We start from the raw sequence: 46,971 nt of genomic DNA, 5'->3' as shown, positions 1-46,971 counted from the left end.
CTGCAAGGGCGGATGTGTTCGAATACATCGAGCGGTTCCACAATCCGAGGATGCGGCGGAGGGTCGCCAGGCAAGACCAGAAGTTCTCAGCCCTTTTACAACCGTCCGTGATTTCGGGGTAGAACCCTGCCCAGCAAGACGTCCGTTGGAGCTGACAACTGTCAGCTCGGTCCTCTTCGCCACTACTCAGCTCAAATGGCCAGACGCCGAGGAGTCTGCTTAGAGGTGGTGTGCGACTGGGCCGGAAGGCCTGCCGCGACTTCAGTTAAGTCACGGCTGCACGGAGAAGAAGAGCGGCGCACTGGAGGGGGACAAGCTGGGCCATCAAGTAGCTGTGGCCCAGCAGACAAGGCGCGCACTTCAGGATGAGACTTTATTTCCCAAGATAGAACTTTGTTCCTTGGGATACATCTTTATTTCCTGAGATGGAACATTGTTATTTCTCGACATAGTTCAGATCACCCCCGTTGGAAACTATTCCACCGTCACCGACTTGGCGAGGTTGCGCGGCTTGTCGACGTCGGTGCCGCGCGCGAGCGCGGCATGGTAGGCCAGCAGCTGCACCGGGATGGCATGGACGATGGGCGACAGCACGCCGACATGCCGCGGGGTGCGGATGACGTGGACCTGCTCGGATTCGCCGAACTGGCTGTCGAGGTCGGCGAACACGAACATCTCGCCACCGCGCGCACGCACTTCCTGGATGTTGGACTTCACCTTCTCCAGCAGGCTGTCCTTCGGCGCGATGACGACCACCGGCATCTCGGCGTCGACCAGGGCCAGCGGTCCGTGCTTGAGCTCGCCGGCCGGGTACGCCTCGGCATGGATGTAGGAGATCTCCTTGAGCTTGAGCGCCCCCTCCATCGCGATCGGGTAATGCACGCCACGGCCGAGGAAGAGCGCGTGCTGCCTGGGCGCGAAGCGCTCCGACCAGCCGACGATCTGCGGCTCCAGGTTGAGTGCGTGCTGGACGCTGCCCGGCAGCTGGCGCAGGGCGTCGAGGTGCTCGCCCTCGGCCTCGGCGGACAGCCGGCCGCGCAGCCGGGCCAGGGTCGCGGTGAGCGTGAACAAGGCCACCAGCTGGGTGGTGAAGGCCTTGGTCGAGGCCACGCCGATCTCGGCGCCGGCGCGGGTGTAATAGACCAGCCGGCTTGCGCGCGGGATGGCGCTTTCGGGCACGTTGCAGATGGACAGCGTCTTGCCGTGGCCCAGCGACTTCGCGTACTTGAGCGCCTCCATCGTGTCGAGGGTTTCGCCCGACTGCGAGATGGTGACGACGAGGTGCTTCGGGTTCGCCACCGCCGCGCGGTAGCGGTACTCGCTGGCGATCTCCACCGAGCACGGCAGGCCGGCGATGGCCTCGATCCAGTACCGCGCGGTCAGGCCGGCGTAGTAGCTGGTGCCGCAGGCGAGGATCTGCACGCCCTCGACGTCGGCCAGCACCTCCTCCGCGCCCGGCCCGAACAGCGCCGGGGTGAAGCCGCCCTCGTCGATGACCGCTTCGATGGTGTCGGCGATCGCACGCGGTTGCTCGTGGATCTCCTTCTGCATGAAGTGGCGGTAGGGACCGAGCTCCAGCGATGCGAGCGACACGTCCGAGACATGGACCTCGCGCTGCACCTCGTGCCCCTCGCCGTCGAACACGCGTACCGCGTCACGGGTGATCTCCGCCGTATCGCCCTCCTCGAGGAAGATCACCTCGCGCGTCGCCTGGATGATCGCCGAGACGTCGCTGGCGACGAAGTTCTCGCCCTGGCCCAGGCCCACCAGCAAGGGGCAGCCCATGCGCGCGGCGATCAGGCGTGCGGGTTCATGCTTGCTGACCACGGCGATGGCGTAGGCGCCCTCGAGTTCGCTGGCCGCCCGCTGCACGGCCTGCAACAGGCTCGCGCCCTGCTTGAGGTGGAAGTGGACGAGATGGGCAATGACCTCCGTGTCGGTCTGCGACTCGAAGGCGTAGCCCGCCGCCACCAGGCGCTCGCGCTGCGCGTCGTGGTTCTCGATGATGCCGTTGTGCACCACCGCCAGCTCGTTGAAGCTGACATGCGGGTGCGCGTTGGCTTCGGTCACGCCCCCGTGCGTCGCCCAACGGGTGTGGCCAATGCCCAGGCCCGCGCTCAGGCCCTCGCTCGCGGCCGCGGCTTCCATCTCGGCCACGCGGCCGGTCCGGCGCACGCGGCGAACATCCTCACCGTCGAACACGGCGATGCCGGCCGAGTCGTAGCCGCGGTATTCAAGGCGCTTGAGTCCTTCGACAAGGACGGGAACGACATCGCGATCGGCGATCGCACCAACGATTCCACACATTCAGATTCACTCCATCGACGAGGGGCAAGTCTAGCGCGCCAGACACCGGCCTGTACCGTCCGGCGGACACCCGGGACAGTGACCGGACACATTTCCTGTACGTGAAAAGGCGGAAAAATCAGCCACTTATTGTTGGCACGGTTCATGCGTGGCAAGGGGTAACGCGCAACAGGCGCCTCCCCACGGAACCGCAACCGCATGAGCATCCGCGACACCTCCGGCCAGGACCGCCAGGTCTCCTCCTCCCCCGCCAGGCAGCGTCGCCCCAGGCTGATCGCCATCGGCGTCGGCGCGGCACTGGTGCTGCTGGCCGGCTGGCTGGTGGCCGGCTGGGTCGGCGGCGGTCGCTCGGTCGACGCCTCGCGGCTGCGCATCGCCGAGGTGACCCGCGGCGACCTGGTCCGCGACATCCGCGCCGACGGCCGCGTGATCGCCGCCAACAGCCCGACCCTGTACGCGGTCGCCGCCGGCACGGTCACCCTCAAGGTGGTCGCCGGCGACGTGGTCAAGCAGGGCCAGCCGCTGGCCGAGATCGACAGCCCGGAGCTGCGCAGCCTGCTGGCGCAGGAGCAGGCCTCGCTGGCCAGCTTCGAGGCCGAGGCGAGCCGCGCGGGCCTGGATGCGCAGATCTCGCGGTCGCAGGCGCGCAAGGCGCTCGAGCAGGCCGGGATCGACCAGACCGCCGCCCGGCGCGACCTGGAGCGCAACGAGCGCGCCTTCGCCGGCGGTGCGGTGGCCCAGGTGGACGTGGCCCGGGCCCAGGACCAGCTGAAGAAGGCCGAACTGGGGCTGGCCCAGGCCCGGCGCGAGTACGCGCTGCAGGGCCAGGGCGCTGGCCTGGACACGCGCAACAAGCGCCTGCTGGCCGACCGCCAGCGCGCGGTGGTCACCGAAGTGCAGCGCCAGGTCGACGCACTCACCCTGCGTGCGCCCTTCGATGGCCAGGTCGGCCAGGTCCAGGTGGCCCAGCGCTCCAACGTCGCCGACGACGCGCCGATCCTGACCGTGGTCGACCTGACCCGCTTCGAGGTCGAGATCCGCGTGCCGGAGAGCTTCGCCCGCGACCTCGCCATCGGCATGCCGGCGCAGTTGGCCAGCGGCAGCGGCCAGCCCTTCCCCGGCGAGGTGTCGGCGGTGTCGCCGGAAGTCGTCAATGGCGAGGTCACCGCCCGCCTGCGCTTCAGCGACAAGCAGCCGCCCGGCCTGCGCCAGAACCAGCGCCTGACCGCACGCATCACCCTGGACACGCGCCAGGACGTGCTGCAGGTCGCGCGCGGCCCCTTCGTCGACCAGGGCGGCGGCCATACCGCCTACGTCATGGAGGGCAGCACCGCCGTCCGCCGCCCGGTCCGCACGGGCGTGAGCAGCCTCAACGCCGTCGAGATCCTCGAGGGCCTTCAACCCGGCGACCGCGTCGTGGTCTCCGGCGCCGACCAGTTCGGCGATGCCGAACGCATCCGCATCTCAGGAGAGTAACGCCATGAACACCCGACCCGACCCGCGCCGCGATGGGCCGTTCGACGCGAACCCGGCCTTCCCCTTCCACCTGCACTGGGACGCCGACCAGCTGGCATCCGCGGTGCCGGCCCGCCTGCAGCCCTTCGCCGGCATCGAGCACCTGCACGAACTGATGCGCGCCCCCGCCAACGGCGCGGCCCCGCGCCGCCGCAGGCTCGCGACCAGTTACCTGCCGCCGGAACCGGCGCCCCGGCTGTTCCGGGTCCGCTGACCCTCCGTCCGCCGGCGACGCTCCCTTCGCCGCGGGCATCCCCTCCCCCGAGCCCTTCCCGTCACGCCACCGCCCAACGCACTGGAGCCCGCCATGTTGCACATGCAAGCCGTCACCAAGGTCTATCGCACCGAACTCGTCGAAACCCACGCCCTGCGCTCGCTCGACCTGCACGTGCGGGAAGGCGAGTTCGTCGCGGTGACCGGTCCCTCCGGCTCGGGCAAGACGACCTTCCTCAACATCGCCGGGCTTCTGGAGACCTATACCGGCGGCGTCTACCGGCTCGACGGCGAGGATGTCAGCGGGATGTCCGACGACGCCCGCAGCCGCCTGCGCAACCGCAAGATCGGCTTCATCTTCCAGAGCTTCAACCTGATCCCCGACCTGAACCTGTTCGACAACGCCGACGTGCCGCTGCGCTATCGCGGCATGCCCGCCTCCGAGCGCCGGGAGCGCATCGAGAAGGCGCTGGGCCAGGTCGGCCTGGGCTCGCGCATGAAGCACTACCCGGCCGAGCTGTCGGGCGGCCAGCAGCAGCGCGCCGCGATCGCGCGCGCGCTCGCCGGCTCCCCGCGCCTGCTGCTGGCCGACGAACCGACCGGCAACCTGGATTCGCAGATGGCCCGCGGCGTGATGGAACTGCTGGAGGAGATCAACGCCGCCGGCACGACCATCGTGATGGTGACCCACGACCCGGAGCTGGCCGCGCGCGCGCAGCGCAACGTGCACATCGTCGACGGCATGGCGACCGACGTGTCGGTCGAACCCAGCCTGGCCCGGGTCGCCCGCAGCAGCCGCGACGAAGCCACCTCGCCCAACGCCTGAGGGGACGACCATGTTCGCCTACTACCTCGACCTCGCCTTGCGCAGCTTCCGGCGCAATTCCGTGCTGACCGCCCTGATGGTGGTCGCCATCGCGCTGGGCATCGGCGCGAGCATGACCACGCTGACGGTGTTCCACGTGCTGTCGGGCGATCCCATCCCGCAGAAGAGCGACCACCTCTTCTACGTGCAGATGGCCTCCGAGTCGATCTCCGGCTACCAGCCCGGCGACGAGCCGCAAGGCCAGATGACGCGCTTCGATGCCGAGCACCTGCTGCGCGATGCGCGCGGCGAGCGCCAGGCCATGATGAGCGGCATGAACGTGGTGGTCGAGCCCGCCGACCCCAACCTGGGGCCGATGCAGCAGAGCGGGCGCATGACCACCGCCGACTTCTTCGGCATGTTCGAGGCGCCCTTCAAGTACGGCAACGGCTGGACCCGCACCGAGGACGAGGGCCGCGCGCGCGTCATCGTGCTCACCGACGAGCTCAACGAGAAGCTCTTCGGCGGCGCCGACAGCGTGGGTCGCACCGTGCGGGTGGACCAGCATGAGTTCACCGTCACCGGCGTGCTCGAGCCCTGGTCGGTGCAGCCGATGTTCTACGACATCACCCAGGGCCGCTTCGCGGACCAGGAGGAGCTCTACGTCCCGTTCTGGACGGCGATGGACCTGAAGCTGGAGTCGAGCGGCAACATGAACTGCTGGGCGCCACCGGCCGCCCTCGAGGACGGCGAGCCCGATCCCGAGGGCAACCGGGGCGTCAACGCCTCCTGCGCGTGGCTGCAGTACTGGGTGGAGATGGATCCTTCCAAGGCCGCCGACTACCTGCAGTACCTGTCGAACTACTCCGACCAGCAGCGCGAGGCGGGACGCTTCGAGCGCCCGACGGACGTGCGCCTGCGCAACGTGATGGAGTGGCTGGACTACAACCAGGTGGTGCCCGGCGACGTGCGGCTGCAGGTGTGGCTGGCCTTCGGCTTCCTGATGGTCTGCCTGCTCAACACGGTCGGCCTGCTGCTGGCCAAGTTCCTGCGCCGCTCCAGCGAGATCGGCGTGCGGCGTGCGCTCGGCGCGTCGCGCGGGGCGATCTTCGCCCAGTGCCTGGTCGAAGCCGGCATGGTCGGGCTGGCGGGCGGCGTGCTCGGCCTGGGCCTGGCCCTGCTGGGCCTGTGGGCCGTGCGCCACCAGCCGGTCGACTATGCGCCGCTGGCCCAGCTCGACCTGTCGATGCTGCTGGCGACCTTCGTGCTGGCCGTCGCGTCCAGCGTCGTCGCCGGCCTGCTCCCCGCCTGGCGTGCCTGCCAGGTCGCCCCCGCCATCCAGCTCAAGAGCCAGTGAGGCCTGCCATGGACATCATGCCGATCCTATCCACCCTGCGTCGCCACAAGACCGCGGCCGCCCTGATCGTGCTCGAGATCGCACTGTCGTGCGCGATCATCTGCAACGCGGTGTTCCTGATCACCCAGCGCGTCGAGCGCATGGAGCGCCCCAGCGGGCTGGCCGAGAGCGAACTGGTGGTGCTGCGCTACGCCGGCATCGGCAAGGACGACAACGCGCAGGCACAGGCCCGCGAGGACCTCGCCGCGCTGCGGCAACTGCCCGGCGTCAAGGGCGCCACGCGCGTGAACCAGGTGCCCTTCGGCAACGGCTCGTGGAACAGCAGCATCAACCTGGCGCAGGACCAGCGCGACCCGACCACGGAAGCCACGGTCTACCTGGCCGAGGAGGGCTTCCTCGACACGATGGGCGTCAAGCTCGTCGAGGGTCGCTACTTCAATGCCGACGAGTATGTCGACTTCCTCAAGCTGCAGGAGCCCGGCTCGGAGGTCGAGATCCCGGCCGTGGTGATCAGCAAGGACCTGGCCGCCAAGCTGTTCCCGGGCCAGGACGCGGTCGGCAAGTCCTTCTACTCCTGGGGCGACTCGCCGATGCGGGTGGTCGGGGTGGTGGACACGCTGATCCGGCCGAACGACGAGGGCGGTGCCGCGGCGGCCTACCGGTCGATGATCTTCCCGGTGCGCTTCCCCTTCGCGCAGACGGTGATCCGTACCTCGCCCGCGCAACGCGACGAAGTGATGAAGGCGGCGATCGCGGAAATGGAACGCCTCAATCCGCGCCGCGTGCTGACCTTCAACAAGACCTTCGACGAGATGGTCGCCGACCACTACCAGGCCGACCGTTCGATGGTCTGGCTGCTGGTGTCGGTGTGCATCGCGCTGCTGGTCGTCACGGCGCTGGGCATCGTCGGCCTGGCGAGCTTCTGGGTCCAGCAGCGGACCAAGCAGATCGGCGTGCGACGGGCGCTGGGCGCGACGCGTGGGCAGGTGCTGCGCTACTTCCAGACCGAGAACCTGCTGCTGGCCACCCTCGGCATCGTGATCGGCATGATCGGCGCCTACGGCATCAACCAGTGGCTGATGAGCCACTACGAGATGGCGCGGCTGCCCGCGCTGTACCTCCCGGTGGGCGCGGTCGCGCTGTGGCTGCTGGGCCAGGTGGCCGTGTTCGGCCCGGCCCGTCGCGCAGCGGCGGTACCGCCGGCGGTCGCCACCCGCAGCGTCTAGCTGCGCGCGGCGCGGAAGGCCTCCTCCTTCCGCGCCGCCCCCATCCCGTCCCGTCCCGCGGGCGCGCTAAGCTGTCCGCCGGGACCCGCGCGTCCCCATTCCCCATCGAGCCCTGGTTGTCCATGCCCACCATCCTCGTCATCGACGACAACCCCGCCGTGGCCACTGCGCTGGACACGCTGTTCTCGCTGCACGACATCGACACGCTGGTCGCCGAATCGCCGGACGCGGGCCTGTCGATGCTGGACAGGCACGAGGTCGACCTGGTCGTGCAGGACATGAACTTCCACGCCGACACCACCTCGGGCGACGAAGGCGTCGCCCTGTTCCACGACATACGTGCCCGCCACCCGGACCTGCCGGTGATCCTGCTGACGGCGTGGACGCACCTGGAATCCGCGGTCGAACTGGTGCGCGCCGGCGCCGCCGACTACCTGGGCAAGCCCTGGGACGACCACAAGCTCCTGGCGGCGGTAAACAACCTGCTGGAACTGTCGGAGACCCGGCGCGAGCTCGCGCGCCACCAGCGCAGCGAACGTCGCCGCCGCGACGCGCTGGCCGGGTACGACCTGCGCGGCCTGGTCTACGCGGACGCCGCCAGCGAACGCGCCATCGCGCTGGCCTGCCAGGTGGCGCCGTCGGAACTGCCGGTCCTGATCACCGGGCCCAATGGCGCCGGCAAGGAAAAGTACGCCGAGATCGTGCATGCCAATTCGACGGTCGCCGACGGCCCCTTCGTCGCGCTCAATTGCGGGGCGATCCCGGGCGAGCTGATCGAGGCCGAACTGTTCGGGGCCGACGCCGGCGCCTACACCGGCGCCAGCCGCGCGCGCGAGGGCAAGTTCGAGGCGGCCGACCGCGGCACCCTGTTCCTCGACGAGATCGGCACCCTGCCGCCCGCCGGCCAGGTGAAGCTGCTGCGGGTGCTGGAGACCGGCCGCTTCGAGCGCCTGGGCAGCAACCGGGAGCGCAGCGTGAAGGTGCGCGTGGTCAGCGCGACCAATGCCGACCTGCCGGCGATGATCCGTGAAGGCCGCTTCCGCGAGGACCTCTACTACCGCCTCAATGCGATCGAGGTGAAGGTACCGCCGCTGGCCGAACGCGGCGACGACATCCTGCCACTGGCGCGCCATTTCCTGCCCGCCGGCAAGTCGCTCACCGCCGACGCCGAACGCGCCCTGCTCGCTCACGCCTGGCCGGGCAACGTGCGCGAGCTGCGCAACACCCTCCAGCGCGGCGCGCTGCTCGCGCGCAGCGAGGCCATCGGCGTCGACGACCTCGGCCTGCGCGCCCCGGATCGCCCGCCGCCGACGGCGATCGGCGGCGACGAGCCCGACCGCGCGGCGATCGAGGCCGCGCTCGAGCGCAACGGCGGCGTGATGGCGCAGGCGGCCAACGACCTCGGGCTGTCCCGGCAGGCCCTGTACCGCAGGCTCGACCGACTCGGGATCAAGCGGGACTGACCATGCTCGACTGGCGCCGGCTGCCCCTGAGCCTGACCTACAGCGTGATCGCGCTGGCCTACATGCTGCTCGCGGCGGCGCTGGCCGCGTGGCTGTCCACGTTCCTCCCGCATCGCTGGATGGCCGTGCTGCTCGCCTGCGCGCTGCTCGCACCCCTGCTCGGCTACCACGTGCGGCGGGCGTTCGCGCCCATGCATTCGCTGTTCCGCGCGCTCAGCGGCACGGTCGCCAGCTATCGCGACGGCGATTACAGCTTCGGCCTCAACTGGCGGGGCAAGGGCGAGCTGGCGCGCCTGGTCGAAAGCCACAACCGCCTGGGCGATACCCTGCGCGAGCAGCGCAACGCCCTCATCCAGCGCGAGCTGCTGCTCGACACGATGGTGCAGAACACACCGGTCGCGATGGTGCTGGTGGACCCGGCCCGACGCATCGTCCACGGCAACCTGGCCGCGCGCAAGATGCTCGGCGAGGGCCGGCGCCTGGAGGGCCACGCCTTCGACGAGGTCGTGGCGTCCGCGCCCGACGCGATGCGCGAGGCCTTCGATCGCGGCGCCGACGGCATGTTCACCGTCGGCGACGAGGACAACGAGGACATCTACCACCTCTCGCGCCGCCAGTTCCGCCTCAACGGGCGCCGTCACGAACTGGTGATGCTGCGCCTGCTGACGGCCGAGCTGCGCCGCCAGGAAGTGCAGACCTGGAAGAAGGTGATCCGGGTCATCAGCCACGAGCTGAACAATTCGCTGGCGCCGATCGCTTCGCTGGCCCATTCCAGTGCCGAACTGTTGCGGCGCGGCCAGCACGAGCGCCTGCCCAACGCACTGGCGACCATCGAGGACCGCGCCCGCCACCTGGAAGGCTTCATCCGCGACTATGCGCGGTTCGCCAAGTTGCCTGCGCCGCGCATGCAGGCGGTGGAGTGGTCGCGCTTCGTCGCCCAGTTGCGCGACCAGGTCGAGTTCGTCGCCGAAGGCGTGCCCGAGGGTGCGATCGTCCGGTTCGATGCCGCCCAGGTCGAACAGTGCCTGATCAACCTGCTCAAGAACGCCCACGAATCGGGCTCGCCACCGGGGGAGGTGAAGCTGTCGCTCCGGCGCCTGCCGAACGACTGGCGGATCGACATCCTCGACCGCGGCAGCGGGATGAACGAGGCGGTCCTGGCGAATGCCCTGCTGCCCTTCTATTCGACCAAGCGCAACGGCACCGGCCTGGGCCTGGCACTCGCGCGCGAGATCGCCGAGGCCCATGGCGGCCGGATCGCCCTGCTCAACCGCGAGGCCGGCGGCCTGTGCGTGAGCATGGTGCTGCCCGGCTGAGGCACGCGGCGCACCGGGTCAGTCCCTGGGCTTCTTCTCCGGGCGGCGCCAGCCTTCGATGGTGGTCTGGCGCGAACGCGCCACGGTGAGCTGCCCCGCCGGCGCCGTCCGCGTCACCACCGAGCCGGCGGCGATCGTGGCCTGCTCGCCGATCTCCACCGGCGCCACCAGCGAACTGTTGGAACCGATGAAGGCGCCGTCGCCGATGCGCGTCTTGGACTTGTTCACGCCATCGTAGTTGCAGGTGATCGTGCCGGCGCCGATGTTGACGCCGGCGCCCACCGTCGCGTCGCCCAGGTAGGTGAGGTGGTTGGCCTTGCTGCCCACGCCCAGGGTGGTGTTCTTGGTCTCGACGAAGTTGCCCACGCGCGCGCCGTCGGCGAGCACGGTACCAGGACGCAGGCGCGCGTACGGACCGATCGCCGCGGCGCCCTCGACGACCGCGCCATCGAGGTCGCAATGCGCGTGGACCACGGTCCCGGCGCCGAGTCGCACGTCCTTGAGCCGGCAGAACGGGCCGACCACCACGCCGTCGCCCAGCTCCACCCGACCCTCGAAGACCACGTCGACGTCGATCTCCACGTCGTGGCCCACTTCGACGCGGCCGCGGATGTCGCAGCGCGAGGGGTCGGCCAGGCGGGCGCCCTGCACGCACAGCGCGCGCGCGGCGCGCAGCTGGAACGCGCGCTCGAGCTGCGACAGCTGCCAGGGGTCGTTCGCGCCCTCGACCTCCACCGGCGCATCCACGTGGACCATCTCCGCGGCATTGAACTCGCTGGCCGCCGCGGTGAAGACGTCGGTCAGGTAGTACTCGCCCTGGGCATTGTCGTTGCCAAGGTGTTCGAGCCAGCGGCGCAGGGGTTCGCCGTCGGCCACGAGGATGCCGGTGTTGACCGTGCGTATCTCGCGTTCCTCCTCGCTCGCATCCTTGTGCTCGACGATGCGGCCGACGTTGCCCTCGGCGTCGCGGACGATGCGCCCGTAGCCGGTCGGGTTGTCCAGGTCGGCGACCAGCACCGCGAGCCGCCCCGGCGCCTCGAGCAGGCGCCGCAGGGTCGCGGCCTCGATCAGGGGAACGTCGCCATACAGCACCAGCACGCGTGCATCGGTGGGCACGCCGGGCATGGCCTGCTGCACGGCATGCCCGGTACCCAGGCGTTCGGCCTGCTCCGCCCATTGCAGGTCCGCCTGTCCGGCGAAGGCATCGCGGACCTGGTCGCCACCGTGGCCGTGGACGACATGGATGCCGGCGGGCGAAAGCGCGCGCGCGGTGTCGATGACGTGGCCGAGCATCGGCTTGCCGGCGATCTTCTGCAGCACCTTCGGTACCGCGGACTTCATGCGCTTGCCCTCGCCGGCGGCGAGGATGACGACGTGCAGGGGTGTGGACATGGCGGGCTTCGTGGATGCGTGTGCCGGGATTCTAGCCCGGGGCGCCGTCGCGGGTCGCCCCGCCCCCGGCGTCCGTGGGCATGCCGGAGGCCACTGATAAGATGGCGCACCCCGGATACGCGATGCCCATGACTGTCGATCGAACGCCAAGCGCACGGATGGACTTCGCGATCGCGACGGCGGGCGTTCTGCTGTGCGCAGTGGGCTTCGCGCTCAACCGCATGTGGAGCGAACTGCCCTGGGAGCGACTGGCGCTGTCGCTGTGCCTGGCTGCGCTGGCGGGCCTCCTTGCCTGGCCGGTCCGTCGCCTGTTGCGATGGTCCTGGGCCGCCGCACTGGCCATGGCGTGGTCGGTGGCGCTGGCGCTGTTCGTCGGCGTGCTCCCGTTGCTCGCGGTGGTGCTCATGGCTGCCGCGGCGCTCGCGATCGGCAGCTGGCGACTGCCCGAGGACGTGCCCGCGCGCACGGCCGTGGCCACCGCCATCGGACTGGTGGTGATCGGCGGGCTGAATGGTTGGCTGCTGTCCTGGCCGGTCCAGGTCGCGCCGCTCTGGTACCTGGTGTTGCTGGGCGTCGTGGTGCTGCGGCGGAACGCGCTGCACGCTTCGCTGGCCGGGATCCGGGGCGACATCGGCGCTGCGATCGCGGGCGCGCCGCGCTGGGCCGCGTTCGCGGTCACCCTGGCCGGGCTTGCCTCCACCGCCTGCTGGTTGCCGACCATGCAGGTCGACGATCTTGCTTACCACCTGGGCCTGCCCAGCCAGTTGCTGCTCCACGGCCGCTATGCGCCCGACCCGTCCCACCAGATCTGGGCGTTCGCACCCTGGCTGGGCGACAACCTGCAGGGCATCGCCGCGGTGTTGGCGCGACAGCACGCGCGCGGCGCGGTGAACGCACTGTGGCTGCTGCTCGCGTTCACCCTCGCCGGCGCGCTGGCGCGCCGCCTTGGCGGCGACGACAGCGGGCGCTGGACCGCCGTGGCCCTGGTCGCCAGCTTCCCGCCGCTGGTATGGATGGCGGCCGGCATGCAGACCGAGCTCGCGGCCACGGCGCTGCTGTTTGCCCTGTTGGCGACCGTCCTGTCGGGATCGCGGCACTGGGTGCTGCCCGCGGCCGTGCTGTTCGCCGGACTGCTGGGCCTCAAGACCATGCATGCGCTGTCGGCCCTGCCTCTGCTGGCATGCGGCGCGTGGCGGCACCGCGGCGACCTGGCCTGGCGCCGGCTGCCCGTGGCCCTGGGCGCCTGCCTGCTGTTGGGGGGTTCCAGTTTCGTCCTCGCCTGGTGGCATACCGGCAACCCGGTGATGCCGCTGTTCAACGACATCTTCCAGTCGCCCTTCTACCCGCCGGAGGCCTACCTCGACGCGCGCTGGTTCAGCGGGTTCAGCGCACGCCTGCCATGGACGATGACCTTCGACACGCCGCGCTACGTGGAAGCGTTCCGCGGCGGCATCGGTTTCTCGATGCTGGCCCTGTCGGGGGTCTGGCTGCTCGCGCTGTTGCGTCCGGCCCATCGGGCCATCGCGATCACGACCACCGTGGTGGCGGTACTTCCGCTGGTGCCCATGCAGTACGTCCGCTACACCTACCCCGGCCTGCTCCTGCTCGCCGTGGTCCTGGTGCCCCGCGGCCGCCTGGCGCTGGGTCCGCACGGCTCGGCCTGGGTGTTCGCGGGCCTGTGCATGTTGAACCTCGCCTTCCAGGCCAACGCCGGGTGGCTGCATCATTCCGCCGCGCTCAAGCGCACGATCCGGACGCTGGGCGACGAAACACGGATATTCCCCTACTACGTCCCCGAGCGCCTGCTCCTGCGGGCGATACCGGCCGACGACGATGGCATCGTCCTGAGCACCGTGCCGGACCGCAACTACACCGCCGAGCTGGGTGGGCGCGGTCGCGGCGTGCTCGAACACGACCCAACCCTGAACGCGGCTCGCGCCGCGGCGGAGGGTGATGTATCCGGCGCGGGTTGGCGCGCCCTGTTCGGCCTCAGCGGCGCCCGCTGGGTGCTGGTGGTGCCCCACCGGGCGAGCCCCGCCCTGCAGCGGGCGCTGGCCGACAGCGGCGCAAGGCGGGTGGACGCCATCGGCGACGCGGAGCTCTGGCGCCTGCCCGACGACACGGAGGGATCCACGCGATGAGCCTCGCCCGGCAAGGCATGTACTTCATCCTGGTGGGCCTGTTGCAGGTCCTGGTCGACTGGGGGGTCTTCGTGGGCCTCACGAGTCTCGGCGTGCCGGCCGTACCGGCCAACCTGGGCGGTCGCATCAGCGGCGCCTGCCTGGGCTTCTGGCTCAACGGCAGGATCACGTTCGCCGACGCCGGCAAGCCCCGCCTGGGCGGGCCCCGCCTGGCCCGTTTCCTCGCGGTCTGGGTGGTGCTGACGGCACTGAGCACGGCCGCCATGGCCTGGATCGCCGACGGCCCGGGGCTGGGCTGGGCCTGGCTGGCCAAGCCCCTGGTCGAGGCAGCGCTGGCGCTCACCAGCTTCATGTTCGCCCGCCACTGGATCTACCGCTGAGACCCTGGCCATGACCGCCCCGCACATCGCCGTGGTCATCCCGTGCTATCGCGTCGGCGATGCCCTCCTGCCGCTGCTGGCGCGGATCGGGCCGGAGGTGGGAAGCATCCATGTCATCGACGACGCCTGCCCGGACGGCAGCGTCGCGCGGGCCCTGACCGGCACGCGCGACCTACGCGTGCGCGTGCACGTGCACGACCGCAACCGGGGCGTGGGCGCCGCGGTCCTGACCGGCTACCGCGCCGCGCTCGAGGCAGGTGCCGACATCATCGTCAAGCTCGACGGCGACGGCCAGATGGACCCCGCGCTCGTGCCTGCACTGATCCGACCCATACGCGACGGCCGGGCCGACTACTGCAAGGGCAATCGCTTCCACCGGCTCGGCGACCTGCGCGGCATGCCGCCCATGCGCCTGCTGGGCAACGCCTGCCTGTCCTTCCTGACCAAGGCGTCCAGCGGCTACTGGCAACTGTTCGATCCCACGAATGGTTTCACCGCGATCCATGCCGCGGTACTCGCGCAGCTCGATACCGGCAGGTTGGCCAGCCGCTACTTCTTCGAGTCCGACCTGTTGCACCATCTCAATGCGCTGCGCGCGGTCGTGGCCGAGATGCCGATGCCCGCCCGCTACGGCGACGAGGTTTCGAGCCTTCGGCCCATGCGCATGGTATGGCCATTCCTGGCAGGCAACCTGCGCAACCTGATGCGCCGGATCGGGCATACCTACTTCCTGCGCGGGTTCTCGATCGCGTCCGTCGAACTGCTGCTGGCCGTGCCCTTGCTGGGCTTCGGACTGGGTTTCGGGTCCTGGCAGTGGCTGGCGTCCATCCGAAGCGGCGAGCCCGCCAGCGCCGGCACGGTCATGCTGGCGGCCCTGCCATTCATCCTCGGCATGCAGTTGCTGCTGTCCTGGCTGAACTTCGACGTGGCGGCCGAGCCCCACCAGCCGATCCACCCGATGCTGCCGGGGCATCCCCCGGACTGAAGGCGCGCCAGGGCGAACGCCTGCAGGTGCCCGGAAAACGAAAAACGCCGGCGAAGGCCGGCGTTCTCGGATCATCCGGGATGTCCCGGCCGATCAATGCTTCATGTTGCGACGCAGGCGCTCGAGGGCCTGCAGCTGCGCCATGGCCTCGGCCAGCCTGGCCTGCGCCTCGGCGATCTCCATCTGCTCGCCGCGATTGGCCAGGATGCGCTCGGCCTCGTCCTTCGCGGCCCGCACCGCGGCCTCGTCGATGTCCTCGGCGCGCACGGCGGTATCGGCCAGCACCGTCACCACCTGCGGCTGCACCTCGAGGATGCCGCCGGAGATCGCGAAATCGAGCTGCTCGCCGCCGGGCAGGGTCACCACGACCTTGCCGGGCTTGAGCCGGGTGATCAGCGGGGCGTGCTTCGGCGCGATGCCGAGCTCGCCCATCTCGCCGGTGGCGACGACCAGCTCGGCCTCGCCGTGGAAGATCTCGTTCTCGGCACTGACGATGTCGCAGCGGATGGTGGTTGCCATGGGTCTCTCTCGCTATGCTCGTTTGACGTGATGGGTGATTCGCGATTCGTGACTGGTCGGGAGCGAACTCCAGCCACCACTTCATTCACGAACTTGCCGCTTTTCGAATCACCAATCACCCATCACCAATCACGGCCTCAGCCAGTGATCTTCTGGCCCTTCTCGACCGCTTCGTCGATCGTGCCGACCATGTAGAACGCCTGCTCGGGCAGGTGGTCGTACTCGCCTTCGACGATGCCCTTGAAGCCGCGGATGGTGTCCTTCAGCGACACGTACTTGCCCGGCGAACCGGTGAAGACCTCGGCCACGTGGAAGGGCTGGGAGAAGAAGCGCTCGATCTTTCGCGCGCGGGACACGGCCTGCTTGTCCTCTTCCGACAGCTCGTCCATGCCCAGGATCGCGATGATGTCCTTGAGCTCCTTGTACTTCTGCAGCGTCGCCTGGACCTTGCGGGCGACGTCGTAATGCTCGTTGCCGATGACGTTCGGGTCCAGCTGGCGGCTGGTCGAGTCCAGCGGGTCGACCGCGGGGTAGATGCCCAGCGAGGCGATGTTTCGCGACAGCACGACGGTGGCGTCGAGGTGGGCGAAGGTGGTCGCCGGCGACGGGTCGGTCAGGTCGTCCGCGGGGACGTACACGGCCTGGATCGAGGTGATCGAGCCGGTCTTGGTCGAGGTGATGCGCTCCTGCAGGACGCCCATTTCCTCGGCCAGGGTCGGCTGGTAGCCCACCGCGGACGGCATGCGGCCCAGCAGTGCCGAAACCTCGGTGCCGGCCAGGGTGTAGCGGTAGATGTTGTCCACGAACAGCAGCACGTCCTTGCCCTTGCCCGAAGCGTCCTTCTCGTCGCGGAAGTACTCGGCCATGGTCAGGCCGGTCAGGGCCACGCGCAGGCGGTTGCCCGGCGGCTCGTTCATCTGGCCGTAGACCATCGCCACCTTGTCGAGGACGTTGGAGTCCTTCATCTCGTGGTAGAAGTCGTTGCCTTCGCGGGTACGCTCGCCCACGCCGGCGAACACCGACAGGCCGGAGTGCGCCTTGGCGATGTTGTTGATCAGTTCCATCATGTTGACGGTCTTGCCGACGCCGGCGCCGCCGAACAGGCCGACCTTGCCGCCCTTCGCGAAGGGGCACATCAGGTCGATGACCTTGATGCCGGTCTCGAGCAGGTCGTTGGCCGAGGACTGCTCCTCGTAGGTCGGGGCCGAGCGGTGGATTTCCCATTCGGCGCTCGCCTCGACGGGACCGGCCTCGTCGATCGGGCGGCCGAGCACGTCCATGATGCGACCCAGGGTGCCGGCACCCACCGGGACCGAGATGGCCTTTCCGGTGTTGGTGGCGACCAGGTTGCGCTTCAGGCCGTCGGTCGAACCCAGGGCGATGGTGCGCACCACACCGTCGCCGAGCTGCTGCTGGACTTCCAGCGTGATTTCGGTGTTGTCGACCTTCAGTGCGTCGTACACCTTCGGCACTTCGGCGCGCGGGAACTCGACGTCGACGACGGCACCGATGATCTGAACGATCTTGCCCTGGCTCATGGTTGTTTCCTCGTAACTTTAAGCTTGCGTGCGGTCGCGACCTGCGCCCGCGGGAATGGGTTGTGGGTCAGACCGCGGCGGCGCCGCTGACGATTTCCGAGATTTCCTGGGTGATCGCCGCCTGGCGCGCCTTGTTGTAGACCAGCTGCAGGGTGTCGATCATCTTGCTGGCGTTGTCGGAGGCGGCCTTCATGGCGACCATGCGCGCGGCATGCTCGGACGCGACGTTCTCCAGCACCGCCTGGTAGACCAGCGACTCGACGTAGCGGGTCAGCACGCGGTCGAGCACGTCGGCCGCGTCCGGCTCGTAGATATAGTCCCAGTCGTGGCGGGCGACCTGTGCCTCCGGCTTCGGCAGCGGCAGCAGCTGGTCGAAGGTGGCGCGCTGGGTCATGGTGTTGATGAAGTCGTTGTAGCAGACGAAGACCCGGTCCAGGCTGCCTTCGCTGTAGCCGTCCAGCATCACCTTGACCACGCCCACGAGCTGCTCGAGCTTCGGCTGGTCGCCCAGGTGGGTGACCGAACCGATCATGTTGACTTTCAGGCGGCGGAAGTAGACCGAGGCCTTCTGGCCGATGGTCACCACGTCGACCTCGACGCCCTTGTCCTGCCAGCCGCGGAACTCCGCCAGCAGCTTGCGGAACATGTTGTTGTTCAGGCCGCCGGCCAGGCCGCGGTCCGAGGACACGACCAGGTAACCGACCCGCTTGACCTCGGCGCGCTCCTCGAGGAACGGATGCTGGTAATCGGTGTTCGCCTGCGCGAGGTGGCCGATCACCTGCTTCATGACACGGGCATACGGACGCGACGCCCGCATCCGGTCCTGCGCCTTGCGGATCTTGGAGGCCGAGACCATTTCGAGCGCGCGCGTCACCTTGCGGGTGTTCTGCACGCTCTTGATCTTGGATTTGATTTCGCGTCCGCCTGCCATGTATTCGCTCGCTACGCTCGCCGTGATTCGTGGTGGGTCATTCGTGATCCGTGTCGTGATTCGCCTGGCGGTTGCCGTCACGAATCACGGATCACGGATCACCAATTACATCGACTCAGTAAGAGCCGGTGGTCTTGAACTCTTCGATGCCCTTCTTGAACGCCGCTTCGATCTCGTCGTTCCAGGCGCCGCTGGCGTTGACCTTGTCGACCAGCTCGCCCTGGGTGTTGGTGAAGTGGGCGTGCATGCCGTCCTCGAAGGCGCCGATGCGGTTGACCGGCACGTCGTCGAGGTAGCCCTCGTTGACGGCGTAGATCGAAAGCGCCTGCATGGCGATCGACATCGGCGCGTACTGCTTCTGCTTCATCAGCTCGGTGACGCGCTGGCCGCGCTCGAGCTGCTTGCGGGTGGCTTCGTCCAGGTCCGAGGCGAACTGCGCGAACGCTGCCAGCTCGCGGTACTGGGCGAGCGAGATGCGGATGCCGCCCGAGAGCTTCTTGATGATCTTGGTCTGGGCCGCGCCACCGACGCGCGAGACCGAGATGCCGGCGTTCACGGCCGGGCGGATGCCGGCGTTGAAGAGGTCGGTCTCGAGGAAGATCTGGCCGTCGGTGATCGAGATCACGTTGGTCGGAACGAACGCCGAGACGTCGCCGGCCTGGGTCTCGATGATCGGCAGCGCGGTCAACGAACCGGTCTGGCCCTTGACCTCGCCCTGGGTGAACTGCTCGACGTAATCCTCGGACACGCGCGCGGCGCGCTCCAGCAGGCGGCTGTGCAGGTAGAACACGTCGCCCGGGTAGGCCTCGCGGCCCGGCGGACGCTTGAGCAGCAGCGAGATCTGGCGGTAGGCGACGGCCTGCTTGGACAGGTCGTCGTACACGATCAGGGCGTCTTCGCCGCGATCCATGAAGAACTCGCCCATGGTGCAGCCGGAGTAGGCCGAGATGTACTGCATGGCAGCCGACTCGGAGGCGGTCGCGGCGACCACGATGGTGTGCGCCAGGGCGCCGTTCTCTTCCAGCTTGCGCACGACGTTGGCGACCGAGCTGGCCTTCTGGCCGATCGCGACGTAAATGCACTTGATGCCGGTACCCTTCTGGTTGATGATCGCGTCGATCGCCAGGGCGGTCTTGCCGGTCTGGCGGTCGCCGATCACCAGCTCGCGCTGGCCACGGCCGATCGGGATCATCGAGTCGACCGACTTGTAACCGGTCTGCACCGGCTGGTCGACCGACTTGCGCCAGATCACGCCCGGCGCGACGCGCTCGACCGGCGCGGTCTGCGCGGCGGCGATCGGGCCCTTGCCGTCGATCGGCTCGCCCAGCGCGTTCACCACGCGGCCGAGCAGTTCGCGGCCGACCGGCACTTCGAGGATGCGGCCGGTGGTCTTGGCGACGTCGCCTTCGCGCAGGTGCTCGTAGTCACCCAGCACCACGGCGCCGACCGAGTCGCGCTCGAGGTTCAGCGCCAGGGCGAACGTGTTCTGCGGCAGTTCGATCATTTCGCCCTGCATGACGTCGGCCAGACCGTAGATGCGCACGATGCCGTCGGACACCGAGGTGACGGTGCCTTCGTTGCGCGCCTCGGCGGTCAGCTTGACCTGGTCGATGCGGGTCTTGATCAGTTCGCTGATTTCGGACGGGTTGAGCTGGGTGGTTGCCATGGGTGGTTCCCTTGATCCGGCCGCAGCCGGGTGTGCATTTGAATTCGTTTACTGCGCGAGCGAAGTCTGCAGGCGCGCGAGCTTGCCTTTGAGCGAGCCGTCGATCACCACGTCGCCGGTATCGATCACCGCGCCGCCGAGCAGCGAGGCGTCGACCGCCGTGCTGATCTCGACTTCGCGGCCGAAGCGCTTCTTGAGCGCCGCCTTGATCGACTCCAGTTCCGCCGCCGGCAGTTCGCTGGCGGCGGTGACCTTGGCCTTGACCACGCGATCGGCTTCGGCGCGAAGCTCCTCGTACAGGCCGGCGATCTCCGGCAGCAGCACGACGCGGCGGTTGTCGACCAGCAGGCCCAGGAAGCGGGTGAACGCTTCGTCCGCCTGCGCGGGCGCGAGCAGGCCGACCGCGTCGGCTTCGCCGAGCTGCGGGTGGCCCAGCAGGGCATGGGCCTGCGGGTTGGCGGCCACCTGCGCGGCGAACGCCAGCGCCTGCGACCAGTCGGCGGTACGCCCGGTGTCCCGCGCCAGCGCGAAAGCCGCGCGGGCATAGGGTCGGGCGAGGGTCAGGGCCTGGGTCATCGCTCAGCCTTCCCGATCAGATTTCGGCGGCGAGTTCGTCGAGCAGCGCCTTGTGGGCGCTGGCGTCGATCTCGCGGCGGATCAGTTTCTCGGCACCGCTGACGGCCAGCACGGACACCTGCCTGCGCAGGTCCTCGCGGGCACGGTTGGTGGCAGCGGCGATCTCGTCCTCGGCCAGCGCCTTCTGGCGCGCGGCCTCGGCGATGGCGTCGTTCTTGGCCTGGTCGATGATCTGGTTGGCGCGCTGGTGCGCCTGCTCGATGATCTCGTTGGCCTTGGTCCGGGCCGTACGCAGCTCGGCGTCGACCTTTTCCTGGGCCTGGGCCAGGTGCTGCTGGCTCAGGTCCGCGGCAGCGAGGCCCTCGGCGATCTTCTTCTGGCGCTCCTCGATGGCACTGAGCAGCGGCGGCCAGATCTTGGTCGCGATGATCCAGATCAAGGCGGCGAACGCCAGGGCCTGGGCAAATAGGGTCAGGTTGATGCTCATACGTAAGGCTCTGCCAGATGGTGACGGGCCATCGACACGCGGGGTGTCGACCCTTCATCCCCACGGCAGGTGGCCTGGGCCACCCGCCGCGACGCGCAACCGGTGATTAGCCGGCGACCTTTGCGGCTTCGGCCAGCAGCGCGGAAGCCATCGGGTTCGCGAAGGCCAGCAGCAGGCCGACGGCGACGCTGATGATGAACGCGGCGTCGATCAGGCCGGCGGTGATGAACATGCGGACCTGCAGGACCGGGATCAGCTCCGGCTGGCGCGCGGCCGACTCGAGGAACTTGCCGGCCATGATCGCCAGGCCAAGACCCGCACCCAGGGCGGCCAGGCCGATCATGATGCCGACGGCCAGCGCGGTGGACGACTGGACCTGGGCGAGGTGGGCAAGAATTTCCATGGTTATCTCCGAACTAGGTTGGGTATTGCAAAGGGTGGAAGGGAAAAGCGGTATTTCGAATGGGGTACTGCGATCAGTGAGCGTCTTCCGACAGGCTCAGGTACACGATGGACAGCATCATGAAGATGAAGGCCTGCAGCGGGATCACCAGCAGGTGGAACAGCATCCAGCCGAAGCCGAACGCGCCGCCCGCGAGCGCGCCGAGGATGCCGGCGCCGCCGAGCACCCAGATCAGCAGGAACACGATCTCGCCGCCGAACATGTTGCCGAACAGTCGCATCGCCAGCGAGATCGGCTTGCTCAGCCACTCGACGATGTTCAGGATCAGGTTGAACGGCATCATCCACTTGCCGAACGGGGCGGTCAGGAATTCCTTGGTGAAGCCGCCGAAGCCCTTGGCGCGGATCGCGAAGAACAGCATCAGGAAGAACACGCTGATGGACATGCCCAGGGTCGCGTTGACGTCCGCGGTGGGCACCGGCTTCCAGTAGTGCACGCCCATCAGTTCGAGGGGCTTGGCGATGAAGTCTGCCGGGATCATCTTCAGCAGGTTCATCATGAGGATCCAGAAGAACAGGGTGATCGCGATCGGCGTCACCAGCTTGCTCGGACCGTGGTACGTGTCGCGCGCCTGCTTGTCCACGAACTCCAGGCAGATCTCGACGAAGGCCTGCCACTTGCCCGGCACGCCAGGCGTCGCCTTGCGGGTGGCGGTCCAGAAGGCCACCACGATCAGCAGGCCCATCAGGATCGCCGACACCAGGGTGTCCACGTTGATGGTCCAGAAGCTGCCCTCTCCCACCGACGCCGTCAGGTTCTGGAGATGGTGTTGGATGTACCCGGTGGGAGTCAGTTCCGCCTCGCCCGCCATGTGTCCTGGATCCTGATATCTAGAAGTGATTGATCAACGCCGGGTCATGGCGTACATCTGCGTGGCGAGGCCCGTGACCATCCCCAGCAGCAGTGGAAGCGGCGGCAAGCGCCAGACCACCAGACCCAACAACAGCACCGCACACACCACCACCCACTTGACCGCCGCGCCGATGAACCATCGCAGCAGCACCGCGCCCGCGGGCTGGATGCCGCCGCCGACCATGAGCCGCGCCGCGACAAGCCCCCCCAGCCCGATCGCGAGGCCGCCGACCAGCGCCGACAGCGCGTGCGAAACCCCCTGCACAAGGAAGGCCAGCGCCAGCAGCAGTGCCGCTGCGGCTTGCCAGGCAAGCGTTTTACGCGCCAGGCGTTGACCTGCTTTCAGGGGATCGTACACGCGGGACTCGATCACGTTGGACAAAACCGCCCGGGTGAGCCGCAAAAGTATAGAGCGCGGAGGCTTTTACGGCAACCGCCACAAGTCGCCGCCACCGGCAGCGGGAGGCGCCCGCGATAGCCTGTTCCTATGCCCTGGATTCATTGATTCCATTGGATTTTAGCGGCCACGGACGCCACTATCAATAATCATTCTCATTAACAGGTGGGCGCAATGTCCAAGACATTCAGCTTCGCCGCGGTGCATTTCAGCGTGGCCTTCGCCGTCGGCTACCTGATGACCGGCAGCGTGCTGGTGGGCGGGACGCTGGCCCTGGTCGAGCCGGCCATCAACAGCATCGCCTACCACCTGCACGAGAAGGCATGGCGGCGCATCGAGGCGCGCCGCGCCGCAGCCGGCGGGACCCTGGTGGCCGGCTGAGCGCGCGCGGTGAACTTTCGCCGACACGGCGTGTCGAACCCCATGAGCACCCCGCCTTCCATTTCCTCGTCAAGGGCCCACTGGCGCGGTCGGCTCAAACAGCGAAGCCCCGGCATGCCGGGGCTTCGTTCCGTCCGCGGGCCCGTCCGGGCCGCCTACTTCCCGCGCTTGGGCAGGTACAGGTCGGTGATGGTGCCTTCGTAGACCTCCGCCGCCATCGCCACGCTCTCGCTGAGGGTCGGGTGCGGATGGACGGTGTGCCCGATGTCCGCGGCCTCGCAGCCCATCTCGATCGCGAGCGCAAGCTCGGCGATCAGGTCGCCCGCGTGCACGCCGACGATGCCGGCGCCGACGATGCGGTGGGTGGCTTCGTCGAAGACGAGCTTGGTGGAGCCTTCGGTGCGGCCGATGCCGATCGCGCGGCCACTGGCCGCCCACGGGAACTTGCCGACGCTGACCTTGAGGCCCTTCGCCCTGGCCTCGGTCTCGGTGACGCCGACCCAGGCGATCTCGGGATCGGTGTAGGCGACCGACGGGATCACCCGCGCCACCCACTCCTTCTTCTCGCCGGCGGCGACTTCAGCCGCCAGCTTGCCCTCGTGCGTCGCCTTGTGCGCGAGCATCGGCTGGCCGACGAGGTCGCCGATCGCGAAGATGTGCGGCACGTTGGTGCGCATCTGCCGGTCGACCGGGATGAAACCGCGTTCGGTCACCTGCACGCCGGCCTTGTCGGCGTCGAGCTTGCCGCCGTTGGGCGTACGGCCGACCGCCACCAGCACCCGGTCCCACGTCCCGGATGCGAGCGCCGGCTGCTGGCCCTCGTCGGCGCTCTCGAAGTGCACCGTGATGCCCTTCTTGCCCGCCTCGACCTTGGCGGCCTTCGTCTTCAAGTGGACCGCGACGCCCTGCTTCTTCAGGCGGTCGGCCAACGGCTTCACCAGGTCCTTGTCGGCGCCCGGCATCAACTGGTCCATGAACTCGACCACGGTCACTTCCGCGCCCAGCGCGCGGTAGACCGTCGCCATCTCCAGGCCGATGATGCCGCCACCCACGACCAGCAGCGACTTCGGCACCTCGGCCAGCTCCAACGCGTCGGTGGAGTCCATCACGCGCGGGTCGTCCCAGGGGAAGTTGGGCAGCTTCACCACCTGCGAGCCCGCGGCGATGATGCAGTGCTCGAAGCGCAGGACCTGCGTCTTGCCATCCTCTCCGGCGATCTCCAGTTCGTTCGGCGACAGGAAGCGGGCCACGCCCTGCACCACCCGCACCTTGCGCTGCCTGGCCATGCCGGCCAGGCCGCCGGTCAGGCGATCGACGACCTTGTCCTGCTTGAACGTGCGCAGCGTGTCGATGTCGATCTTCGGCTTGCCGAAGCTGATGCCGATCTCGGCCGAATGCGCGGCCTCCTCGATCAGGGCGGCGGCATGCAGCAAGGCCTTGGACGGGATGCAGCCGACATTGAGGCATACCCCGCCCAGCGACGGGTAACGCTCGACCAGCACCGTGTCCAGCCCCAGGTCGGCCGCGCGGAACGCCGCCGTGTAGCCGCCCGGGCCGGAGCCGATCACGACCATGCGGCATTCGATGTCGGCCTGGCGGCCGCTCGCGGACGCGGCCTTCGGCGCCTCGGCCGGAGCCGCGGCAGCCGCCGCGGGCTCCTTGCTGGCAGCGGATGAACCGGCATCCGCTGCGTCCGACTTCGCCGGACCCGTCTCGGTTGCGCCGGACGCGCCCTCGGCCGCTTCGAGGATCGCGATCACCGCGCCTTCCGACACCGTGTCGCCGAGCTTGACCTTGAGCGCCTTGACCACGCCGGCGGCGGGCGACGGCACTTCCATCGTCGCCTTGTCGGACTCCAGCGTGACCAGGCCCTGGTCGGCACTGACGCTGTCGCCGACCGCGACCAGCAGTTCGATCACCGGCACGCCGTCGTAGTCGCCGATGTCGGGGACCTTCACTTCGATTTGTGTTGCCATTGTGGAGCTCTCCAGTCAGGCGCGCGCTCAACGCTCGCGCGCGTCGTTGTCCGTGTTGTCTTCGCGCTCGGCGCCTTCGGCCAGTTCCGCCCCGCCCTGCTGCACGTCGAGGGTGGCATCGTTGGACGACAGTGCTTCGCGTTCGTCATGGGCGAGCGCGGGCGCCCGGGGCGCGTCGGCGCCGTCGTCGTCGGCCGCCTGCGCGTTGCGCCGGAACGCAGCCAGCGCCGCGTCGCCCTGCTGCCCGAAGATGCTGCGCAGGTGGAGGTCGCGCTGCGGAAACGGGATCTCGATGCCATGCTGCGCGAGCGCGGTCTCCAGCGCCCAGAGATAGGCGGCCTTGACCGTTGCCGGGCGCTTGGTCGCCTCGGCGGTCAGCCAGGTCACCAGCTCGAAGTTCAGGCTGCTGTCGCCGAACTCGACCAGCCACACCTGGGGCTTGCGCGGGCCGTCGAGGGCCAGGGTGAACGGCACCTCGGCGGCCGCCTCCAGGGCGGCTTTCTTGACCAGTTCCTTGTCGGTGCCGTAGGCCACGCCGAAGGGCACCCGGATGCGCCGGGAGACGTCGCGATAGGTCCAGTTGACGACCCGCCCGCTGACGAACTCGGAGTTCGGCACCAGTATGTCGATGTTGTCGTTGGTGACGATGCGGGTGGCGCGGATCTGGATGGCCTGCACCTCGCCGTGCACGCCCGACTCCAGCTCGACGAAGTCGCCGACCTTGAGCGAACGGTCGAACAGCAGGATCAGGCCGGAGATGAAGTTGTTGAAGATCGCCTGCAGGCCGAACCCCAGGCCCACGCCGATCGCGCCGGCGAAGACGGTGAACTTGGCCACCGGGATTCCGATGAACTCCAGCGCCAGCAGCAGGCCGACGGCGATGAAGGCGTAGTGCACGACCCGCGACAGGGTGTAGATCGACGCGCGGCTGGCGTTGGGCTGGCGTTCGCCGTAGCGATTGAGCGCGCGCCGCAGCAGGGCCGAGACCACGACCGCCACCAGGACCGCGACGACCGCGGCGAGGATGCCGCCCACGGTGATGCTGACGCCGGAGAACTGCAGCAGCGTATGGTCGAGGAAGGGCTGCAGGCCGTCCACGCCCTTGCGCGCGGCTTCGTCGGCTGCGTCGATGACGCTGTCGCCCGCCCGCTGGAGGCTTTCGCTGGCGCCTTCCGCGGCCATCGATTCAGTCGGCGCCCAGGCCGGCCAGCGACTGCACGTCCATTTCGCGCAGCAGTTCCTGCACCTGCGCCCATCGGCGCTCGCGCTTGGACTCGCTTTCGTCCACCGCCTCGATGAGCAGCTTCACCTGCTCGGCCAGCAGTTCGCCGGCATCGCAATCGGGGACCTCGCCGCCGACGCGGACGCCGTCGAGCACGACCAGCCACTGCTCTTCGTCGCTGTAGGGCGCACTGCGAGCCTCGGGCAGGGAGGTCATGAGCCGGTGCCAGCTGGCGACGATCCGCTCGGCCACCGCCGCCGGGATCGGGACTTCCTCGACATCCGGGAACTGGTCGACGCGCAATTCGCGCTTGACGCCGTCGCCGGTGCCGCTCCAGGCCATGACACGCTCGTCGGCCTCGGCGAAGCGCAGCCGCCAGCCGCCGGCGTCCTGGACCAGCATCAGCGCACTCTCGGTGCCGCGCGACGGCAGGCGGGTGATCATGAGCTGCGGGGCTTCCCCGCCCGCCAGCAGGCCTTCGACCGCCGAACCGTAGTTCTCGGTCGCGGGCGGCCAGCCGTGGCCGAAGGTCGCGCCGCAGGCGTCGGCCGCCGCGGCGGCGGGCGCGAACGCCAGGCCGGCGACCAGGGCCAGCCCCAACAGTCCAGCGCGCATCACAGCAGCCCCCGGCGCATGTCGCCCAGCAGGGTCGAAAGATAGGCGGCGAAACGGGCCGCGGAGGCCCCGTCGATGACGCGGTGGTCGTAGCTGAGCGACAGCGGCAGGACCAGGCGCGGCTGGAAGGCCTTGCCGTCCCAGACCGGCTTCATCGCCGAGCGCGACACCCCGAGGATGGCCACTTCCGGGGCGTTGACGATCGGGGTGAACGCGGTGCCCCCGATCCCGCCCAGCGAGCTGATCGAGAAGCAGCCGCCGCTCATGTCGGAGGGTCCCAGCTTGCCGTCGCGCGCCTTCCCGGCGAGCTCGCCCATCTCGAGCGCGATCTGGTTGACGCCCTTCTTGTCGCAGTCGCGGACCACCGGCACCACCAGGCCATTGGGCGTGTCGGCGGCGAAGCCGACGTGGTAATACTTCTTGAGCACCAGGTTCTCGCCGGTCGCGTCGAGCGAGGCGTTGAACTCGGGAAACTTCTGCAGGGCCGCGACCGAGGCCTTCATGAGGAACGCGAGCATCGTCAGCTTGATGCCGTTCCTGGCCTTCTCGTTCTCCTTGTTGAGGGCGACGCGCAAGGCCTCCAGGTCGGTGATGTCGGCATCTTCGTGCTGGGTGACGTGCGGGATCATCGCCCAGTTGCGCGCGAGGTTCGCGCCCGACAGCTTCTTGATCCGGGACAGCGGCCGGGTCTCGGTCTCGCCAAACTTGGCGAAATCCACCTTCGGCCATGGCAGCAGGTCGAGCCCGCCGCCACCGCCGGTGCGCGCGGCGGGCGTCGCGCCGGACATCACGCCCTTGACGAACTTCTGCACGTCCTCGCGGCTGATCCGGCCGCCGCGCTCGCTGCCGGCCACCTTCGACAGGTCGACGCCCAGTTCGCGTGCGAACAGGCGCACGGCGGGGCTGGCGTAGGGGACCTTGTCGGGCAACAGCTCGTCGGCGGTGAAGGCCACCGGCGGCGACTTCGGCTCGGACCCAGCAGATGTAGAGGCCGGCGCGGATGGCGTGGCCCTGGCAGGCGCCGGGGCGGACGCACTGCCGGCTTCCGGCGCGGGCGGGCTCGAGGCGGCCGGCGCCTCGGGAGCGGCCTTGGCCTCGACGGCCGGGGCGGCTTCCGATGCTTCGCTGGGCTCGATCAGCGCGACCACGCTGCCTTCGGCCAGTTCGTCGCCCAGCTTGACCTTGAGCTCGCGCACCACGCCAGCGAACGGCGCGGGCACCTCCATCGTCGCCTTGTCCGATTCCAGCGTCACCAGGCCCTGGTCCTGGCTGACGGTGTCGCCCACCGCCACCAGCAATTCAATCACCGGCACGCCGTCGTAGTCGCCAATGTCGGGGACGCGTGCTTCCTTCAACTCAGCCATGTTCGGGCTCGCCGTAACCGTATGGGGAATTGCCTATTGTGGCGGCAGAGCCCGGATGCGCCAACCGCGACGTAGGTATCAGCTGAAACCATCTGCCCCGGTATGGAGGCACGCGCCCGGCGCAGGGCGTTTCGCGTCGCGGCGGGCGGACCGTTCGCACACGCCCCTTCGACCTCCCTGAATCCCCGCTGGCGACGCCGGGCCGCGAGGTAAGGCCCGTTCATGTGACCGTCGATATGGTGCGCCTGCCTGGCACGGCACCTCCCCCGACGCGCCGGGTTCCTGCACCACCAGACAAGAGCCGACAGAGCTCTACAAAGGAGTTGACGATGCGATTCAAGACCCTTTCCCTCGCCCTTCTGGCCGGGCTCGCCCTTGCCCCCACCGCCTTCGCCCAGGATGCCTTCTCCACCGAGACCTCGACTGGCAAGCGCTTCGCCGTGGTCGGCGGCATCGCCCTGGCCGAACCCACCGAGAACACCTGGATCGGCGACAGCCAGCGCCTGGAAATGGATGGCAGCGACGCCGCCACCCTCAGCGCCAGCTGGTACGTCAACGACCACGTCGCCGTGGAAGCCTGGGGCGCGGCCAACCGCTTCGGCCATCGCGTCAACGGCGCGAACGGCAAGTTGGGCAGCGTGGATTCGCAGCCCTACGCGCTGAGCGGCCAGTACCACTTCCGCCCCGCCGACAGCCTGGTGCGTCCGTTCGTGGGCCTGGGCTACTACGAGCAGAACTTCAGCGACGAGTCGGTCGAGCCGAGCGGCGGCCTCGCCGGCCAGCGTCTCGGCGTGGAGACCGCCAAGGGCGCGATGGCGACCGCCGGCGTCGACGTGAAGCTGTCGCCGAGCTGGTTCGCGCGCGCCGACGTGCGCTACCTCAATGGCGACTCCGACCTCGAGCTCGACGGCCAGAAGGTCGCCGAGGCGAAGGTCAACCCGGTGATCCTGGGCGTGGGCATCGGCGCACGCTTCTGACCGCGCTGGACCGGACGTGCCGGCCCCTGCACGTCCCGACGCGCCCCGCTCCGGCGGGGCGTCGTCGTTCAGGGGTGTTCGGCCTCGGCATGCAGGCGTTCGCGCCGGAGCAGGTAGAGCCCGCTGGCCACGATGATCGCCGCGCCGACCCAGGTGATCGCGTCCGGCAGGACGCCCCACAGGCCCAGGTCCAGCAGCACGCCCCAGACCAGGGCGGTGTATTCGAGCGGCGCGATCGCCGAAGCCTCGCCGATGCGGAAGGCCTCGGTGATGGCGTACTGCCCCAGCGCACCGGCGATGCCGACGCCGGCGATCGTCCAGGCATGTTCGAGCCGGATCGGCCGCCAGTCCGGCCACGCCAGCAGGCCCGCGCCGAGCGCGATCATCACCAGCAGCCAGACCATGATCGACTGCACGCTGTCGGTACGCGTGAGCAGGCGCACGGTGATCGCGCTGAGCGCGTAGCCCAGCGCCGCCGCCAGCACCGCGAGCGCGGCCAGGCTCACCATGCCTTCGCCACGCGGGCGCAGCAGCACCAGCACGCCGAGCAGGCCGATCGCGATCGCCATCCAGCGCCGCGGACCGACGCGCTCGCCGAGCAGGGGCACCGACAGCGCGGTGATCGCCAGCGGCGCGACGAAGAAGATCGAGTAGGCCGTCGACAGGGGCAGGCTGCCCAGCGCGTAGACGAAGCTGGCCATCATCCCCACGCCGATGGCGCCGCGCAGCAGGTGCAGCGACCAGCGGTTGATGCGCAGCGAGGCGACGCCACCGGTGGCCAGCGCCCAGGCCAGGACGAAGGGCAGCGAGGCCGCGCCGCGCAGGCTGGCGACCTGGAACGGCGGGTAGGTCGCGGCCAGGCTTTTCAGGCCGGCGTCCATCAGCGAGAACGCCGCGACCGCCAACAGCATGGTCCAGGCCGCGCGCGTGTTCGAGGCGCCGGCGCGCGCGTCAGCCGTCATCGCGCAGGCTGGCCAGGTCGATGACGAAGCGGTAGCGCACGTCGCCGGCGAGCATGCGTTCGTAGGCGCTGTTGATGTCGGCGATGTCGATCAGCTCGATGTCCGCGGCCACGCCGTGCGCGGCGCAGAAATCCAGCATCTCCTGCGTCTCGCGGATGCCGCCGATGAGCGACCCGGCCAGGCGCCGGCGTTTCATGATCAGGGCGCCCGCGGCGACGGGCTGGGGGGCGTCGGGAATGCCGAGCAGGACCATGGTGCCGTCGACTTTCAACAGGCCCAGGTAGGCGTTGTAGTCGTGGGCGGCCGATACCGTGTCGATGACGAGGTCGAACTGTCCCGCCATCGCTTTGAACACCGTCCCGTCGCGCGTCGCGGCGAAGTCGTGCGCGCCCAGGCCCGCGGCATCGGCGCGCTTGGATTCCGACGTGCTCAGCACCGTGACCCGGGCGCCCATCGCCGCGGCCAGCTTGACCGCCATGTGGCCCAGCCCCCCGAGTCCGACCACGGCCACGCGGTCCCCGGCCTCGAGGCCGAAATGGCGCAGGGGCGAATAGGTCGTGATGCCGGCGCACAGCAGCGGCGCCGCCCGGTCGAGCGGCATGCCCGCGGGGATGCGCAGGACGTAGGCCTCGTCGACGGTGATCGACGTCGAATAGCCGCCGTGGGTCGGGCGCGAACGGTCGAAGCGATGCTCGGCGTCGCGCTCGTAGCTGTTGTAGGTGTCGCTGGGCCGGGCCTCGCAGAATTGCTCCTCGCCCGCGCGGCACTGGCCGCAACGACGGCAGGAGTCGACGAAGCAACCGACGCCGACGGCGTCGCCGACGCGATGGCGCTCCACCTCCGCGCCGATGCGCGCCACCCGCCCGACGATCTCGTGGCCCGGTACCATGGGGAAGATCGAGCGGCCCCACTCGTTGCGGGCCTGGTGGATGTCGGAGTGGCAGACGCCGCAGTAGAGGATGTCGATGACCACGTCGCGCGGGCCCGGTTCGCGGCGCTCGATGCCGTACGGCACGAGCGGGCTGGCGGCATCGAGGGCGGCGTACGCGGGGATCCGGGGCATGGCGACGGGCCGTCTGGGGGTGCTCCAGTCTATCCGCGGCGGGGGCCCCGGTGGCGCCCGCCGGGGCTGCCGCCCGATTGGGCCATGCCGCCGCCTGCGGTACCCTGTTGCGCCCAGCCACGCCGCCCGGAGCCACGCCCATGCCTTCCTTCGACGTCGTTTCCGAAGTCGACAGCCACGAACTGACCAACGCGGTGGACCAGGCCAACCGCGAGCTGGGCACGCGCTTCGATTTCAAGGGCGTGGACGCGAAGTTCGCGCTCGAGGACACGGTGATCACGCAGTCGGCGCCGAGCGACTTCCAGCTCAAGCAGATGACCGACATCCTCAATGCCCGCCTGATCGCCCGCGGCATCGATGCGCGCTGCCTGGAGTTCGGCGAGGTCGAGACCAACCTGGCCGGTGCGCGGCAGAAGATCACCGTCAAGCAGGGCATCGAGCGCGAACTGGCGAAGAAGATCCAGACCACGCTCAAGGGCTCCAAGATCAAGGTCGACTCGCAGATCAACGGCGACAAGCTGCGCGTGAACGGCAAGAAGCGCGACGACCTGCAGGCGGCGATCGCGCTGCTCAAGGGTGCCGAGTTCGAGCAGCCGCTGCAGTTCGACAACTTCCGTGACTGAGCCGGGCCAGCGCGGCGCGCGCGGCGGCTGAGGCGGGACCGTGAACTCCGACGATCCCATCGCCGCAACCCGCCACTGGCTGGAGAAGGCGGTCATCGGGCTCAACCTGTGTCCCTTCGCCAAGGCCGTGCACGCCAAGCGCCAGGTCCGCTACGTGCTCAGCGAGGCGACCACGCCCACGGCGCTGCTGGAACAGCTGGACGCGGAGCTGCGCCTGCTGCAGGCCAGCGATCCCGCCGCGATGGACACGACGCTGCTGGTGCATCCGCACGTGCTGGGCGACTTCTACGACTTCAACGACTTCCTCGGCCTGGCCGAGGCGAGGGTCGCCGAACTGGGCCTGGAGGGCGAACTGCAGGTCGCCAGCTTCCACCCCGACTACCGCTTCGCCGGCACCGCGCAGGACGAGATGGGCAACTACACCAACCGTTCGCCCCATCCCACCCTGCACCTGCTGCGCGAGGCCAGCATCGATCGCGCGGTGGCGGCCTATCCCGACCCGGACGTCATCGTCGCGCGCAATATCGCGACCCTGGAGGCACTGGGCCCGGAGGGCTGGCGAACGCTGATGGCGGACTGAGCCGCGCCGGGGTTCAGTCGGGCCGTGCCCAGGCCGCCTCGACGACCCGGCGCGCCTGCGCCAGGCCATCGGCGATGCGATGCCCCAGGCGCCGCGCTTCCGCGTCGGGCGCGACCATGTCCGGGACCTGGATCGGCGTCATGCCCGCCGCAAGCGCGGCCCGCACGCCCGGCACGGAATCCTCCAGCACGACGCAGCGCGCGGGGTCCACGCCCAGGATGGCTGCCGCCAGCAGGTAGATCTCCGGCGCGGGCTTGGCCTCGCGGACATCGGAGCCGGTGACCACGTGCTCGAAGTAGCGCCGCAGGTCGCAGCGGGCCAGTTTGCGCTCGGCGCGCTCGCGACGCGTCGAGGTCACCACCGCACGGGGGACAGCGACCACCTCGGCCCAGTCGAGCATCGCGCGCACGCCCGGCCGCAAGGGCAGGCCGGCCTCCACGCGCGCCTCGTAGAGCGCCAGGGTCCGCTCCTGCAGCGCGTCGACCTGCGCCTCGTCCAGGCGCGCATGCAGCATCTGCCGGCACACGGTCTCCGACAGGCCGATCATCGACAGCCACAGCGAAGGCTCCAGCGCCAGTCCGAGCTCCGCACTGGCCTGGCGGCTGCATTCGGCCAGGTGGCGTTCGCTCTCGATCAGGGTGCCGTCCATGTCGAACAGCAGGGCCTGCGGCCTGAAACCGATCGCCGGCAACGCCGGCAAGGCCGTGTCCACGCCCGCCGTCACGCCGCTTCGCCGAACAGGCGTTGCAGGTCGGCGGCCCCGAGCGCACGCCACTCGCCCGCGGCCAGGCCATCGACCGCCAGGCCACCGATGCGCACGCGGTGCAGGGCTTCGACGTGGTTGCCCACCGCGGCGAACATCCGCCGGACCTGGTGGTAGCGGCCCTCGGTCAGGCTGAGCCGGGCGCGACGTGGCGCAAGCACCTCCAGCCCGGCCGGGGCCAGCGGCGTCTTCTCCGACTCCAGCATGAGGCTGCCGCTGGCGAACAGCGCCGCCTCGTCGCCGCGCAGGGGCTCGGCCAGTTCCGCCTCGTACACCTTGGCGAGCTGCGAGCGGGGCGAGATGATCCGGTGCAGCAGGCCGCCGTCGTCGGTCATCAGCAGCAGGCCGCTGGTATCGCGGTCGAGCCGGCCCACCGTCGACAGCACCGGCGAGCGCAGGCGGAAGCGCGGCGGCAGCAGATCGTAGACGATGCGGCCGGGATCACGGGTGGAACAGGTGAACCCCACCGGCTTGTGCAGGGCGAGCACCAGGCCGGCCGGCGGGTCCAGAGGCTCGCCATCGACCCGCAGCTGCGCGTGCTCGACCTTGTCGTCGGCGTACAGCACCTCGCCATCGGGATCGGTGATCCGACCCTCGCGGAACATCGCCGCGACCTGCTTGCGACTGCCGTAGCCGAGGTTCGCGATGAGGCGGACCAGCCTCACCGCGGGCGCCCGCCGCCGCGCGCCCGGGTGCCCTCGATGACCTTGAAGCCGTCGCGCTGGGCGTGCACCCGGACCTCGCCGAAGGCCGCGTCGAGCACGTCTTCGTAAGGCAGGTGGCGATTGGCGACCATCCACAGGCGACCGCCGGGCTCCAATGCCTGCGCGGCCGCCTGGATGAAGCGGCGCCCGATGTCGGGGCGGTCGCCGCGTCCCTGTCCGTGGAAGGGCGGATTGCTGACCACGACGTCGTAGCGGCCGGGCAGGCCTTCGGTGACGTCGTGCCAATGGAAGCCGACCGGCACGCGCGCGTCCGCCAGGTTGCGGCGCGCCAGGGCCAGCGCGCGCGCCTCGGCCTCGAACACGTCGAGCGCGGTGATGCCGGCGCAGCGTCCGAGCAGGGCGTGCGAGAGGTAGCCGAAGCCGGCCCCCAGGTCCGCGGCGCGACCGCGCAGGTCCGCGGGCAGGTGCTCGACCAGCAGCGCCGAGGCGGTGTCGACGCGATCCCAGGCGAACACGCCGGGCCGGCTGTGGAAGCGGCCGTCCAGGACCGGCCGTATGGCATCGAGGTCCCGCCAGCGCGCGAGAAGGTCGGCGTCGACCCCGCCTTCGAGCGGTGCGCTCCAGAACACGCGGCACTTGTGCTTGCTCAGCGAGCTGACCTTGCCGACCAGCTGCTTGAGGTCGTCCTCGGCCGAGCGCGCGCCCTCGTTGTTGGGCACGCAGGCCAGCACGCGGCCGCCCGGCGCGGTGGCGGCGACGGCACGGGCCATCAGCGCACGCGACTCGGCGCGCTGGCGCGGCGGCAGCAGCATGACCAGGGGAAACCGCCGGTCGGCCGCCTCCCCTTCCTCGCGCAGGGCCAGTCCGGCGTGTTCCAGCGCCTTGGCCTCGGGGCGGAATCCCTGCTCGCAGACCAGCCCCGGGAGCGGCTGGCGGTGCAGCGGCCAGCCGTCGCGCGCGCGCAGGAACAGCGCGCCCCCCGTCGCCGGCCAGTCGAGCAGGCCATTGGCGAAGGGCAGCATCAGGGTGGTCAGGGCATCGTCTTGGCGGTCGCTGGGCATACGTCGGATCACGCGGGGGATACCGCGATTCTACGTGGGTCCGGCGGGGCCGGCCCGCCTTATCCGTCGAGCTCGCGCAGGGTCACCGACGGCGGTGCGTCGAGCACCCGGCGCGTGGCGGCCAGGCCGGCCAGCACGGCGGCGAGCATGCCGACACCGCCGCCGAACGCCGCCATGCCCAGGTCGGGGCGCCAGGGCAGGTCGAAGACGTTCACCGCGACCACGCCCGACAGCACCGACGCGGCCACCGCCGCCACCAGCCCGGCGAGCAGGCCGATCGCGGCGAACTCCGACACCTGCGCCCAGCGCAACTGGCGCCGGCTGCCGCCCAGCGCGCGCATCACCGCGCCCTCCTGCATGCGCTCGTCCTGGCTGGCGCTGATGGCGGCCACCAGCACCAGCACGCCGGCGACCAGCGAGAAGTAGAACACCACCCGGACGACCATCGAGACCTGGTCGGCGGTGCTGCGCACCTGGTCGAGCACGGCGTCGATGTCGATGACCGACAGGTTGGGGAACTGGCGCACCAGGTCCGCGGTGAAGCGCGGGTGCTCGCCCGGCAGGCGCACCGCGGTGATGTGGCTGGCGGGGTAGCCGTCGAGCGCGCCGGGCGACGCGATCACGAAGAAGTTGGGCTGGAAGCTTTCCCAGTCGACGCTGCGCAGGCTGGTGATGGTGCCTTCGAAGGCCTGTCCGGCGATGTCGAAGCCGATGCGGTCGCCGATCGTCCAGCCCAGGTCGGCGGCGAAGTCCTCCTCCACCGACAGCTCGGGCCGTGCCGGGCGTCCGGTCCAGAAGCGCCCCGCCGTGACCCGGTTGTCGTCGCGCAGGCGCGCCGCGGACGACAGGTTGAAGGTACGCTCGGCCATCCGCTCCGCGCGCCCGCCGCGGTCGGCGTAGTCCTCGCCGGTGACCGGCTTCCCGTCCTCGCTCACCAGGCGCGCGCGCACCATCGGATGCAGCGTCGGCGGCGCGAGGCCCTGCGCGGCGATGAAGCCGGCGACCGCGTCGATCTGGTCGTCCTGCACGTTGATGATGAAGCGGTTCGGCGCGTCTTCGGCCAGGGCCAGCTGCCAGCGGTCGAGCAGGTCGGTGCGCACGAAGGTCAGCAGCAGCAGGGCCATCAGTCCCAGCCCGAGGGCGGAGACCTGGGCGATGCTGGTGGCGGCATGGCGGCCGACATTGGCCAGCCCATAGCGCAGGCTGCCGCGCAGCCGCGCGCGAAGGCGGCGCACCAGCACGATCAGGCCCCAGGCCAGCAACGCGAGCGCGGCGAAGGTGGCCAGCAGGCCACCGAGCATGGCCAGGGCCAGGGTGGCCGACCCCGCCTGCCACCACAGCAGCGCGGCCAGCCCGGCCAGTCCCGACGCGGCGACCAGCCATGCCGCAGGTTCGACCGGATCAAGGTCGCGGCGCAGTACGCGCAGGGCCGACACCCGGCGCAGGGCCAGCACCGGCGGGGCGCCGAAGGCGAGCAGCACCACCAGGCCCACCGCGTATCCGCGCAGGATCGGCCACGCCGACGCGGCCGGGATGTCGATGCGCAGGGCCTCGGCCAGCCAGCCGGCGACGGCGGCCTGCAGCGCGAAGGCCAGGAGCACGCCCAGGGTGCTGGCGAACAGCCCCAGGAACACGAGTTCGCCCACGTGGATCGCCACCAGGGTGCGCTGCTGCGCGCCCAGGCAGCGCATGACGGCGCTGCCCGAGAGGTGGCGCTCGCTGTGCCGGCGCGCGGCCATCGCCACCGCGATCGCCGCCAGTACCACCGACACCAGCGCCGCCAGCCCGAGGAAGCGGCCCGCGCGATCGAGCGAGGAACGCACCTCCGGACGCGCGTCCTTGATCGTCTGCAGGCGCTGGCCGCGGCCGATCAGTGGTTCGACCGCGTTCGTGAACGCGTCCACCGCCGAAGGCGTGCCCGCGACCGCCAGGCGATAACGGATGCGGCTGCCTTCCTGGACCAGGCCGGTCGCGGCCAGGTCGTCGAGGTTCATGAACACCTTGGGGGCGATGTTGAAGTAATCGATGGATGCGTCGGGCTCCTCGACCACGATGCCCGCCAGGCGCAGCTGGAGGTCGCCCACGCCCAGGATGTCCCCGGGGGCCGCGTCCAGGCGCGCGGCGCCATCCTGGCTCAGCCACGCCGTGCCGGCGTCGGGCCCTCCGCTCACACGCCGGCCACTACCGTCGGCGTCACGCAGCACGAAGCCGCCGCGTAGCGGGTACCCCGTGCCCAGGGCCTGCAACTGGCTCAGTTGCAGCCGTGCCTCGTCGCCGTCGCCGACGGTGACCATGCTGTCCAGCGACAGGGTTTCGGCCTGTCGCAGGCCCTCGAGCGCGGCCGCGTCGCGGATCGTGTCGTCGATGGGCGCGTCGGCGCGCACCACCGCATCGCCGCCCAGCAGGCGATTGGCTTCCGCGGCGAGCGCGCGTTCGGCGCGATCGGTCACCAGGCCCACCGAGGTCACGGCGACCACCGCGAGCACCAGCGCCGCGAAGAGGATGCGCACGTCGCCCGCGCGCAGGTCGCGGCGCATCTGCCGCCATGCCAGGGCCAGGGTCTTCATCGGGCCTGGCGTCCTTCGTCGGCGACCAGGCGACCGCTGTCCAGCCGCAGGCGCCGACGGCAGCGTCCGGCCAGGGCATCGTCATGGGTGACCAGCACCAGGGTCGTCCCGGCGTCGGCATTGAGCGCGAACAGCAGGTCGATCACGGCCTGACCGGTATGGGTGTCCAGGTTGCCGGTGGGTTCGTCGGCGAACAACAGGGCCGGCCGCGTCACGAACGCGCGCGCCAGCGCCACGCGCTGCTGTTCGCCGCCCGACAACTGACGGGGATAGTGATCCAGGCGCTCGCCCAGCCCGACCGTGCCCAGGATCCGCCGTGCCGGCGACTCGGCGTCGCGCTCGCCGCGAAGCTCCAGCGGCAGCATCACGTTCTCCAGCGCGGTGAGCGAAGGCAGCAGCTGGAAGTTCTGGAATACGAAGCCGACCTTGTCCCCGCGCACGCGGGCCCGGCCGTCCTCGTCGAGCGAGGACAGGGCCTCGCCGTCCAGCCTCACCTCGCCCTCGCTCGGCACGTCCAGGCCGGCCATGAGCGACAGCAGGGTGCTCTTGCCCGACCCCGACGCGCCGACGATGGCCACGGTGTCGCCGGCGTCGATGCCGAAGCCGATGCCGTCGAGGATGGTCAGTGAGCCCGAAGGCAGGGCCACCCGCTTGCCGAGCGAATCGACCTGCAGGGCGGCGACGGGCCGGACTTCAGCTTGCGGTACGGTGGCGTGGGCCATGATGATCCTGACGTTATCCAGATGAATGAAGGAAGCCGCATGCACGCGATGGGACACTCGACTGCCGCGACCGCGCGCGACGCCCAAGGGTCGCATGCATTGACCCGATATGCGGGATCGCGGCGCCCGCTTCAATGGGCCATGGGTTGGTCGCGCGCGCTGGTACTGCTGGTTGCGCTCGCCCTGGTGGCCCCTGCATGGGCACAGTCGGCCGCGTCCGCCACTGCGCGTCCGGCCGCCAAGCCGCGCACGGTGCTGGTGATGGGCGACTCGCTGTCGGCCGCGCACGGCCTGGCGAGCGCGCAGGGGTGGGTGGCGCTGACCGCCGACCGCATCGCCAGCACCCATCCGGGATGGAAGGTCGTGAACGCCAGCATCAGCGGCGAGACCACCGCCGGCGGCGCTTCGCGCATCGCGGCGGAGCTTGCCCGCCACGCGCCCGCGGTCGTGGTGATCGAACTGGGCGCGAACGACGGCTTGCGCGGGCTGCCACTGGCGCAGACGCGCGAAAACCTCGACCGGATGATCCGCGCATCGAAGGCCGCCGGCGCCCGCGTGCTGCTGGTCGGCATGCGCATGCCGCCGAACCTCGGTGCGCGCTACACGGAGGGTTTCGCCGCCAACTACACCACGCTGGCCGAGACCCACGACGTCAGCCTGCTGCCCTTCCTGCTGGAGCCCATCGCCCGGGATCGCGCCAACTTCCAGGCCGACAACCTGCACCCGGTCGCGGCGGCTCAACCGCGTCTGCGCGACCATGTCTGGCCCCTGCTGGAGCCCTTGCTGGACTGACCGTGCTCAGCCCGGTCCCAGCCGCACGCGCGGCGCGGCCTGCAGCCGGCCCAGTTGGGCCTTGAAGCGGATCCGCTCCATGTCGTGGATCCGCAGCACGTTCTGGCGTCGGCTGATCAGTCCCGACCGGTCCCAGTCCTGCAACTGGGCGTTGAGCTTCGGGCGACTCGCGTTCACCATCGCCGCGAGGATGCTCTGGGTGGCCGGGAGGGTGACGATGCAATGCCCGCTGGTGGCCGAACGCGCCTCGTCGATGTTCGACAGCAGGTGGCGCGCCAGCCGTGACTCGAGGCGGTGCAGGCACAGCGTCTCCAGGCAGTCCACCGCCCGTCGCAGGCGTGCGCACAGCACGGCGTACGCGCGCTCCAGCAGCGCCGGCTCCTGCAGGAGCAGGTGGAAGTGGCGACGCGGCAGCACCAGCACGTGGGTGGGGCCATGCGCGACCGCGGTGAAGTTGCGGCGCATCGGGTCCAGAAGGGCCGTCTCGCCAACGCTTTCGCCGACGCCGATCGCATCGACGATCAACTCCTGGCCCTCGGGGCCATAGAGCGTCTTGTGGATGCGCCCGGAGACGACGATGGCCATGAAGTCGCCCGGGTCGTTCTTGAAGAACAGCGCCTCGCCGTCGTCCAGGCGCCGCTCGATCGAATGATTGGCCACGTGCGCCACCAGGCGGCCCGACATGCCCTCGAAGAACGCGGCACTCGCCAGGAGCCGCGCGCGTCCGGCATGGGTGTCGCTGCCGATGGCCGTCGGTTCCTGCCCGCCGGCGGAGACGGGCTCACGCACGCGGCGTGCCACCCGGACGGTTCGCGCCTGCCTGGCGTGGACGCGTGCGTCCCGGGTTTGCCGCCAGCGTGCGGCGCGGCCGCGTCGACCGCCTGCCAGGACAAGCTGCGCCCGATGAAGCGTCCATATCCCCTTCCTTGTGCTGCCCCGACTCCTGTCCGCGCCACCGCATCCCTGTTGCTGGGCGCCGCCACTGCCGAAGCGGCGTCCCGGATATCGCGGTGGCACAGGTATAGCCGTTCGACCGGTAGCCGTCATCCCGTGGACGGGAGCGGCGCATGCCCGGCATGGGAACGGCGCCGGCCATGCCGGCGCCGGAGGTCTTACAGGCCCTCGGGCTTGCGGCTGCCGGAAAACGCCTGCAGCACGGTCAACAGGCTGGTGAGGTTGTCGGACACGCCGGTCTGGGCGACCTTTTCCGTCGCGCCGGCCGCGGCGGTCGTGTCGAGGCTGTAGATCTGCATCACGCCCTGGTTGGCCGCGGCCTGCGACAGCGTGTTCTGCTGCTGCTGCGCCGACACCGCGTTCTCGAACAGGATGCCGGTGGAATGGGCCATGGTCTGGTACATCGAGGCCATCGCCATGGCCGGCGATTCGCCCACGACCTTGACGTTCGACTGGGTCACCGCATCGGTGATCTGGTTGTTGACTGCAGTGGGATATGCCATGGGATTTCTCCTGGTAAACGGCCGGTCCGGCCATGAGGATGACGTTCAAGCGGCCCGGTTCAGGCCAAGGTGCGCCCGTGCGACGCGTTTACTTGAAGGCGTTGAGGACGGTGAGCAGGCTGGTCAGGTTGTCGGACACGCCGGTCTGGGCCACCTTCTCCGACGCCCCCGCGGCAGCCGTGGTATCGAGGCTGTAGATCTGCATCACGCCCTGGTTGGCCGCAGCCTGCGCGAGGGTGTTCTGCTGCTGCTGCGAGGACACCGCGTTCTCGAAGAGGATGCCGGTCGAGTGCGCCATGGTCTGGTAGATCGACCCCATCGCCATGGCCGGCGACTCGGCCACGACCTTGACGTTCGACTGGGTGACCGCATCGGTGATCTGGTCATTGACGGCGGTTGGAAATGCCATGTTCTTCGACTCCTTGGAATGGGATGCGCGGCGGTCGCCGTGCATGGTGAAAAACGTTGCCGCCCCCGGCTTGTGAACGGTGGCGCGGTGGCCTCATCGCCTGCGGCGCGTGGGCGTGGGCGTGGGCACGTCGCCGGACGGCGTCGGGGGCGGCGGCGGCGCCGTCGATGCCGGTCCGCCGGCGGGCGGTGCGCTCGCAGAGGCACCTGCCGCCGCGCCCGCATCGAGTCCCGCGAGCGCGCTTTCGATCTGCCGGGCCAGCGGCGCGAAACGCTCCTGGAAGCGCGCCTCCACTTCCTGCTTGACCAGGTTCGCCAGGCGGTCGGCGATCTGCGCGATCACGAGGTGCCCTTGCGCACCCGCCGCGGAAGGCGTGAGCTTCGAGGGGCGCAGGTCGCCCAGGCCGTCGGCCTTGTCGAGCAGCCGCGCCAACGCATGCGCCTCGCCGTCGGCGCCGGCGGTGGCCATGTCCAGTTGCGAACGCGCCAGCGCATCCGCGCTGGCGAGCGTGCCGGCCATGGCCTTGCGACTTTCGCTCAGGGTCGCATCGACCTGCGAGGTCGCCACGCCGGGGACGCGCGTCCAGTCGGCGACCAGGGCGTCGAGCGATGCCTGCTCGTCGGGCTTCAGATCGCGCCCCAGGTACTTCGACGAGAACGCCCGGACCCGGGCCTGCAGGTCTTCTTCGGTCTTGTCCACTTCTGTGTCCTCCCTGCGCGTTGGGGGCACGGACCGGCGACCGCGCCCCCGCTCGGCGCGCCGTCAACCCTTGCCGGAACGCTTGGACAGCAGGTCGCTGTACTTGGCGATGCTCTGGTCGATGCGATCGATCGCGAAGCTCGCCGACTCGGCTTCCATCGCGCCCGCGGCGGCCGCCACCGCCGCCGCGGCACCCATCATCACGTCGGTGGCGAGCACGCCCAGCGCGTCCTCTGCGGCCTTCTCGATCTGCTGGCTGACCAGGCTTTCGGTCATGTCCTTGAGCAGCACGCCCTGGCTCGCGAGCGCAAGCTTGCTGACGCCATCGAAGTACGCGGCGGCCGACTGGGCCACCAGGCCCGCGGCCTGGCTGATCATCATGTCCGGGCCGGTGGCGATCTGCGAGGGCGCGTATGCACCGGTCTCGGCATTGCTCAACTGCACGGCCTGCACGATCTTCTGGTTCAGGGCGCTGCTCGCCGGCGGCGTGCCGCCGCCCTGCGCAAGCATGCGGTCGGTCATGCGACCGAGTACCGATCGCGGCGCACCGGTCGTACCGCCGCTGCCGGCGCCACCGGAAGCGCCCGCGCCGGCCGTGGCTGGCGTGGCGCCCGGACCGCCGGCAGGCGATGCACCTGCACCGGCACCCGCACCCGCACCCGCACCTGCACCGTCGGCCGAGCCTGCGGTCGATACGCTCGATGCCCCAGGCGAGCTGGCGTCGGCGGGCGCGGCAGGTGCCGGTGCGTCCGGTGCGGCGCCATCGCCCGTGGCCGCGCCATCGCCGATCGGCGTGGTCGCGCGCGTATCGCGTGGACCGCCGCCCTTCTTCATGCGGTTGAACCAGAACGCCATGCCGATCGCCTCCTTGTCGAGCCCACCTCGTCCGCCCCGGTCGGGGGGATGTCCCCTGCGCGCGCCATGCCGTTCACGGCTTCTCGCCGATCGCCATGATCAGGGCGGCCGCCTTGGACACCACCGCGCTCGATATCTGGTTGAGCGCCTGCTGGCTCTGCACCGCGTTCTGCAGCGAAAGTCCCGTGGAATGGCTGGCGACCTGGTAGAGGGTGGCGATCGCCTGGGCAGGCGCCTCCGCCACGACCTTGACGTTGGTCTGGGTAACGGCGTCGGTGATCTGCGAGTTCACGGGGGTGGGGTCGGCCATGGAGTCTTCCTCGGGTCGGATGGTGCGGGCCTGCGGCGGGAAGCGGACCGTCGGCGGGCCCATCCCGCGCGGTGCGCTAGTTGAGAAACGCCGGTCCGCGGGCGCTGTGAACGCGTCGCGTGTCGAGGCTCATGGACTGGCGCCATCGCCGGCCTTGCGCAGGCGCGCCCGAAGCAGCTGCACGCGCTTGCGCGCCAAGGCCTGGTTGATGTTCAACCGCCGGGCGATCGTCGGGTACGGCAGTTCCTGCACGAAGCGCATGCCGAACAGCTGTTTCTGGTCCCGGCTGAGCCTGCGCACGGCGCTCACCACCGATTCGAGCTGCTCGTGCAGTTCGATTCGCTGCGATTGCGACAGGACCCCGGCAGTCGATGCGGCCATCCTGTCGTCGTCCGCCTCGACGTTGTCGTCGAACACGCCGCGCTCACGCTGCTGGCGACGGATGTTGTCGAGGAACACATGGCGCAGTACCACGAACAGGAAGCCGTCCGGGTCGGTCATCAGTTCGGGCGATCGACGCATGAAGAGCATGGCCTTCATCGCCGTCGCCGACAGCAGGTCCTCCGCGCGATCGAGGTGGCCGTCGGCCAGGCGTCGTGCACGGCGCGAGAGTTCAGGTCGCACCCGTTTCCACGATTCGACGAACATCCGGTCCTGCGCGGCGACGCCCGTGTCGTCGCGCGCGCATCGATCCTTCGACTCCATCGCCTCCATCGGCCCTGCTCCCTGTCGTCCCTGGTGGCGGGGAGTCTGCGCAGCGCGTGCCCCGAACGCTGTCACCCAGGTGACACCGGCAAACGCGAGACACCGTTCGCGACCGACGGACGGCGCTTGCAAGAGCGTTGGATGCGGCGTATCGTTCGCCGCCTTCGACGTGGACAAACCGTCCGCGCCCAACGAAACGACAGGTTCCGACGAGACATCACGCCATGAAATTCGCCAAGCACATCGACGACGCACGCGCGCTGCGGCCCCAGGGCCCTGGCATGCACGCGTTCGCGCATGCGCTTGTCGGCAGTCTTGTCGAAGCGCCGCGCAACACGCTGGACCTGCACGACTGACCTCCTTTCCGGGAGGTCGGCCACCCCGACCTCCCGAGGCACGCGAACGCCCTCGGGTCCACCACCCGGGGGCGTTTTTGTTTGGGCGTTCGCAAAGGAACAGGCTTCCACCCCCCTTACCACGCGATTGCATCGCGCCTTCCCGAAGCATCCGCATGCGACCCCGGTCGCGACGAGGCAGGGATCGCCGCGAGACGCTGCGCGCCACGCGCGCCGCGTCGTGCCCTGATGCTTCGGCACGGGCGACGGCACGATGCGATCGCACACGAATTGGCGTCCCGCGAGGGACGGCAATGCGGAGCGTCTTCCAGACGGGCCCCTGCGGTACGGACTCAAGTTCCGTCCGGTGCGCGCGGCGATGCCGTGGCGTATGCCCGGGCCCGCGAAGAGGCGCTCCATGACCGGAACGATGGCTCAGCGGTAGAGCAGCGGCCAGGTGCCGCGGGTCGCGGGTTCGACTCCCGCTCGTTTCCACCACTGGATAGCTCAGCTGGGTAGAGCACCGGATCCTGGATCCGGCTGTCGCGGGTTCGAGTCCCGCTCCAACAACGACCTGTCACGTCGTTACACCGGGGCGCAAGCCCCACAAGGAAGCACCCCGCGCGCCCGTCGCGTGCACCGCAATCGATCGCGGTGCCGGCGGCCGGCGCAGCGGACGTGTCGCCGGGCCCGCACCCGCGACGCAGGCCAACCCGGCGGGACGTGCAAAGCGCCAGCGCCTGCCCGCCGAGCCGAGGTCGCCCTGCCACGCGCGCGCCGGCTCCGCGGCATCGATGCCAGGGGTGCTTCCACTTCATTGCTTCCCGTCGGCCAGCGTGCCGGCGGGGGGATGCGAGAACCGGTCCGGCGCATTCCTAGACACTAGGATCGGATTACCAGGACGACCAAGGAGAATGACAATGTTCTGGAACAAGAGGATCGTGGTCGGCGACGGCGAGCGCGGCCTGCTGTATCGCAACCGTCGCGTCGAGCGCGTGCTGGCACCGGGCGTGTATCGCATGTTCGACCCGTTGGGCCGCATCGAGGTGGTGCTGCACGGCATCGCCCAGGCGGAATACACCGGTCGCGACGGCGAGACGCTGGTGGCCGCGCTGGGCGATCGGGTGGGCGACGTGTTCACCGTGGCCGACGTCGGCACCGACGAGGTCGGCCTGCTGTCCCGCGACGGCAAGCTGGTCGACGTACTCGCGCCGGGCACCCGCAAGCTGTACTGGAAGGGCATCGCCCGGATGGACGTGGAGACGGTCGCGCTTGCACAGGGCCTCGAGCTCGACGCCGGCGTGGCACGCCGCCTGCGCCAGCTCGGCAGCCTGGAGCGCGTCGCGGTCGCCGTGGTGGTGCCGGAGGAGAGCGCGGGCCTGCTGTTCGTGGATGGCAGGCTCGAGCGCACCCTGGCGCCCGGCGCCTACGCGTTCTGGAACTTCCGCAAGGACGTCGCGGTGGAGACGGTCGAACTGCGCGTGCAGTCGATGGAGGTCTCCGGCCAGGAGCTGTTGACCCGCGACAAGGTGAGCCTGCGCGTGAACCTCGCCGGCAGCATCCGCGTCGTCGATCCGGTCGCTGCCCGCACCCGCGTCGCCAGGTATGGCGACTACGTGTACCGCGAGCTGCAGTACGGCCTGCGCAAGGCGATCGCCGCCAAGACGCTGGACGAGCTGCTCGGCGACAAGGCCTCGCTCGATGCGGACATCTTCGGCCACGTGCGCGGCCAGGTCGCCGAGCTGGGCATCGAGGTGCTCGGCGTCGGCGTCAAGGACGTGATCCTGCCGGGCGAGATGAAGGACATCCTCAACAGCGTCGTGCAGGCGGAAAAGGCGGCCCAGGCCAACGTGATCCGCCGTCGAGAGGAGGCGAACGCCACGCGTTCCCTGCTCAACACAGCGAAGCTGATCGAGGACAACCCGGTACTCCAGCGCCTCATGGAGCTGGAGGCGCTGGAAAAGGTCACCGGGAAGATCGGTTCGATGACGGTCTTCGGCGGCCTGGACGGCGTCATGAACCAGCTGGTCAGCCTGAAGGCGCCGGCAACGGCAAGGTAACAACGCCCCGTGCGCGCCAGGGACGGCCGCGCGGGGTCATCAACGGAAAGGATCCCAACATGGACATCCCAAGCAACTACGAACTCCTGCATGCCGAGGGCAGCGCCACGCCGATCAAGGGCTGGGTGCGCGGCGTGCCGCTGGAGGACCAGGCCCACCGGCAGCTGCAGAACATCGCGGCACTGCCCTTCGTCGGCCCCTGGGTCGCGGTGATGCCCGACGTGCACCTGGGCAAGGGCGCGACGGTCGGTTCGGTCGTGCCCACCCGCGGCGCGATCATCCCGGCCGCGGTCGGCGTCGATATCGGCTGCGGCATGGCCGCGGTGCGCACGACGCTGCGCGCCAGCGACCTGCCCGACAACCTCGCCCTGCTGCGCGGCTCGATCGAGCGCAGCGTGCCGGTCGGCAACGGGCCCGGCGGCAACCACCGTCGCATCCCGGACAGCATCGGCACCCGGCTCGCGCAGTCGGGGCTGGCCGAACGGCTGGACGCGATCCGGCGCAAGCACCCCCGGATCCGCCCGGACAAGGTGGACGCGCAGGCCGGCACGCTCGGTGGCGGCAACCACTTCATCGAGATCTGCCTCGACGAGTCGGACGCGGTGTGGGTGATGCTGCACTCGGGTTCGCGCGGCACCGGCAACCTGGTGGGCACTTACTTCATCGAACAGGCGCGTCGCCAGCTCGAGAAGCGCGTGCTGGGCTTCCACCTGCCCGACAAGGACCTGGCCTTCTTCCTCGAGGGCGAGCGGATGTTCGACGACTATGTCGAGGCGGTGTCCTGGGCGCAGGACTACGCCCGCACCAACCGCGAGGCCATGATGGCCCGGGTGCTGCACGAGATGCACCACCGCCTGCCGAAGTTCAAGCTCGACCGGCTGGCGGTGAACTGCCACCACAACTACGTGCAGCGCGAGCAGCACGGCGGGGACTCGCTTCTCGTCACCCGCAAGGGCGCGGTGAGCGCCAGGGACGGCGAACTGGGCATCATCCCCGGCAGCATGGGCACGTGCAGCTACATCGTGCGGGGCAAGGGCAACGCGGACAGCTTCCACAGCTGCAGCCACGGCGCCGGCCGGGTCATGAGCCGCACCGCGGCGAGGCAGGCGATCACCCTCAAGCAGCACCGCGAGGCCACCGCGCACGTGGAATGCCGCAAGGACGCGGGCGTGATCGACGAGTCGCCGGCGGCCTACAAGTCGATCGACGCGGTCATGGCCGCCCAGACCGACCTGGTCGAGGTCCTGCACACCCTGCGCCAGGTCGTGTGCATCAAGGG

The 46,971-nt window shown here is 69.7% G+C and carries 47 protein-coding genes, 2 tRNA genes and 1 pseudogene (1 of these 50 only partly in view); 21 read left to right on the top strand and 29 right to left on the bottom strand.

All coding sequences use genetic code 11. The features are described 5' to 3' along the window. Positions 1-122, top strand: a pseudogene (locus H4F98_RS13365) (IS3 family transposase); the annotation flags it as partial. A 352-nt stretch (positions 123-474) separates the two neighbouring features. On the opposite strand, the gene glmS reads toward H4F98_RS13365, so the two are convergent. Next, positions 475-2,307 carry a glutamine--fructose-6-phosphate transaminase (isomerizing) gene (gene glmS / locus H4F98_RS13360; protein WP_182688325.1) on the bottom strand — a complete coding sequence of 611 codons (1,833 nt, stop codon included), beginning with the start codon at positions 2,305-2,307 and terminating at the stop codon, positions 475-477. A 198-nt stretch (positions 2,308-2,505) separates the two neighbouring features. Here glmS and H4F98_RS13355 point away from each other — a divergent pair, with 198 nt between their 5' ends. The 7 genes from H4F98_RS13355 to H4F98_RS13325 all read left to right on the top strand — a co-directional run bounded on the left by H4F98_RS13355 (position 2,506) and on the right by H4F98_RS13325 (position 10,202). Beyond that, entirely contained in the window at positions 2,506-3,783 is a 1,278-nt protein-coding gene (locus H4F98_RS13355; RefSeq protein ID WP_182688324.1) for an efflux RND transporter periplasmic adaptor subunit, read from the top strand. A 4-nt stretch (positions 3,784-3,787) separates the two neighbouring features. Then, a complete protein-coding gene (locus H4F98_RS13350; protein ID WP_182688323.1) occupies positions 3,788-4,036 on the top strand; it encodes a hypothetical protein in 249 nt (82 codons plus the stop codon). A gap of 93 nt (positions 4,037-4,129) precedes the next feature. Beyond that, on the top strand, positions 4,130-4,861 hold the full coding sequence (locus H4F98_RS13345; RefSeq protein WP_182688322.1) for an ABC transporter ATP-binding protein: 732 nt from the start codon (positions 4,130-4,132) through the stop codon (positions 4,859-4,861). A gap of 10 nt (positions 4,862-4,871) precedes the next feature. Next, the gene (locus H4F98_RS13340; protein WP_182688321.1) at positions 4,872-6,197 is read left to right on the top strand and encodes an ABC transporter permease; all 1,326 of its coding nucleotides are present in this window, start codon (positions 4,872-4,874) and stop codon (positions 6,195-6,197) included. A gap of 8 nt (positions 6,198-6,205) precedes the next feature. Further along, entirely contained in the window at positions 6,206-7,423 is a 1,218-nt protein-coding gene (locus H4F98_RS13335) for an ABC transporter permease (RefSeq protein WP_182688320.1), read from the top strand. Between the two features lie 122 nt (positions 7,424-7,545). After that, complete coding sequence (locus H4F98_RS13330; RefSeq protein WP_182688319.1) at positions 7,546-8,886, top strand: sigma-54-dependent transcriptional regulator; 1,341 nt, start codon at positions 7,546-7,548, stop codon at positions 8,884-8,886. 2 nt (positions 8,887-8,888) lie between these two features. Beyond that, on the top strand, positions 8,889-10,202 hold the full coding sequence (locus H4F98_RS13325; protein ID WP_182688318.1) for a sensor histidine kinase: 1,314 nt from the start codon (positions 8,889-8,891) through the stop codon (positions 10,200-10,202). An 18-nt stretch (positions 10,203-10,220) separates the two neighbouring features. Here H4F98_RS13325 and glmU read toward each other — a convergent pair whose 3' ends face one another. After that, positions 10,221-11,594, bottom strand: coding sequence for a bifunctional UDP-N-acetylglucosamine diphosphorylase/glucosamine-1-phosphate N-acetyltransferase GlmU (gene glmU, locus H4F98_RS13320; protein ID WP_182688317.1), 1,374 nt, complete (start codon positions 11,592-11,594; stop codon positions 10,221-10,223). Positions 11,595-11,722: 128 nt separating this feature from the next. Here glmU and H4F98_RS13315 point away from each other — a divergent pair, with 128 nt between their 5' ends. The 3 genes from H4F98_RS13315 to H4F98_RS13305 are packed head-to-tail and all read left to right on the top strand — an operon-like array spanning position 11,723 to position 15,100. Next, the gene (locus H4F98_RS13315; protein WP_182688316.1) at positions 11,723-13,735 is read left to right on the top strand and encodes a hypothetical protein; all 2,013 of its coding nucleotides are present in this window, start codon (positions 11,723-11,725) and stop codon (positions 13,733-13,735) included. Beyond that, the gene (locus tag H4F98_RS13310; RefSeq protein WP_182688315.1) at positions 13,732-14,115 is read left to right on the top strand and encodes a GtrA family protein; all 384 of its coding nucleotides are present in this window, start codon (positions 13,732-13,734) and stop codon (positions 14,113-14,115) included. The genes H4F98_RS13315 and H4F98_RS13310 overlap by 4 nt, the downstream gene beginning before the upstream one ends. Positions 14,116-14,125: 10 nt before the next feature. After that, positions 14,126-15,100, top strand: a complete 975-nt coding sequence (locus tag H4F98_RS13305) for a glycosyltransferase family 2 protein (protein ID WP_182688314.1) — start codon at positions 14,126-14,128, stop codon at positions 15,098-15,100. Between the two features lie 93 nt (positions 15,101-15,193). On the opposite strand, the gene H4F98_RS13300 is transcribed toward H4F98_RS13305, so the two are convergent. From H4F98_RS13300 to H4F98_RS13260, 9 genes are all read right to left on the bottom strand, one after another. Further along, positions 15,194-15,619, bottom strand: coding sequence for a F0F1 ATP synthase subunit epsilon (locus H4F98_RS13300; protein WP_182688313.1), 426 nt, complete (start codon positions 15,617-15,619; stop codon positions 15,194-15,196). Positions 15,620-15,756: 137 nt separating this feature from the next. Beyond that, positions 15,757-17,157, bottom strand: coding sequence for a F0F1 ATP synthase subunit beta (gene atpD, locus H4F98_RS13295; RefSeq protein WP_141518641.1), 1,401 nt, complete (start codon positions 17,155-17,157; stop codon positions 15,757-15,759). Between the two features lie 67 nt (positions 17,158-17,224). Then, positions 17,225-18,088 carry a F0F1 ATP synthase subunit gamma gene (gene atpG, locus H4F98_RS13290; RefSeq protein WP_182688312.1) on the bottom strand — a complete coding sequence of 288 codons (864 nt, stop codon included), beginning with the start codon at positions 18,086-18,088 and terminating at the stop codon, positions 17,225-17,227. Positions 18,089-18,203: 115 nt separating this feature from the next. Further along, entirely contained in the window at positions 18,204-19,754 is a 1,551-nt protein-coding gene (gene atpA / locus H4F98_RS13285) for a F0F1 ATP synthase subunit alpha (RefSeq protein WP_182688311.1), read from the bottom strand. A 48-nt stretch (positions 19,755-19,802) separates the two neighbouring features. Continuing rightward, positions 19,803-20,330, bottom strand: coding sequence for a F0F1 ATP synthase subunit delta (locus H4F98_RS13280; protein WP_182688310.1), 528 nt, complete (start codon positions 20,328-20,330; stop codon positions 19,803-19,805). A 16-nt stretch (positions 20,331-20,346) separates the two neighbouring features. After that, positions 20,347-20,817: a F0F1 ATP synthase subunit B gene (locus tag H4F98_RS13275; protein WP_141518637.1), complete on the bottom strand. Its 471-nt coding sequence runs from the start codon at positions 20,815-20,817 to the stop codon at positions 20,347-20,349. A gap of 106 nt (positions 20,818-20,923) precedes the next feature. Then, positions 20,924-21,220: a F0F1 ATP synthase subunit C gene (gene atpE, locus H4F98_RS13270; protein ID WP_220479217.1), complete on the bottom strand. Its 297-nt coding sequence runs from the start codon at positions 21,218-21,220 to the stop codon at positions 20,924-20,926. A gap of 73 nt (positions 21,221-21,293) precedes the next feature. Then, a complete protein-coding gene (gene atpB / locus H4F98_RS13265; protein WP_182688309.1) occupies positions 21,294-22,091 on the bottom strand; it encodes a F0F1 ATP synthase subunit A in 798 nt (265 codons plus the stop codon). A gap of 33 nt (positions 22,092-22,124) precedes the next feature. Further along, on the bottom strand, positions 22,125-22,490 hold the full coding sequence (locus H4F98_RS13260) for a hypothetical protein (RefSeq protein ID WP_343064770.1): 366 nt from the start codon (positions 22,488-22,490) through the stop codon (positions 22,125-22,127). Positions 22,491-22,703: 213 nt separating this feature from the next. Between H4F98_RS13260 and H4F98_RS13255 the strand changes: the two genes are divergently transcribed. Beyond that, positions 22,704-22,910 (top strand): DUF2061 domain-containing protein, encoded by a 207-nt coding sequence (locus tag H4F98_RS13255; protein WP_182688308.1) that lies wholly within the window; start codon positions 22,704-22,706, stop codon positions 22,908-22,910. A gap of 155 nt (positions 22,911-23,065) precedes the next feature. Here H4F98_RS13255 and lpdA read toward each other — a convergent pair whose 3' ends face one another. The 4 genes from lpdA to aceF are packed head-to-tail and all read right to left on the bottom strand — an operon-like array spanning position 23,066 to position 28,087. Further along, complete coding sequence (gene lpdA, locus H4F98_RS13250; protein ID WP_182688307.1) at positions 23,066-24,886, bottom strand: dihydrolipoyl dehydrogenase; 1,821 nt, start codon at positions 24,884-24,886, stop codon at positions 23,066-23,068. 27 nt (positions 24,887-24,913) lie between these two features. Continuing rightward, positions 24,914-26,068: a mechanosensitive ion channel family protein gene (locus H4F98_RS13245; protein ID WP_182688306.1), complete on the bottom strand. Its 1,155-nt coding sequence runs from the start codon at positions 26,066-26,068 to the stop codon at positions 24,914-24,916. A gap of 4 nt (positions 26,069-26,072) precedes the next feature. Further along, positions 26,073-26,723 (bottom strand): hypothetical protein, encoded by a 651-nt coding sequence (locus tag H4F98_RS13240; protein WP_182688305.1) that lies wholly within the window; start codon positions 26,721-26,723, stop codon positions 26,073-26,075. After that, on the bottom strand, positions 26,723-28,087 hold the full coding sequence (aceF, locus tag H4F98_RS13235; RefSeq protein WP_182688304.1) for a dihydrolipoyllysine-residue acetyltransferase: 1,365 nt from the start codon (positions 28,085-28,087) through the stop codon (positions 26,723-26,725). The genes H4F98_RS13240 and aceF overlap by 1 nt, the downstream gene beginning before the upstream one ends. Before the next feature lie 329 nt (positions 28,088-28,416). On the opposite strand from aceF, the gene H4F98_RS13230 reads away from it, so the two are divergent. Beyond that, positions 28,417-29,064: an OmpW/AlkL family protein gene (locus H4F98_RS13230; RefSeq protein WP_182688303.1), complete on the top strand. Its 648-nt coding sequence runs from the start codon at positions 28,417-28,419 to the stop codon at positions 29,062-29,064. Between the two features lie 68 nt (positions 29,065-29,132). On the opposite strand, the gene H4F98_RS13225 is transcribed toward H4F98_RS13230, so the two are convergent. Continuing rightward, positions 29,133-30,026: a DMT family transporter gene (locus tag H4F98_RS13225; protein ID WP_246373198.1), complete on the bottom strand. Its 894-nt coding sequence runs from the start codon at positions 30,024-30,026 to the stop codon at positions 29,133-29,135. Then, a complete protein-coding gene (locus H4F98_RS13220; protein WP_182688302.1) occupies positions 30,016-31,089 on the bottom strand; it encodes an NAD(P)-dependent alcohol dehydrogenase in 1,074 nt (357 codons plus the stop codon). Before H4F98_RS13220 ends, H4F98_RS13225 begins: the two co-directional genes overlap by 11 nt. A gap of 140 nt (positions 31,090-31,229) precedes the next feature. Here H4F98_RS13220 and H4F98_RS13215 point away from each other — a divergent pair, with 140 nt between their 5' ends. Together H4F98_RS13215 and H4F98_RS13210 are read left to right on the top strand one after the other, a co-directional pair. After that, positions 31,230-31,712 carry a YajQ family cyclic di-GMP-binding protein gene (locus H4F98_RS13215; protein WP_182688301.1) on the top strand — a complete coding sequence of 161 codons (483 nt, stop codon included), beginning with the start codon at positions 31,230-31,232 and terminating at the stop codon, positions 31,710-31,712. A 40-nt stretch (positions 31,713-31,752) separates the two neighbouring features. Further along, positions 31,753-32,292, top strand: coding sequence for a DUF1415 family protein (locus tag H4F98_RS13210; protein ID WP_182688300.1), 540 nt, complete (start codon positions 31,753-31,755; stop codon positions 32,290-32,292). A 13-nt stretch (positions 32,293-32,305) separates the two neighbouring features. Here H4F98_RS13210 and H4F98_RS13205 read toward each other — a convergent pair whose 3' ends face one another. The 5 genes from H4F98_RS13205 to H4F98_RS13185 are packed head-to-tail and all read right to left on the bottom strand — an operon-like array spanning position 32,306 to position 38,070. Further along, positions 32,306-32,992, bottom strand: a complete 687-nt coding sequence (locus H4F98_RS13205) for an HAD family hydrolase (RefSeq protein WP_281368150.1) — start codon at positions 32,990-32,992, stop codon at positions 32,306-32,308. A 20-nt stretch (positions 32,993-33,012) separates the two neighbouring features. Beyond that, on the bottom strand, positions 33,013-33,720 hold the full coding sequence (locus H4F98_RS13200) for a pseudouridine synthase (RefSeq protein ID WP_182688299.1): 708 nt from the start codon (positions 33,718-33,720) through the stop codon (positions 33,013-33,015). Continuing rightward, positions 33,717-34,781 (bottom strand): class I SAM-dependent methyltransferase, encoded by a 1,065-nt coding sequence (locus H4F98_RS13195; RefSeq protein ID WP_182688298.1) that lies wholly within the window; start codon positions 34,779-34,781, stop codon positions 33,717-33,719. The genes H4F98_RS13200 and H4F98_RS13195 overlap by 4 nt, the downstream gene beginning before the upstream one ends. 59 nt (positions 34,782-34,840) lie before the next feature. Further along, entirely contained in the window at positions 34,841-37,348 is a 2,508-nt protein-coding gene (locus H4F98_RS13190) for an ABC transporter permease (RefSeq protein WP_182688297.1), read from the bottom strand. After that, a complete protein-coding gene (locus tag H4F98_RS13185; protein WP_182688296.1) occupies positions 37,345-38,070 on the bottom strand; it encodes an ABC transporter ATP-binding protein in 726 nt (241 codons plus the stop codon). The genes H4F98_RS13190 and H4F98_RS13185 overlap by 4 nt, the downstream gene beginning before the upstream one ends. Before the next feature lie 141 nt (positions 38,071-38,211). Here H4F98_RS13185 and H4F98_RS13180 point away from each other — a divergent pair, with 141 nt between their 5' ends. Next, positions 38,212-38,862 carry an arylesterase gene (locus tag H4F98_RS13180; RefSeq protein WP_182688295.1) on the top strand — a complete coding sequence of 217 codons (651 nt, stop codon included), beginning with the start codon at positions 38,212-38,214 and terminating at the stop codon, positions 38,860-38,862. A gap of 6 nt (positions 38,863-38,868) precedes the next feature. Here H4F98_RS13180 and H4F98_RS13175 read toward each other — a convergent pair whose 3' ends face one another. From H4F98_RS13175 to H4F98_RS13145, 7 genes are all read right to left on the bottom strand, one after another. Then, positions 38,869-39,651: a Crp/Fnr family transcriptional regulator gene (locus H4F98_RS13175; protein WP_220479216.1), complete on the bottom strand. Its 783-nt coding sequence runs from the start codon at positions 39,649-39,651 to the stop codon at positions 38,869-38,871. A 323-nt stretch (positions 39,652-39,974) separates the two neighbouring features. After that, positions 39,975-40,319, bottom strand: coding sequence for a RebB family R body protein (locus H4F98_RS13170; protein WP_182688294.1), 345 nt, complete (start codon positions 40,317-40,319; stop codon positions 39,975-39,977). 88 nt (positions 40,320-40,407) lie between these two features. Beyond that, complete coding sequence (locus tag H4F98_RS13165) at positions 40,408-40,728, bottom strand: RebB family R body protein (protein ID WP_182688293.1); 321 nt, start codon at positions 40,726-40,728, stop codon at positions 40,408-40,410. 93 nt (positions 40,729-40,821) lie between these two features. After that, positions 40,822-41,427, bottom strand: a complete 606-nt coding sequence (locus H4F98_RS13160) for a hypothetical protein (protein ID WP_182688292.1) — start codon at positions 41,425-41,427, stop codon at positions 40,822-40,824. A gap of 63 nt (positions 41,428-41,490) precedes the next feature. Next, positions 41,491-42,282 carry a hypothetical protein gene (locus H4F98_RS16865; protein WP_246373196.1) on the bottom strand — a complete coding sequence of 264 codons (792 nt, stop codon included), beginning with the start codon at positions 42,280-42,282 and terminating at the stop codon, positions 41,491-41,493. Between the two features lie 73 nt (positions 42,283-42,355). Beyond that, positions 42,356-42,592: a RebB family R body protein gene (locus H4F98_RS13150; RefSeq protein WP_182688291.1), complete on the bottom strand. Its 237-nt coding sequence runs from the start codon at positions 42,590-42,592 to the stop codon at positions 42,356-42,358. Positions 42,593-42,721: 129 nt separating this feature from the next. Next, a complete protein-coding gene (locus H4F98_RS13145) occupies positions 42,722-43,489 on the bottom strand; it encodes a sigma-70 family RNA polymerase sigma factor (protein WP_220479215.1) in 768 nt (255 codons plus the stop codon). Between the two features lie 32 nt (positions 43,490-43,521). On the opposite strand from H4F98_RS13145, the gene H4F98_RS16945 reads away from it, so the two are divergent. The 5 genes from H4F98_RS16945 to H4F98_RS13125 all read left to right on the top strand — a co-directional run. Next, a complete protein-coding gene (locus H4F98_RS16945; protein ID WP_281368148.1) occupies positions 43,522-43,653 on the top strand; it encodes a hypothetical protein in 132 nt (43 codons plus the stop codon). A gap of 403 nt (positions 43,654-44,056) precedes the next feature. Further along, positions 44,057-44,126, top strand: a tRNA-Pro gene (locus H4F98_RS13140). A 5-nt stretch (positions 44,127-44,131) separates the two neighbouring features. Beyond that, a tRNA-Gln gene (locus H4F98_RS13135) sits at positions 44,132-44,199 on the top strand. Positions 44,200-44,552: 353 nt separating this feature from the next. Next, positions 44,553-45,692 carry a slipin family protein gene (locus H4F98_RS13130; RefSeq protein WP_182688289.1) on the top strand — a complete coding sequence of 380 codons (1,140 nt, stop codon included), beginning with the start codon at positions 44,553-44,555 and terminating at the stop codon, positions 45,690-45,692. Positions 45,693-45,751: 59 nt separating this feature from the next. Further along, positions 45,752-46,971 carry the 5' portion of an RtcB family protein gene (locus H4F98_RS13125; RefSeq protein ID WP_182688288.1) on the top strand. 4 nt of this gene lie beyond the right edge of the window, so the window shows 1,220 of its 1,224 coding nt (coding positions 1-1,220); the start codon lies at positions 45,752-45,754; the stop codon falls past the right edge of the window.

The sequence above is a fragment of the Marilutibacter spongiae genome (assembly GCF_014145325.1).
GTDB lineage: Bacteria > Pseudomonadota > Gammaproteobacteria > Xanthomonadales > Xanthomonadaceae > Marilutibacter > Marilutibacter spongiae.
This window is presented reverse-complemented; position numbering and strand designations above follow the sequence as displayed.

Bases quoted from the DNA above. Each gene is read 5' to 3' on its own strand.
- glmS (WP_182688325.1), bottom strand. From the start codon at position 2,307: ATGTGTGGAATCGTTGGTGCGATCGCCGATCGCGATGTCGTTCCCGTC.
- H4F98_RS13355 (WP_182688324.1), top strand. From the start codon at position 2,506: ATGAGCATCCGCGACACCTCCGGCCAGGACCGCCAGGTCTCCTCCTCC.
- H4F98_RS13350 (WP_182688323.1), top strand. From the start codon at position 3,788: ATGAACACCCGACCCGACCCGCGCCGCGATGGGCCGTTCGACGCGAAC.
- H4F98_RS13345 (WP_182688322.1), top strand. From the start codon at position 4,130: ATGTTGCACATGCAAGCCGTCACCAAGGTCTATCGCACCGAACTCGTC.
- H4F98_RS13340 (WP_182688321.1), top strand. From the start codon at position 4,872: ATGTTCGCCTACTACCTCGACCTCGCCTTGCGCAGCTTCCGGCGCAAT.
- H4F98_RS13335 (WP_182688320.1), top strand. From the start codon at position 6,206: ATGGACATCATGCCGATCCTATCCACCCTGCGTCGCCACAAGACCGCG.
- H4F98_RS13330 (WP_182688319.1), top strand. From the start codon at position 7,546: ATGCCCACCATCCTCGTCATCGACGACAACCCCGCCGTGGCCACTGCG.
- H4F98_RS13325 (WP_182688318.1), top strand. From the start codon at position 8,889: ATGCTCGACTGGCGCCGGCTGCCCCTGAGCCTGACCTACAGCGTGATC.
- glmU (WP_182688317.1), bottom strand. From the start codon at position 11,594: ATGTCCACACCCCTGCACGTCGTCATCCTCGCCGCCGGCGAGGGCAAG.
- H4F98_RS13315 (WP_182688316.1), top strand. From the start codon at position 11,723: ATGACTGTCGATCGAACGCCAAGCGCACGGATGGACTTCGCGATCGCG.
- H4F98_RS13310 (WP_182688315.1), top strand. From the start codon at position 13,732: ATGAGCCTCGCCCGGCAAGGCATGTACTTCATCCTGGTGGGCCTGTTG.
- H4F98_RS13305 (WP_182688314.1), top strand. From the start codon at position 14,126: ATGACCGCCCCGCACATCGCCGTGGTCATCCCGTGCTATCGCGTCGGC.
- H4F98_RS13300 (WP_182688313.1), bottom strand. From the start codon at position 15,619: ATGGCAACCACCATCCGCTGCGACATCGTCAGTGCCGAGAACGAGATC.
- atpD (WP_141518641.1), bottom strand. From the start codon at position 17,157: ATGAGCCAGGGCAAGATCGTTCAGATCATCGGTGCCGTCGTCGACGTC.
- atpG (WP_182688312.1), bottom strand. From the start codon at position 18,088: ATGGCAGGCGGACGCGAAATCAAATCCAAGATCAAGAGCGTGCAGAAC.
- atpA (WP_182688311.1), bottom strand. From the start codon at position 19,754: ATGGCAACCACCCAGCTCAACCCGTCCGAAATCAGCGAACTGATCAAG.
- H4F98_RS13280 (WP_182688310.1), bottom strand. From the start codon at position 20,330: ATGACCCAGGCCCTGACCCTCGCCCGACCCTATGCCCGCGCGGCTTTC.
- H4F98_RS13275 (WP_141518637.1), bottom strand. From the start codon at position 20,817: ATGAGCATCAACCTGACCCTATTTGCCCAGGCCCTGGCGTTCGCCGCC.
- atpE (WP_220479217.1), bottom strand. From the start codon at position 21,220: ATGGAAATTCTTGCCCACCTCGCCCAGGTCCAGTCGTCCACCGCGCTG.
- atpB (WP_182688309.1), bottom strand. From the start codon at position 22,091: ATGGCGGGCGAGGCGGAACTGACTCCCACCGGGTACATCCAACACCAT.
- H4F98_RS13255 (WP_182688308.1), top strand. From the start codon at position 22,704: ATGTCCAAGACATTCAGCTTCGCCGCGGTGCATTTCAGCGTGGCCTTC.
- lpdA (WP_182688307.1), bottom strand. From the start codon at position 24,886: ATGGCAACACAAATCGAAGTGAAGGTCCCCGACATCGGCGACTACGAC.
- H4F98_RS13245 (WP_182688306.1), bottom strand. From the start codon at position 26,068: ATGGCCGCGGAAGGCGCCAGCGAAAGCCTCCAGCGGGCGGGCGACAGC.
- H4F98_RS13240 (WP_182688305.1), bottom strand. From the start codon at position 26,723: ATGCGCGCTGGACTGTTGGGGCTGGCCCTGGTCGCCGGCCTGGCGTTC.
- aceF (WP_182688304.1), bottom strand. From the start codon at position 28,087: ATGGCTGAGTTGAAGGAAGCACGCGTCCCCGACATTGGCGACTACGAC.
- H4F98_RS13230 (WP_182688303.1), top strand. From the start codon at position 28,417: ATGCGATTCAAGACCCTTTCCCTCGCCCTTCTGGCCGGGCTCGCCCTT.
- H4F98_RS13225 (WP_246373198.1), bottom strand. From the start codon at position 30,026: ATGACGGCTGACGCGCGCGCCGGCGCCTCGAACACGCGCGCGGCCTGG.
- H4F98_RS13220 (WP_182688302.1), bottom strand. From the start codon at position 31,089: ATGCCCCGGATCCCCGCGTACGCCGCCCTCGATGCCGCCAGCCCGCTC.
- H4F98_RS13215 (WP_182688301.1), top strand. From the start codon at position 31,230: ATGCCTTCCTTCGACGTCGTTTCCGAAGTCGACAGCCACGAACTGACC.
- H4F98_RS13195 (WP_182688298.1), bottom strand. From the start codon at position 34,781: ATGCCCAGCGACCGCCAAGACGATGCCCTGACCACCCTGATGCTGCCC.
- H4F98_RS13190 (WP_182688297.1), bottom strand. From the start codon at position 37,348: ATGAAGACCCTGGCCCTGGCATGGCGGCAGATGCGCCGCGACCTGCGC.
- H4F98_RS13185 (WP_182688296.1), bottom strand. From the start codon at position 38,070: ATGGCCCACGCCACCGTACCGCAAGCTGAAGTCCGGCCCGTCGCCGCC.
- H4F98_RS13180 (WP_182688295.1), top strand. From the start codon at position 38,212: ATGGGTTGGTCGCGCGCGCTGGTACTGCTGGTTGCGCTCGCCCTGGTG.
- H4F98_RS13170 (WP_182688294.1), bottom strand. From the start codon at position 40,319: ATGGCATATCCCACTGCAGTCAACAACCAGATCACCGATGCGGTGACC.
- H4F98_RS13165 (WP_182688293.1), bottom strand. From the start codon at position 40,728: ATGGCATTTCCAACCGCCGTCAATGACCAGATCACCGATGCGGTCACC.
- H4F98_RS16865 (WP_246373196.1), bottom strand. From the start codon at position 42,282: ATGGCGTTCTGGTTCAACCGCATGAAGAAGGGCGGCGGTCCACGCGAT.
- H4F98_RS13150 (WP_182688291.1), bottom strand. From the start codon at position 42,592: ATGGCCGACCCCACCCCCGTGAACTCGCAGATCACCGACGCCGTTACC.
- H4F98_RS16945 (WP_281368148.1), top strand. From the start codon at position 43,522: ATGAAATTCGCCAAGCACATCGACGACGCACGCGCGCTGCGGCCCCAG.
- H4F98_RS13130 (WP_182688289.1), top strand. From the start codon at position 44,553: ATGTTCTGGAACAAGAGGATCGTGGTCGGCGACGGCGAGCGCGGCCTG.